This is a genomic window from Streptomyces sp. NPDC001153, assembly GCF_053598315.1.
Window position 1 is genome coordinate 1 of the sequence record NZ_JBSFJZ010000056.1, and the last position, 54,188, is coordinate 54,188.

Consider the following 54,188-nt stretch of genomic DNA (forward strand, 5'->3'; position numbering starts at 1 on the left):
CGGCGCGCCCCGTGACGGCAGGGTCACCGGCCCGCCCGAGGCGGACCACCGCGGTCGGCGGCCGGTCGAGCAGACCGAGGTCCTGCTCCTGCATCGCGATCACCACCGAGGTCTCCGGCAGCGCCCGGAACAGCGCGGCCAGCAGAGCCTCGGCGGTGGGCCGGTCCAGACCGGCGGTGGGTTCGTCCAGCAGGAGCACCGGCGGCCGCCGCAGCACGGCACGCGCGATCGCGAGGCGCCGCCGCTGCCCCTGGGACAGCAGACGCCCACCGGGACCCACCGGGGTGTCGAGCGACAGGGCGGAGAGACCGACCATGTCCCGTACGGCCCGCAGGTCGGCGGTGTCGGCCGAGGGGGCGGCCTGACGGAGGTTGCCCGCCACCGTGTCGTCGGCCAGCCAGTCGTCGGCCTCGACCAGGGTGATCGTCTCGGCGACGACCCGGGCCGGCAGTTCCTGCACGGGTGTGCCGCCGAGGAGGACCGTGCTGGCAGGCGCCGGTATCCGCCCGGCGAGCTGTCCGAGCAGCGTCGACTTCCCGCTGCCGTTGGGCCCGGTGACCAGCACCGGACCGGGGCCGGACAGGGGCATGGTGAGGGGTGCCCAAGAGCCGGGAACCGGCAGTCCTGCCGTTTCCAGGCCGTGGGCCGCCGTCTCCCCACTGTGCGGGGCGGTTTCCAGGCCGTGCATGGTCGTTTCCAGGCCGTGCGGGGCCGTCCGCACACCGCGCGCGGCCCGCCGATGCCGATCCGTCGGCGGCTCCCCGGCGGCCAGCGGCGCGAGGCGTCCGGCCGCGTCACCGGCCTGGGTCAACAGGTGCAGCAGCCGGGGCAGCCGCTCCAGCAGCTCCCACCCCGCGGCCATCAGCAGCACCTCCCCCACCGCGACGGCGACGGGCTGCGCCGGGGCGGCGCACAGCGCGATCACCAGCACTGACGCCTGTCCCACCGCGGCAAGCAGGCGCAGCGCCAGCCGGCCCAGCCGTTCGGTTCGGGCGGTGGCCCACTCGGCGGACTCGACCGCCGTCATCGCGGTCGTCGCCGCCTGTCGCGCCTGCGGTACGGCGTCCAGGCAACGCAGTTCGTCGAAGGCGGCCCGGCTGTCGAGCAGCACGGTACGGAGCGCGGCCCTGGCCGCGGCGGCGGTGGCCAGACCTTCGCGCGCGAGGCGGTGGGCTCGCCGCGCGCAGACCAGGCCCGCCGCCCAGACCACCAGCTCGGCCGTCCCGAGGAGCGGCATCGCCCACAGCAGCAGAATCTCGATCAGGCATGCGGTGGTGACCGCCGCCGCCAGGGGCGCGCAGACGTCCGTGGGCAGACCCGCGACGGTCTCCACGTCCGAGGTGAGCCGGGCGAGCAGTGTCCCGTCGCGTTGTCCGCGCAGCTCCCGGGGGGTGAGGCGGGCCGCGCCACGGGCCAGCCGGGTGCGCAGCGCCACGGTGGCGGTCAGCAACGTCCGGTGACTGTCGAGGCGTTCGAGGTAGCGCAGTCCGGTGCGGGCCAGGGCCAGCGTCCGCACGGCGCCCGAAGGGTACATCCAGGACCAGGTGGTGTTGGCCTGGAGGGTGACCACAGCGCAGGTCGTCAGGAACCAGCCGGACACGCCGAGGAGCGCGGCTCCGCTGAGCTCGGCGGCGGAGGCCAGCAGCATTCCGGTCAGCAGGGCGCGGCGCGGAGCCGCCGTGCGCAGCAAGCGCCAAGTGCCGGTTGGGTTCATCGGGCCCTCCCGTGGTCCAGCGTGATGACCTGGTCCGCCAGCGGCAGCAGCGCGGGACTGTGGGTGGCGAGCAGGACCGTACGGTCGCGGGCCAGAGTCCGCAGCGCCGACAGGACCCGCTGCTCCGCCTCCGGGTCGAGGTGTGCGGTGGGTTCGTCCAGGCACAGCATGGACGCGTCCCGCAACAGCGCCCGGACGAGGGCCAGTTGCTGGGACTGGCCGGAGGACAGGCCGGTGCCGCGTTCACCCAGCGGGGTGTCCAGTCCCTGCGGCAGCGAGGTCAGGAGGTCGTCGAAGCCGAGGGCGGCGGCGGCCCCCAGCAGGTCGTCGTCGCTCGCGGCGGGCCGGGCCAGGAGGAGGTTCTCGCGGAGGGTGCCGGGAAGCAGGTGCGTCGGCTGGCCCACCCAGGCGACCCGGCGGGGATCGGCGGGGACGGCCCGTCCGTCCAGCACGTGGAGCACGCGTCCCCCGTGCGGGGCGATGAGCCCCGCCGCCACGGCGAGCAGGGTGGACTTGCCCGCACCGCTCGGTCCGATGACGGCGAGGCACCCGGCCGGTGCGAGCTGCACATCGACCCGGTCCAGGGCGGGCGCCGCACGCCCCGGGTGACGGATCGTCACGGCTGCCAGACGCACCCCGGGAGGTGCTGCATCACGGGCCGGCCGGAACGGCGCGGCCGACGGCGGGTCCGTCTCCTCGGGTGCGTCCAGGACCGCGCCCAGCAGCTCGGCGGCGGCAGCGGCCCGGGCACGGGCGTGGTAACCGGCGGCCAGGTCCCGGGCCGGGGCGAAGTAGGCGGGCACCAGCACCAGGACGAACAGCGCCGCGGACAGGCTCATGCGGTTCGGGACGAGGGGCAGGTGCAGGTAGTCGAGCAGGACCAGGCCGCAGTAGGTCGCCACCACGGCGAGGGTGCCGGTGATGAGCAGTTCGACCCACGCGGTCGACAGAAAGGCGATCCGCAGCACCTTCTCGGTCCGCCGGGCGACCTCCCGGTCGTCCCGCTCCAGGGACTGGGCCGCCTCGTCGTGCGCGCCGAGCCCGACCAGGGTGGGCAGCCCGCGCAGATGGTCCAGGAGCCGGGCCTGATGGGTGCGGATCCCGGTCAGCTGCGCGCGGACGGCGCCCTGCGTGCCCAGGCCGATGACCTTCAGGTTGGCCGGCAGCAGTGGGGTTGCGGCCAGGACGAGCAGCGCGACGAACCAACTGCGCCAGGTGATGGCGGCCAGGACGAGACCGCTGCCGAGCAGCATGGTGGTGCGTGCGGGCAGATAGCCGGTGAGCCAGTCGGTCAGCTGGTCCACCTCGCCGTCGACCGCTCGGGCGGGTGCCGCCTCGTCCAGGTCGGTGCGGGCCGGTCCGCGGGCGGGCAGCGCCGTCTCGATGATCCGGCGCCGCAATGTCTCGCGCACGAGGCGGGCGCCACGGGCGGCCGCCGCGTCGCCGGCGGCCAGCAGGCCGGCGCGCAGCGCCAGTCCGGCAGCGGTCAGCAGGGCGGGCAACACTACGGCTGTCACGGGCAGTTCGCCGTGCAGCGCCGACAGGCCGTGTTGCGCACCCCAGGAGAGCCCGCCCGCCCACAGGACCGTGCCCGACTGGGCCGCGCCGCGCAGGATCCCGGCGCGGCGCAGCTCGGGCCGACCGACCGCCGCCCAGGCCTTCAGCCTGGCGGGCGCCGGATCGTCGCTCCGATCCGCGGCCAGTTCGTCCAGCAGTACGGAGGTGCCGTTCACGAGGTGCTCTCCGCCCCGGTGTCCGCGTCGAAGTATCCGGCGCGGCCGTCACGGCGGTCGCCGACGATCCAGGCGGCCAGCGCGGTGCAGCCCAGCACCGTGACGCCGATCGGCCCGATCAGGTCGGAGACGCCGCCGAACACGTCCTGGGAGAGGCCGGTGGCCAGGACGCCGAGCACGGTCAGCAGGGCGCGTCGCACGATCGTCCGCGCCGCGCCGGTGGGCGCCGGTACGGCCGGAAGCGCCCGGCCCCGGGCGGGCAACGGCGGTACCGGGCTTTCCACCGGGTCGCTGTACTTGCCGCGGAAACTCCGCCACGCGTAGATGTTGTAGGCGAGGACGAACGGCATGCACAGGCCGACGCCGAGGACCAGGAAGACCTGGGAGGAGTGCGGGCTCGCCACCTGATGGACGGTCAGGCCGGGTGGTACGACCACCGGCAGGGAGAGGGCGGCGAGTCCCAGGAGCCCACTGGCGGTCATGGTGGCCACGGCCGCGAACGGCCGCCAGTCGGGACGGCGGCCGAAGCCGTGCCAGGCCACCGCGCCGGCCACGGCGGCGACCCCCACAGCGAGCCAGAACAGCACGGCCCGCACCGGCTGGCCGAGATGGAACTGCTGCGGGTCGGCGCCCGGCAGCAGCAGGCCGAGCACGAGCGCCATGACCACGGTGGCCAGCAGCAGGGTCCGTCCGGTGCGGCGGACCTCCGGCCGCGACCACCCCTCGGTCTTGTCCTGCAGCCAGGCGGCCCCGGCCAGCAGATAGACGACGACCAGACCGAGGGCGCACAGCACGCCGTAGAGGTTGAACCAGTCGAACGCCCCGCCGTGGAAGGCTCCGCTCCGCTGCCGTGGGCCGGTGAGCACGGCCCCGAGGACGAGGCCCTGGCAGACGGTGGCCGCGAGCGAGGCCCCGCCGAACAACAGGGCCCAGCCCCGCCGGTAGCGGCCGGCCGCGCTGTGCATCTCCAGGCCCAGTCCGCGCAGGATGATCGAGGCCAGCATGACGATCAGCGGCAGATAGACGCCGGGCAGCACCACGGCGTAGGCGCCGGGCAGACCGGCCCACAGGACCACGCCGACCAGGATGAGCCAGCTCTCGTTGGCGTCCCAGGCGGTGGCGACGATCTCGCCGTACTCCCGTCGGCGCTCGGGCTTGGCAACCAGGCTGAGCATGCCCAAGCCGAGGTCGTAGCCGTCGAGGACGACGTACATGCCGAGGGAGAAGAGGACCAGGGCGTAAGCGCAGTACTCAAGCAACGAGGGCCTCCGGGACATCGGGCGAGGCGGGGCCGGTGGGCAGTGCCTCGGGGCCGGCCTTGACCGTGCGGACGATGTAGCGGGCCCAGATGGCCAGCAGGGTGACGTAGAGCAGGACGAAGCCGGCGAGGCTCGCGGCGACTTCGGCGGTGGACAGGTGGGAGACCGCGTCCGCGGTGCGCAGCTGGCCGTATACGACCCACGGTTGGCGGCCCGTCTCGGCGACGATCCAGCCGCCGGTGATGGCGACGATCCCGGCCGGCGTCATCCACACCATCCACCGCAGGAAGCGCGGCGAGTCGAACAGGCGTCGCCGCATGCGCAGGACCACGCCCGCGAAGGCCGTGCCGAACATGAGCAGCGCGGTGAAGTACATCGCGCGGAAGCCGTAGAACGTGGTCCACATGTTGGGACGTTCGTCGGGCGGGGTCTGCAGCAGTCCGGGCGTCGTCGTCCTGCCGCTGAGGTCCTGGGCGATGACCGAGCCGAGGCGGGGAATCTCGACGTGCAGCCGGTTCTCGCCCTTGCCCGTGTCGGGGACGACGAGCAGGTTGTAGCCGTTGTTGTCGCTCTTCCAGTTGCCCTCGAACGCCTCCAGCTTGGGGAGTTGGTGCTGTCCCATGAAGACGGCGGTGCCGTCTCCGACGTACAGCTGCACCGGCATCAGCACACCGAGGACGCCGAGGGCGATGGACAGACAGCGGCGGGCCATGGGCTGGGCGGACGACCGTTTCTTCACCAGGTACCAGGCGGAGATCCCGCCGACGAACCAGGCGGAGCTGATCAGTACGGCCAGCAGCATGTGCGGGAAGCGGTGGGCGAAGGCGGGATTGAACAGGATGCTGATCCAGTCCTTCGCGTGGAACTGGCCGGCGACCTTCTCGTAGCCGACCGGGTCCTGCATCCAGCTGTTGGCCGACAGGATCCAGGTGGTGGACAGCAGGGTGCCGAAGGCGACCATCCAGCTGGCCAGGGCCATGGTGCGCGGGCGGATCCGCCCGTCCCCGTAGAGCATCAGGCCGATGAAGCCCGCCTCCAGGAAGAAGGCCGTGATCACCTCCATGCCGATGGTGACGCCGATGACCGGACCGACCGCGTGGGCGTACATGCCCCAGTTCAGGCCGAACTCGAAGGTCATCACCGTGCCCGCGACCACGCCCAGGCCGAAGCCGACGGCGAAGATCTTCTTCCAGAACCGGAAGATCTGCAGGTACAGAGGATTTCCCGTGCGGACGTAGACCGTGTGGACGACGGCGAGCAGCACGGAGAGCCCCACGGTGAGCGCGGGGAAGGTCATGTGGAACATCGCGGTGATCGCGAACTGCCATCGGGACAGTTCGACGACGGTGGGCGAAGCCATGGGTACTCCAGGGGAGCGGCGGTCGCGACGGGGTCCTGGCCGTCGGCGGGCCCGCCTGGGTCAGGAACGCACCAGCGGGGTGTCGACCAGGTGCTCGGCCAGGAACCAGGCCTGGAGTTCGCCGGTGCGGATGATCTGCGAGACCAGCAGGTCGTTGGTGCCGTCGTCGCCCAGCTCGGCGGTGCGGGTGGCCGCGTCATGGGCCTCGGTCAGGATGATCTCGTGGGCCTCCAGCAGCCGCGAGAGCATGGCCGGGACCTCCTCCACGCCGTCCGGCGGGCGCGGGATCGACGTGATCTCGGCGACGTGCCGGGAGTCGCCCACGGCGACGCCGCCCAGGGTCTGGACGCGCTCGGCGAGGGTGTCGACGAGTTCCAGCTGCTCTCCGGCATGCTTGTCCAGGAGCAGGTGCAGCTGATAGAAGGTCGCGCCCCGCATGATCCAGTGGTGCTTCTTGTAGAGGCCGTAGAGGATCTGGGTGTCCGCCAGGACCCTGTTGAGGCGCTGGCAGGAGTACATGCGTGCCTCGTAGGACAGGGCGAGGGGGAACTGCTTGACGGTCCCGAACTCCTGGATGACCGCGCCCTTCTGATGCAGCCACGGCTGACTGCCGGCGGGCTTGGAGCTGGTGGTCATGATGTGCCTCCTGTGATGTCGGTGACGGATGAGTACGGTCGACGCTAGGTGCCGAACCGGTGGCCGCGTTGCCCGGGAGCGCACGCGTAGGTGCCCGTCAGTGCACCGGGTTCGGCGCGGGCGGTCGGGGGTCCGGCCCGGGCGGGCCGGAGGGTCACTCGCTGCCGGCCGTGAGTTGTTCGACGATGCGTTCCAGATCGGTGTGACGGTGCTCGGCGGTACCAGTGCGTCGGTGTGATGCAGAAACGCCGTGACGGCGGAGCACGAGATCTCGAGGGCCGCCGATCCGTGCCGGGTGCTGAGCAGGACCCGGACCGTGTCCGGATGGCAGCGGTGCCGTGGGATCACCGTCACGTCCCCGGACCCGGTGGGCCGGCGCAGCCCCCGGGCGAGGAGCGACCGGGCGAAGAACCAGTCGACCGAGGCGGCGGAGGGGGTGCCCAGGGACAGGCGCACGGCGTAGGGGTCCGCTGCGGTGTACCTGAGCTCGGCCGGCAGCGGTACCGGTGGATCGCCGGCCACGGTGACAAGGATCGTCGTCGTGCATACGATCGGGCCTTCGTCCGTGGCACCGGCGTGATGCTGTGTCATACCGCCTCCTGTCTGCGACTGTTCCGTTCCGCTCGTCCGCCGGGTTCCGGCGGTCCACGGTGCTGGTGACCGTACGGCGGGTCCGCCGGGGAGGATTGCCGGCGAGCGCACGGGGTGTTGCCGGTCGAAGAACCGTGCTCGATGGCCCGAGCGCCCACCTAATGGTTGAATGTGAAACAATTATTCGGCTGAGAGGCGGCCCACCATGAGAAATGTCGAGACGACGCCCGCCGAGGTGCGGTGCGGCGCGGCCGGGGCAGGCGAGCGACCGGACGGGGTGCCCCGGGTCGACGTACTGACCCCGCGCGACGTGCCCCTGGGTGGCCCCCGGTCCATGACCGTGCGGCGCACACTGCCCCAGCGTGCCCGCACGCTGATCGGGGCCTGGTGCTTCGCCGACCACTACGGCCCCGACGATGTCTCCGAGACCGGCGGCATGGATGTCGCCCCGCATCCCCACACCGGACTCCAGACGGTCAGCTGGCTCTTCACCGGGGAGATCGAGCACCGGGACAGCCTGGGCAGCCACGCCTTCGTACGGCCCGGCGAGCTGAACCTCATGACCGGCGGGCACGGCATCGCCCACTCCGAGGTCTCCACCCCGCGGACCACCGTCCTGCACGGCGTCCAGCTGTGGGTGGCGCTGCCCGAGGAGCACCGGCACACCGCACGCGACTTCCAGCGCCACGTCCCCGAACCGGTGCGGATCGACGGGGCGGAGGTCAGGGTCTTCCTTGGCTCGCTCGGCGGCGTCACCTCACCGGTACCGACCTTCACGCCCCTGCTCGGCGCCGAGATCGTGCTCCAGCCCCACGCGACGGTCACTTTCGCGGTGGATCCCGGCTTCGAGCATGGTCTCCTGGTCGACCGGGGTGACGTCCGCCTGGGCGACGTCCTGCTGCGCCCCGCCGAACTGGGCTACGTCCACCCGGGCCCCGGCACGCTGACGCTGACCAACGACTCGGACGGCCCCGCGCGGACGGTCCTGCTCGGCGGGATGCCGTTCGGGGAGGAGATCGTGATGTGGTGGAATTTCATCGGCCGCAGCCACGAGGACATTGCCAAAGCCCGCGAGGACTGGCAAGAATCCTCCGATCGCTTCGGCATCGTCGAAGGATATCCCGGAGACCGACTTCCCGCGCCTGCCCTGCCCCATGCGAGCATCAAGCCGCGCAGGAATCCACCGGTTCACTGATCCCCATCGAAAGGCACCCCGTGAGCCAGCCTTCCACCGCACCCGTCGTCGAGCGTACAGACGCCAGGAACCGCTACGAAATCCTGGTCGAGGGCAAGCGAGCCGGACTGACCGCCTACCGTGACCGCGGGGAACAGCGCGTCTTCTACCACACCGAGATCGACGACGCCTTCGCCGGCCAAGGCCTCGCTTCCCAGCTGGTCCAGGAGGCGCTCACCGACGTGCGGAAGTCCGGGAAGCGGATCGTGCCCGTCTGCCCGTACGTGGCCAAGTTCCTCAAGCGGCACGAAGAGTTCGCCGACATCACGGACCCGGTGACGCCCGACGTGCTGCGCTGGCTGGAGGCCGAACTCGGCTGACCGTCCCCCTCCGGCCGGCCGCCGGGTCCGGCGGCCGGCTGTACGCGCAGCGCACCGCTTCGCACATACCCAGCGGCGAGACCGGCACCGGCTACTTCCAGGAGACCCACCCCGACCGGCTTTTCGCCGAGTGCAGCCACTATTCGGAGCTGATCTCCTCTCCTCGCCAGATGCCGCGCGTGGTGCAGACGGCGATCCAGCACGCCGTCGGGCGGCGTGGTGTCTCCGTGGTGGCCCTGTCCGGTGACACCGCGGCGGAGGACTCCCCGGACGCGGCACCCGAACTCGCCATGCCGCTGGACCTGCCCGCCATTCGCCCGGGGAACCAGGAACTCGCCCGGCTCACGGAACTCGTGGACGCCGCCGAGCGGGTCATGGTGTTCTGCGGCCGGGGCGTCGAGGGCGCCCACGCGGAGGTCATGGCCTTCGTGGGGAAGGTGAAGGCCCCGGTCGGCCACGCCCTGCGCGGCAAGGAGCACATTCAGTACGACAACCCGTACGACATCGGCATGTCCGGGCTGCTCGGCTACGGATCGGCCTACGAGGCCATGCACGAGTGCGACTGCTGATCCTGCTCGGCACCGACTTCCCGTACACCGAGTTCCTGCCCCGCCATGTGCGGACCGTACAGGTCGACGTGCAGCCCGAGCGGCTCGGCCGGCGTACCGGACTCGACCTGGCCGTCTGGGGCGACGCTGGCGAGACACTGCGGTGCCTGACGCCCGCCGTGCGGGAGAAGACCTCCCGCCGCTTCCTCGACCGCATGCTGGAGCGGCACGCGCACGCCCTCGAGGGCGCCGTGAACGCCTACACCCGCAACGTCGAGCGGCACACCCCGATCCACCCCGAATACGTGGCCTCGGTGCTCGACGAAGTGGCCGCCGACGACGCAGTGTTCACGGTCGACACCGGCATGTGCTGTGTGTGGGCGGCGCGTTACCTCACGCCCAACGGCCGCCGCCGCATCCTCGGGTCCTTCGTGCACGGCTCGATGGCCAACGCGCTGCCTCAGGCGATCGGCGCGCAGTTCCTGGACCGCGGCCGGCAGGTCGTCTCCCTCTCCGGCGAGGCGGCTTCTCCATGCTGATGGGCGACTTCCTCACCCTCGTCCAGTACGGCCTGCCGGTGAAGGTGGCCGTCTTCGACAACTCCTTCCTCGGCATGGTCGACCTGGAGATGATGGTCGACGGGCTGCTCCCGTACGGCACCACCTACCCGCACACCGACTACGCCGCCATCGCCAGGGCCGCCGGGGCGTTCGGCATCCGGGTGGAGAAGCCCGCCGAGGTGCGCGACGCGCTGCGCGAGGCCTTCGCCCATGACGGCCCCGCGCTGGTCGACGTCGTCACCGACCCCGCCGCGCTGGCCGTCCCCCCGAAGATCACCACCGAGCAGCTCAGCGGCTTCGCCCTGTCCGCGAGCCGTACGGTCCTCAGCGGAGGCGTCGGACGCATGGTCCACCTGGCCCGGGCCAACCTGCGCACCATTCCCCGCCCCTGAGCGCGCGTGGACCGCGGTACAGGGCTTTCTTGGCCGTGCTGTCGTCGCGGGCGGGACGGCCGGTTCCCATGACCCGGCCCGTCGGCGTCCTGTGGGCGTCGCGCACGCCGCTCAGCGCGGTCGACGTGATCCGTCGCGGTGTCGGGGCCACGCGGCGTCCGCTGAGCAGTCGTCGGCCCGTGCCCTGGAACCGGACACGCGGGCGCCGTCCCTGCGGCCGGGGCCGGTCGCGGTCGGCACCGCCCCGGACGTACCTGCCCACCGGGGGACCGACGCGCTGGAGCGCGAGCACCCGGCGGCCGTGCACGACGGGGCCGTCGCACCGACCGCACGGAGCGCCGCGCTGCTGTCCCGAGGGACCTCCGTCAGCCCGGACCAGGCCCAACTGCTCGACAATCCAGAGACGTTGGCCGGTGCTCCACCCTGCTCGGGCGGTACCACAGGCCGGCCGCCGAGCGGTGGTCTCAGGCGCCGGAGCCCGGCGCACCGGCGTCAGTCCGTTGCGGTACCGCGGGTCCCGACGTGGTGTCGAAGGCATGGGTCACCGCGGGGACGGTCCCGGGCGTGAGCAGCTCGCGAGCCCGTTCCTCGTGGCGGCGGTCGGTGGCCGTCAGCCGGACGTGGTGCTGGGCGAGGTGCTCGGCCCAGGAGGAGACCAGATAGGTCTCGACGAAGCGTTCCGGGTCGCTGCCGTCCTGGTAGAGGCCCCAGGTGAGGGCCCCGGTACGGCGCCTGGACCGGGCCACGCGGTGCATGCGGTCCGTGAACTCGGCACGGTTGTCCGCGGGGACCCGGTAGACGACGGAGACCAGGACCGGGCCGTCAGCCTCTCCCGGCTCGAACACCAGGGGCGGAGCGGGCCAGTGGTCGGACGGCGAGGGGTTGATCCCCTCGGGGTCGTGCAGCGGCCACCGGTGCACGGTGGCGGCGCTGAGCAGCATCACGGCGCCGGCGATCAGCAGACATCCGCTGAGCCCCAGCCAGCCGGCCAACGCCCCCCACAGAGGCGCCGCCAGCGCCTGGCCGCCCTGGAAGACCAGGAGGTAGACGGCGAGCCCCCGGGCCCGGACCCAACCCGGCAGCCGTGTCTGCACGGCCGCGTTGAGCGTGGACAGCACGGCGATCCAGGCGAGGCCCCCGGGCAGCAGTGCGGCCGCGACCAGCCACGGCGTACGGACCGTCGCCAGCACCGCGAGCACCCCGGCGAACACCACGGCGCCCGCCGCGAGCGTGCCGTTGGCCCCCAGCACGCGGCGCACGCGGGGCAGCGTGAAGGCCCCCGCCACCGCTCCCACGCCCACCGCCCCCAGCAGCAGCCCGTATCCGCCCGAGCCGAGGCCCAGGGAGCGGCTCGCCGTCAGGGGCAGCAGGGCCCACAGAGCCGCGCCGCCGGGGATGAACAGGAGCGTACGCAGCAGGACCCGGCGCACGCCGGGCGCGTTCCACACATAGCGGCGCCCGGCATGCAGGGCGGCCATCAGCCCTTCGTTCCCCGTGCCGGGGGCGGCCGTCGGCGGGCGCCGCCACACCAGGAGGACGGCCGCGATGCCCAGGTACGAGGCAGCGTTGAAGGCGAAGACCCAGCCCGCGCCCGCCGCCGCGACCAACGCCCCGCCCAGCGCCGGACCCACGGCGCGGGCCAGGTTGACGTTCACCGCGCCCAGCGCCGCGGCCTGACTGAGCCGCCGGCGCTCCACCAGCTCCGGCTGGATCGCCTGCCAGGCCGGGCCCATCAGCGCCGTACCGCACCCCAGCAGGAAGGTGAGAAGGAGCAGCAGCGTCGGTGACAGCTCGTCCGTGAACGCCAGCACGGCCAGCGCACCGGACACCGTGAGCATCGCGAACTGCGCGGCCAGCAGCACCGAGCGCCGGTCGAAGCGGTCGGCGATCACCCCGGAGGGCAGGGCCAGCAGCACGACGGGAAGGCTGGAGGCGGTCTGCACGAGCGTCACCAGTGCCGCGCCGTGGCCCACCAGCGTCCACTGGGCGCCCACCGTCTGCATCCAGCTGCCGATGTTGGAGACCAACTGGGCGATCCACAGCGCCCGGAAGACACGGGCCGCGAGGGGTGCCCACGGGGAGTCGGTCTCCACGGGTGCCGGTGACGACGGTGCGTTGCTCATAGTTGTCCAGACCGGGTGCGGGGCGGGCACGGAAGGGAGTGACCGTAGCGCCGGCCGGCGAAAGGCTCTTGACCGGGAGCGCACGGGATGTGGCCCCGGAGCGCAGTGACTTCGCTCCGGGGCCTGCAGGGCGCGGGTTGCTCAGGACGGCGGCCGGATCCAGGCGGCGTCGGTGCTCGACAGCCGGTGCGTCACCGCGCAGGTGAGCGCCAGGAGCAGCAGGGCGAGGCCGAGCGTGAGCACGAGATGGCCGTGCAGCAGGAGTTCGGTGCCCACGAACGCGCCGAGCAGCATGGCCAGCACGGACAGGATCCGGCGGCCCGGCCGAGGTGCCGCGCCGCCCGCCTGGGTGGAGTCCGCGGCCAGCCCCGTGAGGGTCAGCGTCAGTACGGTCGTGGTGAGGTCGGGCACGCCGAGACGCCGGGCGACCGCGTTCTGCAGACCCATGCCGAGCCCGAGACACACGATCAGCGTGTACTGGACACCGGTGGTGACCCGGTCGCCGGTGACCGCCGTGACGGCGACGGTGACGGCGACCAGGACCGTCTGCGCGGCGGTGGACGTCCGCAGCAGGTGCCCACGGTGCGCGGCGAACCGGGTACCCAGCCTGCCGCCGGCCAGCGCGCCGAGGAGGAACACCGCCAGCGCGACGACGGAGGCGAGCGCGGACAGGTTCGGGGCGCCCGCCATCGCGAATCCGAGGAACACCACGTTGCCGGTCATGTTGGCGACGAAGACGTGCCCGAGGGCCAGATAGCTCACCGCGTCGACCAGTCCGGTGACCACGGTCAGCGTCAGCATCAGGGGAGGCAGCGGCCCGTGACGGTCGTCCCTGGGCGGCACCAGGGTGCGTGCCGCGTCAGTCAGCAGCCTGCGCATGAGGTGTCCTTTCCGACGCGGTGGGCACGCGGTGCAGCACCAGGCGGGTCAGCAGCCCGCTGGCAGGGCCGAGCACGATCGCGGCGAGGACGATCCACTGCGGCCACGGGGTGATGCCCAGCACGTGGTCGAGGGACCACCGGCCGGGCCCGGTGAGGGACAGCGCCGCGGAGACGACGACGAGGACCATCGGGTACTCGTAGCCGTCGTTCTGCACCCACAGTCCCTTGGGCCATTTGACGGTGCCCGCGACCGTCATCACGCCCATGGCCGCCATCGCGGCCAGCGGCGTCAGCAGCCCGGCGGCCAGGAACAGGCCGGCACCGATCTGACTGGCACCCGCCACGACCGCCGTGAGGCGGCCGCCGCGGAACCCGTCGTGACGGAACTCCTCGGTACCGCCCGCCAAGCCGTGGCCACCCAGCCGATAGCTCACCTTCTGCACTCCGTGACCGGCGACGAGGAGTCCCGCCACCAGCCGCAGGACCAGCAGTCCAGCATCCATCTCTTCCTACCTGTTCCTGACCTCGTTCTTCTCGCCTACGCGGTGGGGTCAGCCGGCGGCGTGGGCGCCGATCACGGCCTGCGCGTAGACCAGACCGAGGCCGTACGCGCCGCCGTGCTCCTTGACGACCTCCGTGACCGGCACGTACGTCTCGGTGCGGGCCCAGTCACGCTGGAGCTCCAACAGGACCTGCACCCAGGTGACCGGGACGGCGCCGGCCTGGATCATGCGCTGAACGGCGTGTTCGTGCGCCTGCGGGCTGACACCGCCGGACGCGTCGGTGACCACGTAGACCTCGTAACCCTGGGCGAGGGCGGACAGCGCGGGCAGGACGACGCAGACCTCGGTCCACAGACCGGCTATGACGAGCTTTCTGCGACCGGTCTCCTTGACGGCCTCGACGAACGCGGCGTCCTCCCAGGCGTTCATCGTGGTGCGGTCGATGATCTCGTGGTCGGGGAAGACATCGGCCAGCTGCGGCACGATCGGGCCGGAGAAGGACTCGGCGGCCACGGTGCTCAGCACCACCGGCACGTCGAACACCTTGGCGGCCTTGGCCAGGCCCAGGGTGGAGTTGATGATCGCGGTGCGGTCGCCGCTGCCCGTGCCGAAGAACATCTGCGGCTGGTGGTCCACGAACAGGACCGCACAGTTGTCGGGTGTCAGCAGGCCGGCGCTGGGGGACGCGGTGACCTCGGCGATGTCGGTCATGTGAGGGTGCCTTTCCATCAGTAACGGCGCGGACAGGCGTCCGCGTCGGGTCAGAAACCGCCCGGTGGACGGTTCGTCGAGTGGTGTCCCGGAGGGGGCGGCTCGTGGCCCGGCCCCTTCCGGGAGTGCGAGGAGAGCGACGAGAACTAGGAGCGTTAGAGGGCGAAGCAGGGATCGAAGGGCGTGCCGGCGGCGTCCGGGAACTGGCCGCGCCGCACGCGCCACTCGCGGTGCTGCTCCGACTCGGCGACGGCCTCGCCGAGGGACTCCGCCTGGCGCACGCCCGCGAGGTGCGGCCCGGACGCCTGGTAGCCGCCGAAGTGCGCGACCGGGCTCCAGCCGGGGCTCACGGACGGCAGTTCCTCGTCGAGCCCTTCGTACTCGCCGGCGGCGTAGACGATCCGGCCGCCGGTGACCGTGAGCAGCGACTCGATGTGCGCGATCGTCGGCTCGGAGACGGTGAAGAAGTCCTCGGACAGCACCGCGAGGTCCGCGTAACACCCCGGCCGCAGAACGCCCTTGACCTCCTGCTCGCCGGTCAGCTCGGCGCCGCCCCGGGTGAACATCCGCAGGGCCGTCTCCCGGTCGACCCGGTTGCTCCGGGGGCGCAGCACGAGGTCGCCGACGCTGCGGCCGCTCACCAGCCAGTGCAGGGCCACCCAGGGGTTGTAGGTGGACACCCGGGTGGCGTCCGTGCCGGCGGCAACGGTCAGCCCGCGCTCCAGCATCTCCCGGATCGGCGGGGCTTCGGCGGCTCTGCCCGGGCCGTAGCGGCGCAGGAACGCCTCGCCCTGGAACGACAGCCGGTTCTGGACGGACATGGCACCGCCGAGCGCGGCAACGCGGTCGAGGCTGTCCGGGGACACGGTCTCGGCGTGGTCGAACAACCAGCGGTTCCCGGCCGGGAAAAGCCCCTCGGCGGCGAGCTTCTCGAGGACCGCGAGGTCCCGCCGGATGGTCTCGTCGTAGGTGGCATGCAGCCTGAATCCCCAGCCGTTCTCCATGAGGAGACGGACAGCCTTCTCGAATTCCTCCTCATAGTCTCCGAGTTCCGGACGCGGCTGGTTGAAGTTCTCGAAATCCGCCGCCGCCCAGGTGAGATTCTCACCCGCGCCGTTGAGCCGCAGCCATGCGTCCCCGTCCTCGGGACGCACCATGTCGATCCAGCGGGTGAGGTCGGCTATCTCCTGGCCCGCGGTCTGGGGGAAGAGGTGATAGGCGATGCGCAGCGACAACTGGCCGGCCTTCGCCAGCTCGATGACGGTGCTGTAGTTGTCGGGGAAGTTCTGGAACCCACCGGCGGCGTCGATCGCCGAGGTCAGCCCGAACCGGTTCAGCTCGCGCAGGAAATGCCGGGTCGAGACCTTCTGGTCCGCCTCCTCCAGAACCGGCGCCTTGGCCAGAGTCGAGTAGAGGATGAGGGCGCCGGGCGCCGCGAGCAGCATGCCCGTCGGCTCTCCGTCCCGGCCGCGGACGATCTGTCCGCCCCTGGGATCGGGGGTGCCCTTGTCGAATCCCGCCGCCTTCACGGCCGCCCGGTTGAGGACCGCGGACTGGTACAGGTGCAGGACGAACACCGGGGTGTCGGGGGCGGCGGCGTTCAGTTCCGCGACGGTCGGCAGCCGTCGTTCGGCGAACTGCTCGGCCGACCACCCTCCCACCACCCGCACCCACTGGCCCTTGGGGGTGCGCGCGGCCTGTTCCCGCAGCATGGCCAGGCCCCGGCGCAGCGAGCGAACACCGTCCCAGCGCAGTTCCAGTACGTAGTTGAGCCCGCCGCGGATGACGTGCAGATGGGCGTCGTTGAGCCCGGGGATCACCCGCCGGCCGAGCGCGTCCACCACCTTCGTGGCGGCTCCGACGTGCGCAGCTACGTCCTTGTCGGCACCGACGACCGTGATGACACCGTTCTTGACGGCGAGCGCCTCGGCCTGCGGGTGGTCCGGGTCTCCCGTATGGATTCTCGCGTTGCGGACGACGAGCTCTGCGGCATCGTCGGTGGCCTGGGGAACCAGTCCGCCGACCGGCATTGGAGACACGTGTGCAGGACCCCTTCCGGGATGGGCGACTTCGATGGCCGCCGCGAACGAACGCGACGGACGGGACATGCCTTGACGGTTGGGTGTTCGCTGTCGAATCTGTCGAACGCGCGGGCGAACCATGACCGTCGCGCCGTCACGCTAGGCGCGGTGGGCGCCGTCGTGTGTCCTGCCAGCGCACTGGAACATTGCCCACAGCGCACGGGGTGCGCGGCACGGGATCGCTGTTCCGGAGACCGTCCGTCCGGCCGGCGCTGTCGTGCGCTGTGGGGACATCGGACGTGCGCCTGCGGACAACCATCGCGCAGGCAGGGCATCTACCGTGCGGTGCAGCGGCGCCGGAGTGCCCAGCACGACGATCCGGATCGATTCCCGGAAACGACCGCCGTACCCTACGAATTCCAGGAGACGCGCATGTCTGACGCCTTCGCGCCGGTCGACCCGGTGCTGGAACCCGCGGCAGCCGAGTTCGCCCAGGCGACCGCCAACCCGCCCTACCTCTTCGACCTGGCCCCGGCGGAGGGCCGCAAGGCGGTCGACGAGGTGCAGTCCGGCGAGATCGACAAGCCGGCGATCGACGAGGAGTGGATCACCGTCTCCGGCGGTCCGACGGGCACCGTCCGCGCCCGGATCGTCCGCCCCGCGGGCGCCGAGGGAACCCTGCCGGTGATCCTCTACATCCACGGCGCGGGCTGGGTCTTCGGCAACGCCCACACCCACGACCGCCTGGTACGCGAACTCGCCGTCGGCGCCAACGCCGCGGTCGTCTTCCCCGAGTACGACCTGTCGCCCGAGGCCCGCTACCCGGTCGCCATCGAGCAGAACTTCGCCGTCGCGCAGTGGGTCGTGGAACAGGGCGCGACCAAGGGGCTGGACGGCACGCGGCTGGCGGTGGCCGGCGACTCGGTCGGCGGCAACATGACGGCCGCGCTGACCCTGATGGCCAAGGAGCGCGGCGGCATCCCGCTGGTCCAGCAGGTGCTGTTCTACCCGGTCACGGACGCGAACTTCGACACCCCGTCGTACCACCGGTTCGCCACCGGCTACTTCCTGCGCCGGGACGGCATGCAGTGGTTCTGGGACCAGTACACGACCGACGAGGCCGAGCGCGCCGAGATCACCGCCTCACCGCTGCGCGCCACGACCGAGCAGTTGAAGGATCTGCCGCCGGCGCTGGTCATCACCGGTGAGGCGGATGTGCTGCGCGACGAGGGCGAGGCCTACGCCAACAAGCTGCGCGAGGCGGGCGTGCCGGTCACCGCGGTCCGTTTCCAGGGCATCATCCACGACTTCGTGATGCTCAACGCGCTGCGCGGCACCCACGCGGCCGAGGCCGCCATCACCATCGCGGTGCGCACACTGCACGCGGCTCTGCACACGGCCTGAGTCCGGGGGACGACCCGGACACAGGCCGGGAGTCCCATAAAACTCCCGGTTGCCCCTGGCAGAGGACTGTCAGGGGCAACCGGGCCAGGTCACGCGGGTTCCATGAGTGCGGTGGGGCGCTCCCACCATGCCGTGTCAGGCGGAGAAGCAGCCCGGGTCCCCGGCGGCCCCACCGACCTTCGCCGCCTCGAGCCAACTACCGCCGGTCGGCGCAAGGTTGCGACGGTCATGCCGAAGGCGACGGCCAGCAGCGCGACCAGCTAGCCGGGGGCGCCGGTCGCGGCGCGACCAAGCGCGCGACACCTCCTGTCGCTTCCCCGGTCGAGTGCGATGGATCTTGATGCCGGTCATCCCGATGACAGATAACGGTGGAAGTTCGCCCCCCGTGGGCTGCTGGACGCCTCAGTGGCGACGGACGTCCCGGGCCCTTCTCCTGCCGTTCCGCCTCGGTGAGACCGTCCCAGACGTCGTCGGCCTGGCGAGAGGTCTCGGCGAAGAGACCACAGGGGGAACTGACCGGGCAGGACCTGCAGATCGCACGTGCTGCCTCTTCGCGCCGTCGGCGTGCATCGCCCCGCTCACCGGTGGGTGAGAAGAAGACGGAGCTGTCCATGCCACGGCACGCGGCGTCGGCCTGCCACCTGTATATTTCCAAAAGGGGCTTCGTCTGGGATTTCACGAAGACCTCCACTCGAATGTTCCGCAATGGTCGTTTCCAGGCGCCATTGCTACGGCAGCGACGGCTACGCGAGACAGTTGTCTTTCGCTGCACGCGTGGAAGTCCACCAGCGCACTGTTCGTCCCCTCCACCGAACGTGCGGCGCGCCCAGTCGGCGAAGCCGGTCCAGGGGATTTCTGGATGAGCGTCGTGCAGCGCGGGAATGTCGACGCGTGAACGCACCGAGGTCGGGGCTGGTCAGCTGCTGCAACGGCCGGTCGGGGGAAAGCGTCAGATCGAGAACACCGTTGAGGATGGGCTCCGCATCGCCCGGAGCGTTGTCGAAGAAATACGTCGGCTCCAGGATCGTATAGGACACATCCCTGGGGAACGGCTCGACTTCGATCCGCGTCTTGCTGTCGAAATGCGGTGGGCCGCTTTCCTGACCGGCGCCGGTGACCGCGCTACACACGAGATGGGGGCACGCCCTTTTCGCCGACGACGGCCAGGACCGTTCAACCCTGACGCAGTTTCCGCCTCCACAACGGCCTCGAAGGGGGTGGTCATCGCGAAGACGCCCGCCCCCGCTCATCGCCGCGGCGAGCGACTCGGGATCGTTCAGGGATCCGGCCATGACTTCTACGCCTTGGCGGGCCAAATTCCGTGCGGTTCCTAGCTGGGGGTCACGTACCAGCGCCCGGAGCCGGGCATCGGGGCCCAGCGACCGAACCACATGAGCCTGTCGCCTTCATCACTCGAGCCTTCTTGGCGCCCAGAGGTGCACAAGGCCCTGCTCGGCGGACGCGGTGAAGGAGGCAGCGCACGGATACTTGTGAGCGACATGTGGCAGTACGTCAGGAGTCGGCTTGTCCCGCACCCATCCCCGCAAGTTCTCACGTTCCGAGACCACACGGGCCGAGGCCTTCAGCGACGGTGTGTTCGCCATCGCCGTCACGCTTCTCGTTCTCAATCTCGCCGACCCTCCGCACAAACCGGGCGGCCTTGGCCAGGCCCTGTTGGCTCAGTGGCCTGCCTATCTCGGCTACCTGGCGTCCTTCGGCTACGTCGCGGTGATCTGGCTCAACCACCACCAGGCCTTCGTCCGTATCAGGACCATGGATCGCGGGCTGCATGCCGCCAACCTGTTTCTGCTGCTCACCACCGGGTTGTTGTCCTTTCCGACCGCGGTGGTGGCGGACGCGCTGCAGGCAGATCCCATGGGCGTGGACGCGCGGGTGGCCGTCGCTCTGTACGCCGGCATTGCCGCGGCGATGTGCCTGAGCTGGGTGGCCTTCTACCAACAGATCTGCCGCAGGCCCGAACTGCTGGACCCGGATGTGGAGGACACGTACGTGCGGCACGGGCGGCTTCGTTCCTGGGCCGGTGTCCTCGCCTACACCGTGGCCGGGCTTCTGGGAGTGCTCATCGCACCGCTGCTGGCGATCGCCGTGTTCGTCCTCCTCCCCATCTTCTACTTCGTCACCAGCGAAGGCCTGCCCGGTGAGGCGGCTCCGCCTGGTGCCGGACATCGGGCCGACGAGACAGGTCGTGACGGTGCGGTCTGACGCGCCGTGACACTCGGGGGCACGTGTCGGCCAGGAGGGGGGGACCCCACGGGCATCCGATGCCCCGGATCAGCCGAGGTGGTCCGCTTGCGGCCAGCGACGCGGACGAGCGCCTGCCGACCGAGGACGAAGACGCCCTGGTGGCCCCGAATCGACCACCGGGCTCCGCAGACGTCGCGGAAACCGGCAGAAAGAGGGGCCGTGTCGGCCTATTCCCGGTATTGGGCCAGGCGCGTTCGAGGCTGTGGCCGGGGCGCTCGCCTGGCGACTCCGTAGAAGCCGTTGTGGGGGCGGTCCGCGCTCGTCGCGACATTGAGCATGACGTAGGCCAGGGCGAAGGTGAAGAGGAACTCGACGAGCAGTACCGTGCCCACCGCGCTCCCGCTCGGTGACAGGGCGGTCGCCGACGTGTCGCCGGTGATGTACAGGACGGAGTAGGTCGGCGGACCGACCGAACGGCACCGCCGCTCCAGCATCGGCCTGTCGAACTGGCTTCGGTCGATCGCGGTCGGAGGCTGTCCGACGCACGCCTGCGCCGCCGCCTGCGGCTGGCCGCAGGCCGGACCCGCCTGCTCAGACTGGTGCAGGCGCCCCCGGTGCCGGAGCGTGATTTTACTTCATGCTGGGCTTTTCATCCACGCGATGAGCCGGGCCCACCAGCCATCCTTCGATCGGCCCGGTGAACTGTCCAGGCGTCGAGGAACATGGGTGAGTCGCACCGTCCCGCCCGGTCGGGCCGGATCCGGCCCCGTTCGAGTCACCGGCTCCCCTGTGCGCACAGGCTTGGGCTCCGCCGACTCACACATGCACCGCTGGGTTGTTGGCACGTCGGCGAGCACTTGCTCCACGTGTCTCCCGCAGCCCTCATAGGTCACCTTCCGGCATGACTGGCAGACAGTACGTCGGCACATGATTCCCCTTCGCTGGCACCATTACTAACGACCAGTAATATCAACAGTTTCGTCACAGTCGAATTCACAATGCCGTCACAACCAATGTCTGTACGTACACCGTTTCCACGAACAACTGACTCGCGCCACCGGGCGGGCCGACCAGGAGGGCGTGTCACACTCAAAGCGGCCTCGACATCGGCCGCGAATATCCAGTCATACGAGACATAGGGTATAAGTCTCGCGTGGCATACATCACTCGGCGATGTCAAGCAGTCACAGTCGGAATACGCCCTGAGGTTGCTCGGGACCCCGAAACAGTGATTCCATCTCGCCCGGCCGAAGGAATGGAGGGCACTGCTTCGTATTATGACAGGCCGTCACCGCGTCTTTTCGAAATCGTCGGCCAGGGCGTGGCGAGGGCAAGAGACCGAGAACGGCAACCGCCCTCACGGAACGGGTGGTGTGCGCCGGTCAGAAGGGAGCAACGTGAGTTGCTCGCACGTCGCAGGATGCCCCCTTTTCCCCTTGCTCAGGGCGAGCTTGCAAGGCTGGCGTGACTACTACTGCGACAGCGAGGATCAGTGGCTCGGCTGTGCGCGCTACCAGGTGTCACTCACCGGCGAGCGTGTGCCGATCAGTCTGCTGCCCAACGGTGCCCGTGCGCGGCACCTTGAAGACGCGGCCAGCGGTCAGGACCGGTCCGGTCGCCGGCCCAGTGCAGGGACCCCAGCAGGCTCCTCCACCGCAACACAATCCCTGGCCGCCGGAGAACGCATCCTGGTCGCAGCCGGCACCGGCTCGGCCGCCAGAGCCGTCAGAACCTGTGACCGCGGCACCGGAGACCATGGCTCAGTTCGGGGCGGCATCTCCGACGATACCGGTCCCGCATTACCGACCGTCACCATCCCCACCGTTTCCCCAGCCTCCGGGCCGCCCATCTCGACACGCGGGGCAAGAGCCCAGCTCGAAGCGCGGCTGGTGGGCTCGATTCACCGAATGGATGGGAGGCCCCGCATGAGTGGCTACTGGCCCTGGTGGGCCGGCGCTGCCGGGCTCGCTCTGATCACCATCAACTACGCCCTCGCCACAGACCGGTCTTTCGGGGTGTCGTCCGCGTGGGATCGCGTGTTGCACTGGCGCAGGGAGCGCCGCCTGGAGCGGATGGACGAGGAGTTCACCGACGAGCGCGCACTCGCTGACGCTCTCGCCGCGGCTACGGCGGAGCACTTCGGCAGCAGCCCCGTCGCACCCGCCGTGCCGTCGGTTCCGTACGGGTCGTCACAACTGGTCGAAACGGACGTCGAACCGGCGGTGAGTGAGGACATCTCGGGCACGAGCCCCGGCCCGGCCCCGCTGGTTACCCAGGCTGCCCTGCTGGTATCGATTTTCCTCGGTGGATTGATCGCCGCGGTCACCTCCGGCCGGTTCCACCTCCGCTTCGACATGGGCCCGGGATTCCGGAACGTGGTCACCGCAAACCCGGCCGCCATGATCGTCCTGCTGTTCGTCGGAGGCGTGCTGGTCGGCTTCGGCACTCGGCTGGCCGGTGGGTGCAGCTCCGGCCACGGACTCAACGGCTGCGGCCGTCTGCGCCCGGTCAGCCTCGTCGCGACCGCCGTGTTCTTCGGCACCGCCGTCGCGGTGTCGTTCCTGCTGTGGAAGGTGATCTGATGCGTACTCGGGGCGCGATTCTGATGGCCAACATCGTCACCGGCCTCACTCTCGGCTATACCGTCTCCAACATCGGCTTCGGCGACTACACGGAGCTGAACCGCATGTTCACCTTCCAGGACCTGCGCATGCTGCTCTCCTTCGCCGGCGCCGTCCTGATCATCGTCTGCGCATTCGCTCTGCTACGCGTCCGCCGCACCCCGGGGCGCATCCACGCCGGCGTGATCCCCGGCGCCGTGCTGTTCGGCACGGGCTGGGCGATCTCCGGAGGGTGCCCGGCAATCCCGATCGTCCAGGTCGCCAGCGGATACCTGCCCGCCCTGGTCACCATCGTCGGCGTCACCATAGGTATCCGGCTGTGCCGCTGGGCCAACGCCCGCTACTTCCACCTCGACCGCGGCTCCTGCGGGCTGTGACCAAGGACGCCTGCCGCACGCCCCGCCGGGGCAGCAACTCGCGTTTGGGCCAGCCACCCCGTCGGTCTGCCCTGGCCCATCTCGCCTGTGAGTCCACCGCGCCCCGTCACAGTCATCTGCGTTCGGGGACGTTCAGACACTTTCCGCGTCAGGGACAGATGCTTGTCGTGTTCGCCCTGGCCCGCCTGCAGAACCGGCTCCTGTCCACGAACGGCTGGGCCTCCGGCGGACCAGTGCGCCCGGTGTGCACGTGCCTGTCGCACGCCTTCAATCTCGCGGTCGGGGACGGCCCGCCCCTCGCGTGGTTCGACACGGGGTGCTCGGAAGGCAGCTCCGAGTCGTCGATGGCGATCACGGCTCGGGCCCCGATGCCGGTGCTCGCCGCGAACGCGGCTGCCATGTCCTTGGCCTGGTCAAGGCCAGGGCCGTGAGCCGATGTTCGGTGTGCCGCTGAGCAGTGTCATGGTGACGCCGGGCAGCACGGGGCCTGTGGCCACACCACGGTGCCGTCATGGGCGCCCGCTGGTCAGCTCCGCTGGAAGAACTCCACCTCGGCGAGCGCGACATGCCGCCCCCTGGAGAGCCCCGTGACCGCCCTCAGCACCAGCCGCACCTTCACCACGTTGTCGATCCCAGTGGCGACGGTCTGGTCTCCCGCCTTGTCGCTGAGGTCGACGTCCTTGTGGTGCACCGAGCCGTCCGCCGAGGTGACCTCCATGTCCATGCGCAGCGCCCGCGCCTCACGGGCGTACTCCTCGGGCTCCTTCGACGCGCCATTGGTAATGATGAGGTCGACCAGCCGGAACGGCTTGCCGAAGGCGAACGTGATCGAGGCTCCGGCCCCCGGCGCCCCCCAGTAGCGGTTGCTGAGCCCGTCGGTGGTGTCCTTCGCCGGATGGCCGGGCACCTCGGCGTCGGCGTGAACGGCCACCGGGGTGATCGCCTTGGCGCCGCTGAGCTTGTCCCGGGTGTCCTCGATCAGGGCGCGCCCGGCGGGCAGCAGGAAGAACCCGCCCACGCACAGCGCGAGGATCACCGCCAGTGTCACCAGTACCCGGATCCAGCGCCCGGACCCCGCCCGGACCCGGCGCCGGAACGGCCAGATCGTCCGCCACCAGGGCAGCTGCTCATGGGCCGCCGCCGGGGTCAGCGGGCCGGCACAGCGGCGGCAGAACCGGCGCTCCGGCGGATTGGGCGTGCCGCACACCGGGCACGGTTCCCCGGCCGCTTCCTCCGGCGCGGCCACGGACCGTACGACCGGCCGCGGCGCGATCGGCTTCGCCGGCTGCACGGGCGCGGGCTGTGCGGGGGTCGGCTGGGCGGCACTCGGCTGTGCGGGGGCCGGCTGTGGGGTGGGCGGTTGCGTGGGAGCCCGTGGCGTGACCGGCGGCCGCGTGGGAGCCGGTGACGGTGCGGGCGGTTGCGTGGGGGACGGGGGCGGGGCGGGGGGCTGCGCCGAGTCGGACGGACGTACCGAGGGCAAGGTCTCGCCGACGGGGCGGTCCGAGGACGCCGTGGGTGCGGAGGAACGGTCCGCACCGCCGTGGTTGCCGGGGCTCTCGCTGCCGGTGCCGCTGCCTGTGCCGATCGGGCCGGCGCTCTCCGGGTCGGCGCCGCTGCCCGCGGGATTCCCGCGCGACCTCTCGGCGGCCCGGCCCGTGCGAGGCTCATCGGTCGTTCCGGCGCGTGCGGCACCGTCGGGTGTCGGCGCAGGCGCAGGCGCCGGTGTCGGTGTCGGACCGGATTGTGGTTGCGCTCGCGGTCCGTCGCCCTCCGCCGGAGGCGTGGACGGTGGCGGAGGCGTAGGCGTAGGCGTTGGTGTTGGTGTTGGTTCAGGAGTGGGCGACGACGCGGATGTGTCTCGCGCGCCCTCTTCGGACCAGTCCAGATACGAACCGCAGTTGCTGCAGAAGTCCTCAGCGGCGTCGTTGGACGCCCCGCACGCGGGACAGGCGCGCATGACGTCAGCTCCCCTCGTCCGCGGGCGGGCCGGGCAGGATCTCCACCCGGCACGAGACATGCACCGGGCACAGGGACCGGACGACCTCCCGGACCCGGCCCGCGTCCACGTGTGGATCGCGGCCCGGCCACACCCGGACCACGATCTCGCCGGACGGCTCCGGCGGCAGCTCGGTGCCCGCGGTACGGGACCACACCGCCTGGCCGTCACCGACGACATCGGCGTTCACCCCGAGGGCGAGCCGCAGCCGCTCGACCAGGCCACGCCGGGTGCCGCGCCAGCGGTGCAACTCCACGGCGCGTGTCACCGCCTCCCGGCGCAGTTCCGCAGGCCACCCGGCATCGTCGTCGGCGCCCACCCACGACGCCAGCCAGGCGACGAAATCCAGCGGCGCCACGCGCGGGTCGAGATACGCGGGCAGATTGTCGAGGGTCGAGAACACCGGGGCGAGGACGGTGTCCAGGCCCCCGGTGAACCGCTGGGCGAAGTCGTCGTCGGCGTAGAGCGCGGGCAGCAGCCCGCCGATCGGATGCCGGCTCGGCAGTCCGGGTACGGCCGCACGGCTCATGCCCGGCCTCCGGGTTCCAGCGGCTGTACGACGACCTGGTGCTGGTAGGAGAACACCAGCGCGCCCGCGGTCACGTCGATGCGGTCCACCGGCGTTCCGCGCCGCCCGGTGATCGGGTCGGCGGCGAACAGCCGTATCTCCTCCACCAGCGCGTTGCCGGTGGCGCGTTGCAGCAGGCCGAAGATCTCGCCGTACTGCACCGGCCGCCCGAACGGCCAGCCGGTGCCGTCCGGACCGCCGTGCAGCGGGTTGAGGTAACGGAACAGCGCGGCCAGGGCCGCGCCGCGCACCCGGTCGGTGTCCTCGGGCGCCGCCGCGAGCCGGGCGACGACCGTGACGCCCTGGTACACCGGCGGCTCCACCACCAGCCGGGTGCCGATCAGCCGTCGCTCGTCCAGGCTCTCGGTGATCGCGGCGAGTACCTGGTCGGAGGGGATCAGCTGCTCGAAGCGGAGCCGATCCCCGTCGTCCGCGACGGCGTCCGGCACCACCAGCACCCGTACCGCGCCGGCCCCTTCGGCCGCCGGCAGACAGCGCACCCGGCGCACCGAGGGGGCCGCCTGCCGGCTGATGATCTCGTAGTCCTCGGCGGTCACCGCGCGCTCCTGCATCCGCAGCGCGTCCGGCGCCCGCAGCTTGGCGTTGGCGACGGTCTCGCCCTCCACCCCGCCGCGTGCCGCCTCCCGGTTGGTGACCCGGGCGACGTACGGCACGGAACTGCGCAGCACCGAGATCGCGCCCCGCGCCACGTTGCCGGCCGGGCCGCCGCCGGTGCGATAGCGGGACACCCGGATGCGGGCGCCCTTCTCGGGCACCGCGCCGCACAGCCGGAGCGTGCCGTCCGGCTCACGCAGGGCCGGCGGGAAGGTGAACTCGCCGGTGGTCGCGTCCACCCGTACGTGCCGGTCGTCGGGAGCGGAGCGGCCGAAGTGTTCCACGACGCTCCAGCGCTGCCAGCCGTCGGCCGAGGAGACCTCCACCACCGGCGGCTCGCCGTCCAGCAGCACCGGCGGCCGGCCGAGCCGGAACGTCTGTCCCGGCACCCCCTCCGACGTGCCGAGCGGTACGTCCGTGACGGTCTCGGCGTGCTCGACGGCGATGGTGCCGCCGACCGTGAACACGGACGCCTCACGCACGGTCGGGGACTCCGAGTAGAACGGCTGTCCCGGCTCCGGCTCGGTGACCCGGCAGCGCAGCCAGCCCGCACGCGTCCCGCCGATCACGGACGCCGTGTGCCCGGCGGGGACGTGCACGATCACCTCGCCGGGCCGGTTGAGGCCGCCCGTCGTGTCCGAGCCGGTCTCGCACACCAGCCAACGACCGCCGTCCCAGGCCTCCCACACCAGAGGCGGCTGGCGCGGGTCCACGCCGACGCCCTCCACCCGGCTGTCCAGGCGTACGGCGACGATGCACCGGGGTACGGCCGTGGGCAGCCCGAACAGCACGGCGTCGCCGGGTTCGGGCGCCGTCTGGAAGCACCGTACGTCGCGGCCTTCGCTCAGCTCACGGGTCCGGTCGGTCTGCTCGCCGGTCCGGGGCGCGGTCACCAGCCGGTTCAACTCGCTCGGCACGATGCGCAGTTCGTCCGTGGTCGCGAACACCACGGGCTCCTCCGCCTCGCCGTCGCCCGTGGTCACCTCGGTGCCGGGGGGCAGCGTCACCGTGTCGGGCTGCGGCGCGGACAGCCAGAAGTCGACCTCGGCACCGGCCGCCGCCGGCGGGAACAGGCGGATGCCCAGCAGGTCCAGGAAGGCGGTGTAGTTCTTGTCGGGCACCCGGTTCAGCCGGTACAGCAGCTGGTCCACGATATAGGCGAAGGTCTCGATCAGGGTGACACCGGGATCCGAGACGTTGTGGTCGGTCCACTCCGGTGCGCGCTGTTGCACATACCGTTTCGCCTCGTCGACGAGTTGCTGGAACCGCCGGTCGTCCAGGTTGGGGGAGGGCAGGGCCATCAGTCCGCGACCGCTTCCTCGGCCCCCTCCTCGGAGGGGATCGTGTAAAAGGGAAACACCAGGTTGCGCCGGTCGTTGGTGGACCGCACCGTGTAGCGCACGTCGATGTAGAGGGTTCCGTCGTCCACCGCGTCGAAGGCCACCACCACGTCGTCCACGCTGATCCGCGGCTCCCACCGCTCCAGCGCCTCGCGCACCTGCTGGGCGATCCGCCCCGCGGTGGCGCCGTCGCCGGGTGCGAAGACGAAGTCGTGGATGCCGCAGCCGAACTCCGGGCGCATCGGGCGTTCTCCGGGCGCGGTGCCGAGCACCAGCCGGATCGCCTCCTCGATCTCCCGTTCCCGCTCCACCATGGCGATCCCGCCGGTCGGCCCGACCCGCAGCGGGAACGCCCAGCCTCGCCCGATGAACCGCTCGCTCATCACAGGCCTCCGATCCGGACGTTCAGGGCGCCGAGCTGGATCGTGGCGCCGCACGTGGTCTGGTCGCCCGCCCGTGCGGCCGGCAGCCCGCCGATGAGCACCTCGCCCGAGATCAGCCCGGCCGGGTTGGGCATGACCACGTTCCCCGGGCCCAGGGCGGCGTGCGGCGGCACCACACAGGTGTGCAGGCTTCCCACGACGGCGGCGGGACGGCCGCCGATCAGCACGCGCGCCACCGCCATGGCGGCGCCGGGCGGCGGGGTGGCGATCACACCCCCATGACTGGTGGGGTCGCCGGTACGGGCTGCGCCGGGCATGCAACGGACTCCTCGAAGCGGTTCTTGGCCCCTCAAGGGGCCTGTCGTGACAGGAATATGACGTACAGTCAGAGACGGGGGGCGAGAGTGTCAATTGATACGCACGAGATCCGCCTTCAGCACTCCGAGCAGGCCGCCGTCGAGCGTGAGGTCCGTCTGCCCCGCGACGCTCACCGACCGGCCGCCGACCCTGACCGTGTCGGTGCCGTCGATCTCCACGGTGCCGCCCTTCACGCTGACCTTCCCGGTCTTCGCGTCGAGCGTGATGCCCTGGCCGTCCATCACCACGGAGGACAGCGCCCGTCGGCCGCCGGCCGCGTACACCGTCAGCTCGAGCCGGTTGCTCCGGTCGTCCAGCAGCACCTCAAGCCGCTCGTCCGCGGTACGAAGCCGTACCCCGGACGGTCCCGTCGGAGGATCCAGCAGCTCCAGCCGGTGCCCCGAACGTGACACCACCGAACGGCGGTTGACCTTGCCGCTGGTCCCGTCCACGAGGGGCACGTCGTGCTTCGAGGGCCGGTCCACGCCGTTGTACAGACCGCCGATGACATACGGACTGTCCAGCAGGCCCTGCTCGAAGCCCACCAGCACCTCGTCGTTGACCTCGGGGCTCACCACACCGCCCCCGCCCTTGCCGCCCCACTGCACCGTACGCACCCAGTCGGTCACATAGGTGTCGTCCAGCCAGGGGAACTTGAGCCGTACCCCGCCGCTCTGCGCGCCGCCCGGCTCCCGCACGTCCGTCACCACCCCGATCGCGAGGCCCGGCATGCGCGGACCCCGCCCCGGCGCGTTCGCACCCGTCACGAGACCGGCCAGGGACCGGTCCGGGCTGGCGCTCACCCACACCGTGGTGCGGTAGCCACCGTGCGGTTCCAGGGTGTGCTGCACCGCCGTGGACGTGTACTTGCCGGAGAACGCGGGCCCCACGTTGCCGAGCGCGACCGGCCGGCCCGCCCGCAGCCGCGGATTGCCCTCCGCCAGCGCCTCCACCTCACCGAAACCCGCACTCACCTGACCGGCGACCGCACCGGCGGCCGCCGTCGTCTCGGCCTGCGTCCGGTACGGCGTGTCCGTCACCGTCAGCTTCGCCGACTTCCCGAACCGGGCGCCGAACTGCGGGGCCAGACCGGGCAGTACGGTGTCGCTGGTCACCGACTGCTGCCGGGCCACCAGCGGCGTCTTGGTGGCGACGTCCCAGCCGCGCACCTCGACCTGGGACGCCCCGTCCGCCCCCGACAGCGCGGCCCGCAGCGCCAGCAGATTCCGCCCGTACTCCAGCACCATCGGACTCTGCGTCGCCGGAGTCGACGGCGCGGGCGCACCGGAGGCCTTCTCGGGCTTGGTGAACTGCAGCACGCCCTTGTCGTCGACCCGCACCTGCGCACCGCTCTCGCCGGCCAGATACTGCAGGAAGTCCCAGTCGGACACATTGGCCTGCGACAGCTGCTTGTACGTGACCGGCGCCGCCTCCACCTTCCCGACCGGCAGCCCCGCCCCGGCGGCCACCTTGCGGACGATGGCCGCGGCCGTCATGTTCCGGTACGCCACCACCTTCCGCCCGCGCTGCAGCCGGTGCGCGACGGAATAGGCGCGGACGACCGTGAACGACCCGGTGCCGTCCCGGTCGATCTCCACCGCCGTGACCTCGCCGTTGAACAGCCGCTCCCGCGCCTGCCCGGCCACCGTCACCACCGACACCCGCAGCGGGGTGCCCAGCGTGATGCCGGTCGACTTCAGGAACTCGTGATCGGGATCGCGGTAGGTGAGCACGGCCGTGTCCGGAAGGCCCACGTTCTCGTCCACCACACAGCTCACCAGCTGCGCGGCCCAGATCTGCGGCAGCTCACCGGGCGCCTCCACGACGGGGTCCGCCGCGAAGGACCGGCCGCCCCGCGCCTCGGGTGTGGTCACCGCTCCTCCTCACCGTCCGCGCCCCCGAGCGCCGGCACCACCAGCTCGGTGCCGGGCACGAGGGCCATCGGGTCGTCGATTCCGTTCGCCTCCGCGATGACCCGCCACGCCGTCGCGTCGCCGTACTCCCGCCAGGCCAGCAGCGCCAGGCCGTCCCCGGCCACGACCGTGTGCGTGCTGCGGGCCGTACGGGCGCCGGACGTCGGGTTCTGTCCCGGTGGGTCGACGCTCGCCTCCTCCACCGACAGCGAACAGGTCGCCCGCAGCGGCTTGCCGTCCACGTCGAACAGCGTGTACGTCACCGACAGGCTGGAGAGCACGCCGTCGAACGACGTCGTCCGGGCCGTGCCCCACTCGAACCGCACCCAGGGACTGGCCGGTTTCTTCCGCGCGAGGCTCGCCGGGCTGGGCACGCACGCCTTCATCAGCGTCTCCACCGCCTGCTCCACCGAGTTGTCATGGGTCGAGGTCGCGTCGAGGAAGACCTCCAGGCTCAGCTGCCGCGGCCCGCTGCCCACGAACTCCGGCAGCGCCGACTGCCCCGCCATCCGCGACGGGGTGCGCCGCCACTCGGTGGTCTTGCTCAGCTGCAGGGTGCTGGGATTGAACTGGAGGTTCAGCCGCGCGATCGTCCCTCCGGGCTTCGCGCCGACCGCCGCCGGGGGTTCCTTCAGGGTCAACTGGGCCCTGGCCCGGCTCGTCCGCATGGCAGGCATCAGGAAGGCCTCAGTCCCTCGTGGGCGATCTCCAGCGTCTCCACCGCCGCTTGCGAGGAAGCCGGATCGAACGACGGCCCCTGCCAGCGCACCGGCACGATGCCGAGCACCTGCCAGCTGATGATGCGGGTCAGATCCGGCTTCAGCGCCACGATCTCGCCGTCCTTGGGCTCCACACGCCGCAGCGTCTCGTCGAGCCAACGCGCGATCTTCGCCGTGTCTGCGGTGACCGGCCGGCTGAGAGTGATGTTCGACCAGGTGACCCGGCCGGGCAACTGCCAGGTGAAGCCGTTGTTCCCGCCCTCCGCGTAAGTCTCCATCTCCACCTCGGCCCCCATACCGGAGCAGGTGTGGAAGGCCCCCAGATCGTTGCCGCCGATCGCGAGCCGGAAGAACACGCTCGTCGCGAAGATGTTGTCCGTCATCCGTTGGTCATCCGTTCCCAGTCCTCAGCGGCGTCCGTCGTAGGGGCGGCCCGCACGTTCGCGGCCACGCCGCAGATCGGCGCGGAGCAGCCGGGCCAGCGGGTCCAGCAGCCGCCGCGCCAGCTCGTCCAGGTCGACCACGGGCTCCTGCCGCGCCCCCGCCGGTCCCGGCCTCCCGGCGTCGGCCGTCCCGGGCACCGACGGCGCGGAGGACGCCCCTTGCCGGCCTCGCGGGGGCACGGCCGTCACGGGCACCCCGGCGGACAGTGCGCCGCCCCCCGCTCGGGCCGCCTCGCGCTGCACGGCCGGCCCCATGGAGCCGGAGGCCCGTGGCGGCGCCGTCGCGGGCGCGATCGGTGCGGTACGGGCGGCGCGGACCACCGGCACGAGCGGGGGGACGGCAGCCGGGGCGTACGGCTGCTCCTGGAGCGGTGATGCCTGCGGATCGGACAACGGCAGGCTGAGCGGCCGTACGGCCATGTCGCCGCCGGCGGTGGCGCGTTGGACGGGCGGAGCAGGCCGTACGACGGGTACACCCCGTGGGACGGGCGGGCTCGGCTGCACTCCGGGCACGGTCGGCCGGGTCCGCGATGGACCGGACGTACCGGAGGGCGGGTCGGCCGACCCCGACGCCACCGGACCGGCAGCGGCGCGCTGTGCGCGCGGCACTTCGGGACCCGGCACGGGCGAGGGCGCGGATGCGCTCAGCACAGGGTCCGGGGCCCGGCGCCAGGACGCGGCGACGACGGGTCGCTCGGCTGCCCGGGTTCCCGTGGGCGGCACGACGTCTTCCGGCGCACGGGTGTTGACGGTGAGCGGCCGTGCGGCGAGCAGGGCGAGGCTGCGGGGTGCGGACCGCCGCCCCTGAGCCGGGAGCGCTCGGCGCTGGATGACACCGGGTGTGTGCACACCGTCGGTGCCGGAACCCGGCCGGGCAACGGTGACCGAGCGGGCGACGACCAGCGGCGCCGGTCCGCTCACGCCCGCGTTGCCCGCCGCGGTGGCCCCACGGGCCGGCGTTCTACCGTCGGCCGAGGTCACGGCGCCTTCCGCCGTGCCCGCCGACGTCGGCGCCGACGCCTCGCGGGACGTGGACGCCTGGCCCGGTGAGGGGGACGGGCGTGTCTGCGGGGTCCTGCGCTGCACGGCATCGGTCGCGGAGGCGATCCCGGTGGAGCCGGGTTCAACGGCGGTGGAGGGCGCCGATTGCGGGCCGACCGGAGTGACCAGAGGCGCGGCGGGAACGTCCGAGGCGCTCGACGCAGGGAGCGAAACCCCTTGGACCACTGGTGAGTCGGGGCTCCCGCCGCCGCTCTCGGTGTTCGTCGCGCCCAGCAGCGGCGCGGAGGGCGTCCGGGCACCGGAAGCGGTCGCGGGCGTGTCCGTGACGGTGCGGTCCGGGCGCACCGGGGTGCGCTGGATGCGCGGGAGGGCCTCGGCGCCACCGGCGGTCGGGGGGCCCGCCGCCGCGCCGCCGGGGCCGGCCGGGGGTGTCGCGTCCGCGGTCGGCGGCATCGCGGACAGCGGCGCCCCGAGTCCACCACGGGCACGGGCACGGGTGACGGACGGCTCGGGAACGGTCGCTGCAGTACGGGGCGTTCCGGTCGCCTGAGCCTGAGCCTGAGCCTGGGTCTGGGTCTGGGGCTCGAGCCGCGGCCGGATCTGGTGCGCTGGGCGGATCTGGGGCGTTGCGGCGTTTGCGCCGTGCGGGCCCGGCGTGGCACCGGTACCAGGTGCGCTCGCCTGGCGCTGCACGATCGGGAGCGCCGGTCCGGCCGGCGGGTGTGTGCCGGTGCTCGGACCGGTCACCTGGGTCCCGTCGGTGGTCAGTGGCCTGGCGGTGGCGGGCAGTTCCGACAGGGGAGCGCCGAGGGGTGCCCGGCTGTCGGGGCGTGCCGGGCCGGCGGTGCGCTGCACGGGAGGCACGGGGTTCGGCGTTGCTTCAGCGATGGTTGCCGGCACCACGTCAGGGCCCGCAGCGGGGCGAGCGGCCGCGGGGTCGGGCCGAAGGACCGCGATGCGGCGCACCGGCGTGGCCGGCCGCCGGGCGACGGTCAGCGAAGGGCCGAGCGGCCGAGGGCGCACGGAGCGGGTGTCGCTGGTGCCCGACGCGCGGGCCGGGGTGGCGGAGACGTCGGGCGCCGGCGTGGCGGGGGCTGTGTGTTCCGTCGTGCCGTTCGTGTCCTGACCGTGCGGCGCGGTGCGGCCGGTGTGCGCAGCCGTACCGGGGCCGGGCGCGGGCCGGGGTGCGGGGCTGTCTCCCGGGGAGCGGGGCACCACGGCGATCCGTCGGACGACCGGCAGGTCGGGGCCGATGGCCGGGCGGCCTGGATCGGCGGCGGACCGCTGAACGGGAGTGTCCGGTGCGGCGACGGTCACCAGGGGGCCGGCGGCGACGAGGCCACGGCTGGGCGACGTCCCGGCCGAGCGCTGGACGGAATGCGGAACGGCCTGGCCGGACTGCCCGGCCCGGCCCGAGGCCGCCGAAGCGGTCGCGCCGGCTCCGTCACTGCTCCCGGCGCCGCGAGGAGTCGCGCTCGGATCCGCGGCCGTCGTTCCGGCGGAGCCCGGCGAGTCGCTGCCCGCCCGCTGCCGGGACCCGGAATCCGGCCGCCTGCCGGTGCCGTGGGACCGGACTCCCGGTCGTGTCCTGCGGGACACCTGCGGCACGGGCGCAGCGGACCGCTGGTGCGCGCCGGCTGTGTCCGGACGCGGCTCGCCGGGTTCCTCGGCGCGCGGACCGGTCTCTGCGGCCTCCTCGGCCTGCTGGTGCGGTACGCGCAGCAGCAGGGGGCCGCCGGCGGTGTGGGTGGCGCGCGGCGCGACCGGACCGGTGACGCCGCGCACCAGGCCGACCGGCGCGGAAGGCAGCAGTGCGTGGCCGAGACCCGCGTCGAACGACGGGTCCTGCCAGGACGCGAGACCCGAGCGGAAGGCGAGGCCGTCGCTCACACCGAGCGGGGCGCGGGCCACCGTCAGCGTCGGCGGCGGCGTACGGCGCCACCCGCCGTCCCAGTCGTGGGGCACGGTCGGGCCGGCCGCCCCGGGCGCGCCCATGGCACGCGGCGCGGCCGGCTGCGTGGAGCCGGGACCTGCCGGGGTGCCGCCGGCACCTGGCGCCGTGGCCCGGCGACGCAGTCTGTCCCGCCATGCCATGAGCTCAACCACCTTCGTTCACACGGGTGTTGATACGGGCGATCTCGGTCACCCACTGCCGCCGCTCGGCGTGGGTGAGGTCGAGGATCTCCTCGCGCTGCCAGTGGAAGTGGTAGGCGATGTACGCGAGTTCCTCCCGCAGCCGGGGGAGTGCGTACGTCACGATTCCCCCAGGCGCCCACCCGAGAGGTCGACCTCGAAGCCGCCCTCGCAGTGCGGGCAGACCACCGCCGCGCGGGTGTGGCCCTCGCTGTTGACACGGCGGTAGAAGTCCTGGAGGAACGCGACGTCGGTGGCGTACATCCGCTCCACGATCCCCGCGTGCACATCGGTGATGGTGCCGAGCCGGGTGATCACCTGGCTCAGCAGCACCACGCTCAGATATGCCGGGTTCTCCTTGACCCGCAGATCGATCTGCGGCCGCAGCTCGTCCCGGGCGGTGGCCAGACGCATCGCGCCGTGCCGGTGGAGCGTGCCCGCCTCGTCCACGTACCCGCGCGGCAGCTCGAACTCGAACTCCGTGCGCAGCCCGTGGTCCTGAGAGGTCGCGGGTCGGGCGGCCGGAGCCTGCGGCGGGGCCTGGGGCTGGTCGGCCGCCTGAGCGGGTGCCGTCGCCTCCAGGAACTCCTCCAGGTTGCCGGCCGTGACGGTACGGCGCCTCATTCGACGACGATCTCCTCGAACACGATCGTGACGGTCTCGGTGGCCGCGGAGGACTCGCCGGCCTTGAGGGAGGGGCCCTCCCACTTGGAGGCCCAGCCGTTCATCAGCTGGATACGGCGGACCGTGTCGCCCTTGGTGTCCTTGATCTCGATGGTCAGGTTCTGCCGGGCGGTGTCGACGGCGCCGTTGTTCAGCGTCTCCTTGATCCACTTGGTGAACTCGCTGCTCTTGTCGAGTCCCCGGGTGATCGTGATCTCGCCGGCCTGTCGCGCCCCGGGCTGCTTGCGGATGATCTGCTTGCCCGTCGACGTGACCTGCTTGACCTCGACGACCTCCTCCTCGACGGAGAAGCCGCTGATCTCCTGGATCGACTCGACCATGTACCCGCCGAGCTGCACGCCGAAGACGTGAGTGGAGAGAGCATCGCCTTCTGCCATGACTGTCTGTCACCTTTCCTTCGCAGACCCGCGGGTCACTCGTCGATGAGGCTGGTGCTGTCGGAGAACTGGGCCAGCCGGAACACCACGAACTCGGCGGGCTTGACCGGACAGACGCCGATCTCACAGACGACGCGTCCCTGGTCGATGGAGGTCTGCGGGTTGTTGTCGCGGTCGCACTTGACGTAGAACGCCTCTTCGGCGGTGCGGCCGAAGAGCGCGCCCCGGCGCCATTCCTCGGTGAGGAACGCGGTGACGTTGCGCCGGATGCTCGACCACAGCCGGTCGTCGTTCGGCTCGAAGACCACCCACTGGGTGCCCAACAGGATGGACTCTTCGAGGTAGTTGAACAGACGGCGCACGTTCAGATAGCGCCAGGCCGGGTCGGAGGACAGGGTGCGGGCGCCCCAGATCCGGATGCCACGGCCGGGGAAGGCACGTACGCAGTTCACGCCGATCGGGTTCAGCAGGTCCTGCTCGCCCTTGCTGAGCCGGACCTCCAGGTCCACCGCGCCCCGGATCACCTCGTTGGCGGGCGCCTTGTGCACCCCGCGCTCGGCGTCGCTGCGCGCCCACACCCCCGCGACGTGACCGCTGGGCGGGACGGTGGTGTTACGGCCGGCCGCCGGGTCGAAGACCCGCACCCACGGGTAGTAGAGGGTGGCGTACCGGGAGTCGTAGCCCGCCTCCTCGTTGCGCCAGTGCCGCACCTGCTGCGCGGTGAGCCCGGGGGGAGAGTCCAGGACGGCGACCCGGTCGCCCATCTGCTCGCAGTGCGAGATGACCGCGAGCTGCACGGTGCGCACGCCCTCGGCGTCGATGTCACCGCGCTGGTAGGCGCCCATCAGGTCCGGGACCGCGACCATGGTGATCTCGTCGATGCTCTCCAGGCCGGCGAAGCCGGTCCGGGCGGAGGCGTCACCGACGTACTCGGCCGGGTCGATCCGGGACACCGCGCCGGCGACGGGCGCCGCGGGCGCGGCCGGGGCGTCGGGCACGGTCACCGTCTGGCCGGCCGGCCGCGTCTGCGTGGCGTCACGCTGCTCGGTGACCTCGACCAGCTTCGACGCGCGCAGCTGGGTGACCACATAGCCCTTGACGTTCTTGCGGGTGGAGACGTCGTACGTCTCGACCACCTGCTCGCCCTGGCGGACCAGCAGCTTGAAGCGGTCCTCGGGCGGGTTCTCGCCGTCGGCGTCGGCGATCTCCACCGACACTCCGGAGGTGCCGGGCCTGGCCGTGATCTGGAATCCGCCGAGCGTCAGCGGCTGGACCGCCCGGACGTCCCGGGGCCCCTGGTCGCCGCCGGACGTGGCGGCGCCGTCGGCTGAGCCGCCGATGCGCACCACGTAGGCCGCGCCGCCGCCGTTGGAGAAGTAGCCGTACACGGCGTGCGCGAGGTAGGTGCCCTCGGTGAACCCGCCGAACAGCTGGGTGTACTGGTCCCAGTTGGTGACCAGGGTCGGTTCGTGGAAGGGCCCGCTCTGGGTGAACCCGACGAACGCGGCGACGGCGGTGCCGACCCCTTCGATAGGGCGGGCACCGGACTGCACCTCCTCCACGTACACGCCCGGGGTGAGGTACGTCGGCATGCTCGCTCCTTCACGTTCCATCGGATCACCTGCGTCGATGCCGAGTCTCCGGGGCGGATCAGGCCCGGCGGCAGGGGCGCCGGTACCTTGCCGGGGGCAACCGCACTGCCTTTCCGGACGCCCGCGCGGACCGCTGGGGAAGGGAACGGCGTCCCGGACCGCCCGCGTTTCGGCACGGGGCCGGCCGGCGAGGCCCCTCAGACGCCGAGGACGTCCGCCAGATACGGCCCGAACTCGCTCTCCAGGACCAGCCGGCCGAGCTTGCGGTACTCCTGCACCACCGCCGTCACCAACTGCCGCATGGTCAGCGGGCCCCCGCACTCCGCGGCCAGATAGGCGGCGGTGATCGCGCAGGCCCGGATGGAGCCGCCGGCCAGTTCGAACCGGTCCGCGCAGAAGCCGAGGTCCAGGTCGTCCGCGCGGGGCAGCCGGGTGCCCAGACACCTGTCCCACAGGGCCAGCCGCTGGGCCGCGTCGGGCACCGGGAACTCCGCCACCACGTCCAGTCGGCGGGTGAACGCCTCGTCCAGGTTGGCCCGGAGATTGGTGGTCAGCACCGCGATCCCGTCGAAGGACTCCATGCGCTGCAGCAGATACGCCGACTCGATGTTGGCGTGCCGGTCGTGCGCGTCCTTGACCTCCGAGCGCTTGCCGAAGATCGCGTCGGCCTCGTCGAAGAGCAGGACCGCGTTGACCGCGGACGCCTCGGTGAAGATCCGCTCCAGGTTCTTCTCGGTCTCGCCGACGTACTTGTCGACGACCGTGGACAGATCGACCACGTACAGATCCATGCCGAGGTCCGCGGCGACCACCTCGGCCGACATCGTCTTGCCGGTGCCCGACTCGCCCGCGAACAGCGCGATCACGCCGCGTCCCCGGCCGCCGCCGGGCCGCATCCGCCACTGTCCGAGCACCTGCTCGCGATGGCGGGCGCGGACGGCGAGTTCACGCAGCCGGCGGTGGGTCGCCTCGGGCAGCACCAGGTCGTCCCAGCCGACCGCCGGCTCCACCCGGCGGGCCAGCCGGGCCAGTCCCGCGCCGTTCTGCGCGCGTACGGCGGACCTGAGGTCGTCGGGGCGGACCGGGCGGCCCGCCAGCGCGGCGGAGCGCAGCGCCGCGTCCGCCGCGCGCCGCAGCTGTCCGCCGTCCAGACGGTGCGCGGCGACGGCCCGGGCGAGGGCGTCGGCGTCGCCCGCTACGTCACCCTCGGCGTCGGCCAAGGCCAGAGCGTGCCGCCAGCGCGCGGCCTGCCGCTCGGGGGAGGGCGGAGCCACCGGCAGGACGACCGGGGTGTCCGGCCCCCATGCCGGGTCCCAGCCCTCCCTGCCGTGGGTGAACAGCGGGACGCCGCGCAGCGCCGTGCACAACGCGCTGACGGCACGGGCCCGTTCGGCCGGTGCCCCGGGCAGTGCCTCCAGCGGGCCCAGCACGACTCCGGCGCCGGTGAGGCGGGCCTCCAGCGCCGCGACCCGGGCGAGCGCGGGCACCTCGCCGGGGCGTCGGGCGAGTGCCGCCGGGTCGAGGACCAGCACGCCCAGCCCCGCTGCGCGCAGAGCCGCGCCGGCGAGTCCCGGCGCGTCACCACCCCGGTCGAGCAGATGCACCGACCCCGTTCCGGTGCGGGCGGCACGCGCCGCCCGGCGCACCTCGTCCACGTCGGCCGTCGGGTCGTCCGCAGGCTCGCCGAGCACTCCGGCGAGCCGGGCATCCGGGTCCGTACCGCCCAGCAGATGGCCGGTCACCCGGTCCGGTACCGCGAGCACCCGCGACAGCGGTGGCCGCTCCGGCTCGGTGACCTCCAGCAGTCCGCCCGCGACCAGCGGCGCTCCCGGTGAGAAGTGGAAGCGGGCGGCCGACGCCGAGGCGAGCCCGCACAGTTCCAGTGCCAGGGCGACCGTGGGCCTACGGCGGGTCAGATCGTCGTTGAGATAGCCGTAGAGCCGCTCGAAGCGGTTGTCCAGGTCCGGTGCCAGCGCGATCAGCAGCAGGTCGGTGTCGAGCGGCGACAGCCCGAACCGTGCGGCGAACGTGCCGAGCACGGAATCGGGCGGCGGGGACAGCGGCTCGTGTCCGGGCACGTCGAGCCCGCCCGGATCGTTCAGGATCCGCTCCACGGCCTCGGGGGAGAGGTACTGGCCGCGGTAGGGGTCGTCGGGGTCGGGATCGACGGCACGACGGGCGGCCACCGCGTGGCGCACCCGCTCCTCGACCAGCCGCAGCCGCTCCCACAGGGGATCCGTGCCGGCCGCGGTGACGACATCGGCGGGGTACGTCACGGCTGGCGGCCCCCTCTGCGGCGGCGGGCGGGCGCCGGGTGCCGCTCGCGCGGACCGGCGAAACCGTCCGGACCCGGGTCGCTCACGCCCTCGTAGCGCAGCCGTCGCCCCGGCACCGGATCCTCGTCCTGCCTGCGATCCGTGTCCTGCCGGTGTACCCCGTCCTGCCGGTGATCCGTGGCCCGCACCACGAGGCCCTCGGTCACCGGCGGCGCGGCCGTCCTGCTCGCCCCGGCGAGCGGCGCGCGCACCCGCACACCGAGCGATGCCTTCAGCTCGCCGCCGAGTGCCGACCACACATCAGAGGCGGACGGGCCGTCGGGCCCCGCTCCGGCGGTGTCCAGCGAGACGGTCAGGCCCAGTTCGGCCAGCGAGCCCGTGAGCAGCCGCTCCGGCAGCGCGTCGACGGCCACCAGCGTGGCCAGCACCTGGGACAGCAGCCGATGCTCGTCCTGCGGGCGGCTCGCCCACGCCGTGACCAGGTACGTCAGCTCGAACCAGCGGGGCGGGGTGCGGCGTGCCACCACATGTCCGTCCGCGTCGTACACCTCCCCGGCGCCGCTGCCACGCCGGCTCGGGTCCTCCCGGATGTCGTACAGGAACGCACAGACGGTGGGGGCGTTGCGGCGCGCGGCCCAGTCCCGGGTCGGCGCGTCGAGGACGATCTCGACCCCGGACGCCTCCAGCCCAGACTCCGCGAGCAGACCGCGCAGTGCCTCGTCGACCTCGTGGATCACCGGCGGGTCACCTCGTCCGGCGGCTGCACACTGCCGTTCACCACCAGGAAGTCGGTCTTCACCGGGGAGAATCCGGGCCCGCTCGCGGTGATCGTCCGCGGACCCGTCTGGTCCTTGGTGAGGATGAGCAGCTGGCCGATGAACGTGCCGTCCGGCTGGGGCACGGTCGGTGCCGCGGCGGCGGTGATCCCCGGGTTCCAGCTGAAGCGCACCGGGACGCCCGGCGGGAAGTCCTTGCCGCGCACCGAGGTGACGAAGCCGGGCTTGCCGATCGGAGGGACGGCGACGATCTTCGGCTGCAGGATCCGCAGCGTGGTGTGCGTCCTGTTGTCCCGAGGGTCGGCGTCCGTGCCGGTGGTGGTGAGGGTGCCGGTGACCCGGCCGGTCAGCGCGTGGTCGGGGGAGAGCACCACCCGTACGACGGTGGAGTCGCCCGCTGCCAGGTCCGGCAGCGCACACACCCAGCGGGTGTCACAGCCGGCCGGCGGCCCGCCGTCCGGGATCCCGGAGGGCAGGCCGATCCGCAGCCGCAGCCCGGTCGCCAGGGCGTTACGGCCGTTGCGCACGGTGTACGTCACCACGACCCGGCCGCCGACATAGCCCGGGTCGGGCTGGGCGGTGACCCGGACGCCGGGGCCGGCCTTCGGGGCGGGCGGCGTCGGTGGGGTGGGAGGCGTCGGAGGTGTCGGCGGCGTCGGAGGCGGGGTGGGAGGGTTGGCCCTGTGCACCGGTACCACGGTCCGGGCGGTGTTGTCGTCGGGCCGCGGGTCGATCACGCTCCCGGTGACCGACCAGTCCAACGGCTGGTCGCCGACGGTGAGCCCGGTCAGCGTCACGGTCACCGGCACGGTCGTGCCAGGCGGCACCACACCGATGTCGCACTGCAGGGAGGCGGCGTCACAGGTGCCGCCCGGCCGGCGGATCCTGCTCACGCTCACCCCGGCCGGCGGCGCGATGGTCAGCCGGGTGCCGGGCGAGGCGGCCGGGCCGTTGTCGACGACGTCGACGCGGACGTCCGCGGAGTGACCGACGGTGACCGCGGGCACGGTGCCCGGGGCGTGCACGGCCAGGTCCACGGACTGCTGGACGCTCGGCTCCTTCTGCCGCCCCGGCAGTTCCAGGGTGAGCGCGCTCAGATGGCCGGTGGCCACATTCAACCGATGCAGCCTCTCCGGGCAGTTGACCGGCGTGTCGGTGCGTGCGCTGAAGACGATTCCGGTGCCGTCCGCGGTCCAGGCCGCGTCACGCGGCTGGTGCGGTCCGGTGACCGAGCTGTCGGGCAGCTCCCGGCGGCAGGCGTCGGCGTCGCCGCGGGCCGACTCGGGCAGCAGCACCTGACAGGTGTCGCCGGACACGGAGGTGAGCACCATGCCGTTGTGCTCGTCGACCTGGCCGCCGCCGTTCTTGCGGTTGAAGGCGATCTGCCGGCCGTCCGGCGAGAACGCGGGACTGTCGTCGATGACCGCGCAGGTGCCGGGGCAGATCGTCGCGCTCAGATCGCGCTGCTGGTCCAGATGGTCCACCGGCACGGTCCAGATGTGCTTGTTGCCGCCGTTCCCGTCGATGGTCATGTTGCGGGTGAAGGCGAGCGTGGTGCCGTCGGAGGACCAGGTGGGCTGGGCGTCGCCGCCCGTCTGCCGGCCGGCCGGCGGCACGATCTCGTGCACGATCGCACCGGTGGACGCGTCGGCGATCAGGATGTGCCCGGGACCGGAGGCGGAGCCGACCCCGCCCGGCGACGTCCGGGTGAACGCGATGAACCTGCCGTCCGGCGACAACGTGGGGTCGGTGTCCCAGTCCTTCGGTCCGCGCCCGGCGAGCGGCATGGGCGCGGCGTTGGAGCCGTCGGCGTCCACCGTCCAGATCCGCTCGATCCGGTTGTCCGTGTCACCCTCGAACCGAGTCACCACGATGCGCCGGCCGTCGGGCGTGTAGTTCTGCCGCTCGGTCCACGGGTCGTACCCGGCCGCCGGGTTGAACAGGGGGTCCTTGGCCGGATCGGTGTTGCTGTCGGCCGCCGGGTCCTCGTTCAGGATGGTCAGCCCGAGGTCACGCGGGTCGGCGCCGTCCGCCCGGACGTCCTGGAGGGTCACCACATGCGGACCGTGCACGCCGTTCGCCGTGTTGCTGCCCTTCGCCGAGGTGCGGTCCACCACGACATACCCGCCGTTCTGCGGGCCGACCCAGGTCGGCGTGCCGACGGCGCGGTCCTCCATGAGCACCAGGTTCGGGCCCGACGCGCGGTTCTGTACCTGGTACACGTGGTCCCAGTCGCCCTCGCAGCCACAGGTGCGGTCCGGGCTGAGAAACAGCACGCCCTCCCCGTCGGGCGTCCACGCTGCCCCATGGGTCCGCCAGCCGGTCGGTGCGCCGGTGAGCAGCGGCTGGTCGCCGGCCGTGCCGCCGGTCACCCGCAGCCGGGGGCCCGTCGAGTTGTCGGAGGCGGTGGGGGTGGAGGTGTACGCGATGAGGTCCCGGTGCGCCGGGTCGTTCACCGGGTTCCACACCGGTTCCGTCGCCTTGTTGCCCAGCGTGCCGGTCACCCGGGTCGGGGTGCCGCCGGCCAGCGGGCGCACGTAGATCTGCTCCCCGAGGACCGCGTCGCTGTCACAGGCGTACGCCAGGCGCTGCCCGTCCGGCGACACCGTCGGGCTCTCCTCGTTCGCCGGTGTGTCGGTCAGCCGGGTCAGCCCGGTGCCGTCGGTGCGCACCAGCCACAGGTCGCGCTGCTTCCTGCCGTTCGGGCCGCCGGGCTCCGCCGAGTCGAACACCACGGACTTGCCGTCCGGGGTCAGCCGGGGGTGTGCCGCGTCCCGGCCGCTGGTCAGCTTGCGCACCGAGCCGTCGGGGGCGCGTAGATAGATCTGTGGGTTCTTCTCGTCGCGGCGGCCGGCGAACACCATCGTGTCGCCCAGGGCCGACGGCTCGACGTCGTAGTGCGCCGGGCCCGCCCCGAACAGCGGCTCGCTGTCCTTGGTGTCGATCACCTTGCCGAGGCTGCGGTGCCCGGTGCCGGCGTAGGCGATCCGGGTGGCGGAGGCGTCGACGGCCTTGGGCTGGGCCTGGGCGCTGCCCGGTCCCGAGGCCGCCGTCAGCGCGAGCAACGGGACCAGCAGGAGCAACGAGGCTCCGAATCTCCCCAGCCGACGCCGCCCGCCGGGGTCAGCGGTGCCGTTCACGGTCCACCTCGCAGTCTCGGAACACATGGGTCGCCCCGCCACTCTGCGTCCGTGCGGGCGTCGCGCGGCAGGGCGGCGGGGCCCTGCCAGAGGGAAGCGCGGGCTGCGCTTTCGGGCAACACCACGCTCCTGAATCAGTAGGTGACGTCCACTCAGATAAGTCCGTTGCGCAGTGCGTAGCCGACGGCATGAGCCCGGTTGCGTAACTGCAGACGTGTGGTGATCTCATGCAGCACGTTCTTGACGGTCCGTTCGGAGTACGACGTCTTGCGCGCTATCTCCGCGGTGTCGAACCCGTCCGCCACCAGGCGCAGCATGTCCGCCTCGCGCGCGGTCAGCGTGGACAGGGTCAGACCGTGCGGATCGAGCGCCGCGCGCTGCACGTTGCCGACATGGCTCAGCAACTTGCCGAGCAGGTCACCGGGGAGCACGCCTTCGCCGTTGGCCAGCGCGAGCACCAGATGAAGGAGCCGGTCCTGGTCCGCCTCGGCGCGCCGCAGCACCGCCGCGACACCGCACTCGACGACCCGCTGCAGCGCCGCGGACTCGAAGGAACCGACCACGAGTCCGGTGCGCGTCGCACGGTTGCGCTGCAACCGCTGCAGCAGGGCCATCACCTCGTCGTCCACGGAGTCGACGACCACGAGGGACGCGTGTGCCCGTTCCGCGTCGGTGTCGTCCAGCAGCTCCACCTCGGGACGCTGGCGGAGCTGATGGACGACACCGACGCGCAGGACCAGGTCCTGGGCGTAGACGGCGACGGAGACCCGGTACGGCCGGCCGGCCGTACCGGCTTGATGTTCTGCTGCGGAGAGGGACATGCGGAGTCCTGTTCCAGTCGGAGTGGCGAAGGGGCGCGGAAGGTCGCGGGAGCTGAAAAGGGGACGGCGGCGGGGCCCGCCGGAGGTCCGCGGGCCGGTGCATGAGTCATCAACAGGCCTGCTGGTCCGGCAAGTTGTCCTTGACCGCGCGGGGCACGCGCACTGCCCGGATGTTGCCCTCGCACCTCTCGTGGCCGTCCGGAGGCGGTTCTACGGTCGTCGCGTGACGCCTTCTGCAGCCTCTTCCGGCCCTGGACTGCCCGGGCTCGACATGCCCGACGTGACAGTGACCCCGGGCGGTACCGCCTCGACTCGGCTGACCGTACGCAACGACAGTGACATCGTCGAGGCGTACACATTGGAGGTCGTCGGTGACTGTGCGGCCTGGGCCACCGTGGAACCCGAGCGGGTCTCGCTGTATCCCGGCACCTCCGAGACGGTGACCATCCGGCTGGACCCGCCCCGCTCGCCCGAGGTCCGCGCGGGCGATGTGCCGCTGGCCGTACGCGTGCTGCCGGCGGAGCACCCCGAGGCCGTCACTGTGCCCGAAACGACGGTGCACGTGGAGGAGTTCCACGAGCTGCGCACCGAGATCCTGCCGCGCCGCCGGCGTGGCTGGCTCCGCGGCCGCTATCGGCTGGCGGTGCGCAACGAGGGCAACGCCCCGGCCCGGATCGCCCTGACACCGGAACAGCCGGGGGAGGAGCTGCGGTTCGCGTTCACCGCCGCCGCACTGCCGCTGGAGCCGGGCGAGTCGGTGGAGACCCGGCTGCGGGTGCGCACCGGCAAGCCGGTCTGGTTCGGCAAGCCCGTGGTCTGGCCGTTCACCGTACGTGCGACGGACACCGCGGCCGCTGAGCGCGCCGAACGGCCCGGTGCTCTCGTTCGGCCGCCGCTGGAAGCCGAGTTCGTTCAGATCCCGGTCTTCCCCAAGTGGCTGCTCGCGGTGCTCGCGGCCCTGATCGCGCTGCTGCTCGCATGGTTCGCGCTCGTCCGTCCGGCGGTGCGCAGCGCCGCGAAGCAGGCCGCCAACGAGGTGGTCCAGCCGCGGCCCACGCCCGGCGGCCAGAACGGGCAGTCTCCCGGGTCCGGTTCCGGGGACAAGGCGGGTACGGGTACCCAGGGCGGCAAGGGCTCGACGTCGGGCAACGGCGGCGGTGGCGGCGGTGGCGGCACGGGCGGAGACGGTGGTGATGGCGGCACCGGTCAGCAGAGTTCGGCCACGATCGACGTACAGACGTCCGGCGGGCAGGACAAGACCGGTACCTATGTGGTGCCCAAGGGCAAGGTGTTCGGGATCACGGACATCGTGGTCGCCAACTTCCAGGGCGACGAAGGCGTCATGACCATCACCTTCGGCGACCGGAAGATCACCACGATCGCTCTGGAGACCTTCCGCAATCAGGACTACCACTGGGTCACCCCCATCAAGATCCCTGAGGACGCCAAGGTCGCTGTGAAGGTGACATGTGCGAAGCCCGGTACTCCGGCAACCGGCCAGCAGGCACAGCAGTGTCATGAGGTCCTGAACGTCAGTGGCGTACTCAGCGACGTCACCCGGTGACATCGTTCCCCCGGACATCGTTCGCCCCGTAGGGCACGATCGGAAGAGGAGAATCCCACTCCGTCCGAAAACCGGCAGAGCGCGGGATGGTTTCCGACGCATTTCGCAGAATGCCGGAAGCCCGGAAACGTGGGCCTCCGGCGGGCTTCCGCTGGGCTTGGGCGAGTGCAACTGCTCTCAGCGATTGGCCGGTTCAGGCACCTGACGCCATGCCTTGCAGGTGCGAAGGCATCCTGAGTGGGGGTCAAGGCGGCGCGCCACGTCGGCGTGCGTCGAGTCCGGCCCGCACGCGGTGCGGATCAACGCCGTGGAGTACGGAGCCACCCGCACGGAGGGCACGGCCGGCATGGGCGAGGACCTCGATGCCCTCGCGGCGCAGGCCCCCGCCGGACGGTCCGCCGAGGCCCGGGAGATCGTCGAGATGATCGCCTGTCCGGCGGGCGACACGGTGGCTTCGTGCAGGGAGTGGTTCTGCGCGTCGACGGCGGCCGCACTGCCGTCCGACCGGCCCGACAGGGGGGGGCGAAGGCGCCGCACGTGCCCGGGCCCCTGGCCGCGGCGCCCTGTCGCGGAGGGGCACCGGCCCCCGCGTCCCTTGCCGGCGGAGTGCCGATACGCGGCCCGCGAAGGTGCCCGGTCCGCCGGTCACCCGGTCGCCGTCCGGTCGAGCGCTGCGATGAGCCGCCGCAGACGGCGGCGGGAATCGGCGGGCCGCACCGCCCGGGATGCACCGCAAGAGAGGGTGCCCGACCACGGGTGGCCAGGTCACGCGGGCCTGCAGCGGCTGCTGCCGGCCCGGCGGAGCGAGCGTGATGGCCCGCCCGGACGCGACCGTCGCCGGCTTCACGTCCGTGATGAGCGCCTGTCCCTCGGGCGCCTGCGGACCCAGGTCCTGCCGCTGCCGCGCAGAAGCGCGGGTCGCGTCCCGCGAAGTGGTGTAGGAATCTGGACCGTTGCGCCCCAGCGACCGGCTCCGTGGTGGACGCCGTCAGGAGTTCGCCGGCCACTTCCGCGCCGCTCGCAGCGGCGGAAGCGGCGCTCCGCCGGAACGGCGACCCCAGCGCAGGCGTGACCTGCGAACTCGCCCACTCCGCATCGCTCCACCACTTTGTGGGCCGCGACCGAAACGCGGTCGGCTCGTCGTACCGGGCGGGGCTGCCCGGGCGGGGTAACCCGACCCACCGCAGGGCCCCGAGCGCGTCGAGTGCAATGCCGTCGGGGACCGGCGAGTTCGGTTGCCCGCTCGGCGGCCGGCAGCACACCCGGCTTCTTCGGTACCCGTCCGACGGCAATCCCCTTGCCCGCAAGGCTGCCCTCGCGTTCATTCCGCGGCTCGGCGGGGCCGGGCAGGCTGTGGTGTTGAGGTGTGTCCGGCTTCGAGGGGAGCGCCCGTGCGCGCGCACGACAAGGAGAACGAGCAGAGCGACACGCGGTCCGCGCCGCGTCGGCCGGCCGGCCCGGCGCCCGCCGGGCTGGAGGCGCTGCAGCGAGCGGTGGGCAACGAGGCGGTGACGCGGGCCGTCGCACGGGAGCGGGACGGGCAGGTGCAGCGTCGCTCCCTGGTGCACGATGTGCTGCGCTCTCCCGGCAGGCCCATGGACGCCGGGCTGCGTGACGAGATGGAGGCCCGGTTCGGGGGCGCCGACTTCAGCGGTGTGCGCGTCCACTCGGACGAGGTCGCCCGCCGCTCGGCGGTGGAGATCCAGGCCAAGGCGTACACCTCGGGAGCGCATGTGGTCGACGGCGGCCGGATGACGAAGGAGGACTGGGCGCACGAGCTGACCCACTACCTGGACCAGCAGGCCGGCCCGGTTCCCGGTACGGACAACGGCTCGGGCCTGCGCGTCTCGGATCCCGCCGACGCGGGAGAGCGCCGCGCGGTCGCCAACGCGCGCAGGGTGATGAGCGGCGGCGCGCCGGTGCAGCGGACGGCCGAGGAGCACACGAGCGGCCACCCCACCGGCAGCCACCGGACCCACGCGGCCTCGCCCGTCCAGCGGACCGAGGACGACGACCTGCGCAACGCCAAGACGCCGGACGAGATCCTCGCCGCCCTGAAGAAGTCGGGCCATTCGGACGACGACGCCTGGCAGTTGATGCAGTACATGACCTCCCAGCAGTTCCGGCCCGGTGAGGGGCAGAGCGAGTTCGACATCCTCGACAGCATCAAGCAGGCCTCGCAGCAGCGGATTGCCCCGGTCCGCAGGAGGCAGGCCGGAGAGCTGCTGGCCAAGCGGTGGACGATCCGTCACTACACGGGCCGTGATCCGGAGAACCCGCCGAGTTTCACGGAGATCGCGTCGACGTACGAGAACGCGGCCGCCGGCCGGGCGAGCGAGCACACGAATGTCGCCGACTGGCGCTCGCTCGGCAACATCAAGTTCACGTTCTACCTGGTGGCCGTGGACGGCAAGGTGCCCCAGCGCAACTGGCTCAACAACACGCACTGGTACGCGGAGTGGGACCTCGACGAGATCTCGGACTGCTGGATCTCCCCGGACCTGCTGGAGAAGATGAACAAGTCCATGGACGCCGACGCGGCCCGAGAGACGATGAAGACGGCCAAGGCGTTCCGCGGCACCGGCGCGCAACTCAAGGAGCTGCTCGCGGTCAGCGCCTTCGGTAGCGGCAACGATCCGGCCACCGCCCTCGACACCGCGATCGGCGGCGCCTTCGAGCTGAAGGTCCCCGGCGGGCTGACGGTCAAGGAGTGGAAGAAGAAGTAAGTGGTCGCGGTCGCCGTCAGCACCGCGATCGCGAGGGCCACGGTCAGCACTCCGAGGATCAGCGCCGCCGGAAACCAGTCCGGGCTGGTGCCGAGCACGCCGATGCACACCATCAGCAGAGGGACGAGCGCGGCCATGCGGGCGAGCCGCCGCACCACGTGCGGGGGCCAGGCCCCGTTCTTCCGGGACCCGGGCGCCATCAGCGGCCCTCGAACCGGCGCAGCCCGACCTGCCGGGACAGCCAGACCAGCAGCTCGAAGAGCACCAGTACCACCGGCAGGGCCCACGCGGCGATGTCGATCCCGCTGTAGTCCGTCTCGGCCAGTTCCGGCGCCGTCCAGCCGTGCGGGTCGACGAGCACCTCCTCGGTCTGCCCGACTTCCATCGGCCCGTCGCAGGAGTCGTTGCCCAGCTCGGCGTGCTTGAGCGGCTTGCCGTCCACCCGTCCCAGAAGGCAGGTGTACTCCGGCCCGTGCTTGCCCTGGTACGTCTTCACCGAGGTGACCCGCACCTCCACCCGCTGCCCTTGGTGCGCCATCACCTCCGCCTGCAGCACCGGCCCTGGCCCGGACAGCGCGGCGATCCCCACGATCACCCCGCCGACGATCAACCACCCGTTCGGCGCTGCGATGACCATCAGCGAGAGAGTCGCGATCAGCGCGAAGGTCCCGAGCACCAGTCCGAGCCCGCTCCAGTCCGGATTGGCGGCCAGCAACGACAGCCCGATGATCAACGGCGGACCGAAAAACGCCATCGTGGTGAGGCGACGTACCTGCCGGGACGAGGTGGCGGTGGCTATTCGAGGCACGGCGTCAGTGTGACGAAGGGGGTCGTCAGGCTGAAGAGCGGGGTCCGCCCCGCTGCCGGATCAGGCCGGTGTCCGGCCGGGGGCGCCGGCCCGGTCAGAAGTCGTCCGACGCGCTCCCGCGCGGGACTGGATGCCGTGACGCGGGTCGCCGCGCAGGATCTGGCGAATCGCGTCGATTTCCGGGCCTTCCACGGCCGCGTTCGCGGCGGCATCGGCCAGGGCCCGCCGCACGCGGAAGTCGGGGTCGCGGGCGAGGTGCAGGGCGGTCTTGTGATGGCGGGCGGGGAACCGCATGCACAGGACGGCACCGGCCTGGCGGACGCCGAAGTGGTGGTGGGTGGCGAGCAGCCCGGGGTCGACGATGCCGGCGATGTCGTTCGGGAGCCTGCACAGCGCAGCGGCCGCCTCGTGGACATCGTGCTCGTCGCGGCTGCCTGGCAACTCGGTCGCCTGGTCGCGGCCCCACGCGTGCTCATCAGAACTGGAGGCCGCTGCAGCGGCGAACATGAGCGCGGGGCCGCGCAGCGACGCCGACCCGATGTTGACCTGGAACGCGCTCAGAGGGTGCGGGCTGTCCGTGAGTACTTCGCCCAGGTAGCTGTCGGACTCGTCGCCGACCACCAGGCTCGTGACGGCCTGGAAGGTGTAGCGCCGGTCCGGTTGCGGTCGGCCCACGACCAGGTTCCCCGCCGCAGTCAGAGCCTGTTGCCGCGCAAGGACGACCTCCCGCCCGTCGCCGGCGATCGCCAGGGGCCACCTGGTGGGAATCGGGCACGAGGGCGGAGCCGATCTGGGCGATGCCACGTGTGGGTGGGGGTCGGGTGCGGCTCGTTCTCCGGTCTACTTCTCGACGAACACGAGGTCTTCGATCGGTCGGGTCATCCGGAACGTGTTGCCGTTGGTGACCTCGACCACGTGCTGGAGGCCGACGATGCTGTCGCGTTGTCCGGGGACGTAGAACTCGTCGGCGCCGCCGGCCAGATAGGCGGGGAGACAGGCGAGAGACGGGCCGAAGAGCCGGATGTAGTCGGCGAGGCGGCGGAACAGCTTGGGCACGATCACCAATTCGTCGGTGAGCGAGGCAAGACTGTCGATCTTCGCGCCGCTGGTCGTCACGTCGTACGACCAGACACCGCCCGGCACCTGGGCCGCCCTGGCCTCCTGCGTGGTCGTGGTCATGTTCGCCCGCAGCTCCCGGGGGAGGCCGCTGTAGAAGGTGGGGTACACCAGGCCTCGGGACAGCAGGTGGTGATTGGCGGTCCGGTGCAGCATGTCCACGGTGACGTCGACCCGTTCGCCGCTCTTCGCGGGCTTCGGAGGGTTGCCGGTCTCCGGCGGGTCGCCGCGGCCGATCAACGCGACGCAGCGGCCGTAGACGTCGGCGCCGGAGGTGAGGATGTAGCCGGGCACGGTCTCTGGGGTCGAAGCCTCGACCTTCTCTTCGGTGTCCTGCTCGACGTCGTCGAAGCCCAGCCAGCTCAGCAGCTCGTCTCGGGCGGCGTGCGCGCCCAGGCGCAGCGGCTGGTGGACGAAATCGGGCCCGACCCCCTTGTAGTGGGTTTCGGTGGCGTCGATCCCGTCCAGCCGGAGCGAGGCGCCGCCGTTCTCGTCCCGCTTGACCCGGTGCTGGCCGGGGACCTCGCACCAGAACCCCGGGTCGCGCGGGGTGAAGTGGACCGTGTCGCCGTCGGGCCGGTCGCCGATGATCCGGTACGAGCCGGTGATGAGCAGCATGGACATATCTACCTCCTGTGTCTGTTTAGTAACTAATTGGTACCAAACGTTCGAACCGTCGGCGAGAGCCGGACCGGTGAGTCCGCACTCCAGGGAGACCCAGGCCCGACGCTCAGGATCAAGGAGTTGCGGGCGGCGGCCCGGCTGACCGGGGCGCGTGGAGACCCGTTGGCGAGTTGCAGATCGTTGGCCTGTCGGTATGTCGGAGCGTGTCATGCCCGGTCGCACGGACGGCCTGATCGCCCGCCCTGGGTGCTGCGGACGCTCTGTGGGTCGATTTGACGGCCGATAGTGCTGTGCCGACGGCTTCTGGGGCATTCACCTGCTCTCCTGCCCGTGCCCGGGCGGGGTACGTCCCGCTTGGCAGCCATGTGGTGGCGACGGTCAGGGCGAGCGGCGGTCAGTCCTGCAACACACAGGAACGCCCCGACCACCTGTACAGCAACGACATCCGCGTGGCGAACCGCTACGCACGCCTCTTCGACACCGACACCGACGATTGGCTTCGCCACTGGCACCGCTGCCCCGGCTGCCGCGCACGCGCCACCCTGCCCCTGCCGCACCTCGCCGCATGGACCGCCCACATAGCCTGCCGATCGCTGCGCCCGACCCACCGCGCCCCGCCGCGGGCGCAAGCCCTGCGGTGTCCTGCGTGTGTCCTGGGCGGGCAGTCAGAACGCGCCCCGCTCCTGCCTGCTCACGGTCGCCGTCGACTTCTGCCCCTCCGGCGAGCACCGTGTCCTGGCGCAAGTCCCCTGCCACGAAGCCGCCGAGCGGTTTCGCATCTGGTTGGCCGAGACAGCCCCTGCCGTGGCCGCCGCGGCCGGTCCTGACCGCTTGGACGGACTCCCCGCCCAGATCCGGCCAGTCATCGCGGACACCAGCGGCGAGGACCCCGGTGTGAGCAGCCGGTCCGCGCCGGTGACGGCGCGGACGGCTCAGTGCCGGCGACCGTGGCCGAAGGCCCGGCGGACGAGCCGGACCACGAACCAGACCAGCAGGGCGATGAAGAGGACGACGAGGACGACGAGGACAAGGAGGAAGATGCCGAGCTTCTTGAAGAAGCCGCTCTTCTTCTTGGCCCTCGTGGTGTGGAGTCGAGCCGATGCGGCGTGATGCCGGGATGTGCGGTGGCGGAGGCTGACGTCGGAGGCGGTGTCCGGAGACGCGGGCCCGGTGCGTGCGGTGATGACGGCCGTTGCCGTCCGCTGCTGCGCGTCGGTCGCGGCGGCCGCCGATGTCACCGACAGGCCCAGTCCGAGGAGCAGCGTCAGGAGCAGCGCCGCCAAGCGGCCCTTCGAGTTGTGGCGGTTCGTGGTGGTCATGTGCAACTCCCCGTTTCGGATGTGGATGCGGTTGCTGCCTTGCGTAAAGGCGCAACTATTATCGCGGACAGCTGTTTCTTCCCATCTCCGGATCTGGACGGGGTTTCCCATGCGTTACCTGGTACGCGATCGCATGCTGGCGTTCCACGAGGAGGCCTGGGTCGAGACGGAGGATCGGCAGAAGCTGTTCAGGGTCGACCGCAAACTGATGCGGCTGCGTACGACGTTTCACTTCGTGGACACCCGGGGCGACCAGGTCGCGAGCATCGTGAAGAAGGCCCTGACTCTTCATCACACGATCCTGATCAAGCAGAACGGCGAGACCGTCGGCCGCATCAGCAAGCGGAGGTTTCGCCTCTTCGGTGACCGTTTCAAGGTGACCCTGCGGGACGGGCGCCGGCTGCGCATAGCCGGCGACCTCTGGGACCGCGAGTTCGGAATCGCGGACAACGGCACCACTCTGGCGCACATCTCGCGCCGCTGGTTCAGCATCCGCGACGCCTACGCGGTCGACGTGATGTACGAACCCGACTGGCTGCTGCTGATCGTCCTCGCGGTGTGTGTGGACCACATCATCGAGGACCGCAGGAGCGAACAGCTCGGCAATCTCTGACGCACGCACCTTTTCGACGCACGTAGCCCGTTGACATATGTGCGTCTCGGACGCAGTACAGCTGTGATGCTGGGACATTCGACGCGCCGTTGGGACGGCGCCTGATCGGGGGAGAACCACCTCATCATGATGGGACATTCGCATGCCGTGAGCGGCGCGCTGCTGTTCGCCGGCACCTCTGTATACCTTCCACCCGCACTGTTGCACACGCATCTGCAGCCCCAGGAGATCCTGATGGGCACGGTGCTGTGCGCGGGTGCCGCACTGCTGCCCGACCTCGACCACCATGACGGAACGATCGCGAACTTCCTCGGTCCGGCCTCCCGGCTGCTGTGCCGGTTCGTTGCCTGGGTCTCCGGTGGTCACCGCCATGCCACGCACTCCCTGTTCTTCATTGCCCTCATGACAGTGGGCACCTGGGCCGGAATCGCCTACCTGGGCAGGCCGTTCACACTAGGGATGTGTTTCTTCCTGCTGGCGATGGCGGTACGCGCGCTCAATCTCTGCCCACCCGGCCACGGTTTCCATGCCTGGGGCACCATCGTGGCGATGGCAGCACTGGGCACCGCCGCGATCGCCAAGTTCATCCCCTCCGCGCCGGGTTGGCTGCCTTACGCGGTCGGTCTGGGCTGCCTGGCCCACCTGCTCGGTGACTCCATCACCAAGCAGGGCGCTCCTTGGCTGTGGCCGCTGAAGACCCGTTACGAAATCGTGTTGATCAAGAGCAGTGGCAACAAGCTGGAGACCGAGATACTGACGCCGCTGATGGGCGCCGGGACCATCGCCCTGCTCTGGCTGACGGTCTTGTCGCCGCATCCCTTGCATTGAGGCGGTGCCAGGCTCCACCGAGGCCCGTGCGATCAGCGATCGTTGCGCCGGCGGGCGATGGTGAAGCGGCCCACGGGTCCAAGAGCGTCGTACGGGCCGCTCGCCGTGGAGCAGGGCGACGCCGCCATACCGGGTCAACGTCCGCCTCACCACACAGGACACGGTCTTAGTGGGCGGTTCGTGAGTCTTTGAGTGGATCTGCTGTCGCCTGATGGTGTGGCGGCGGGGCGGAATCTGCCGGCCCGCGGTGGTTGATCTG

44 protein-coding genes and 2 pseudogenes are annotated in these 54,188 nt (G+C 71.7%); 11 read left to right on the top strand and 35 right to left on the bottom strand.

Translation table 11 applies throughout. The features are described 5' to 3' along the window. The 6 genes and pseudogenes from ACWDEN_RS41365 to ACWDEN_RS41390 form a co-directional block, all read right to left on the bottom strand. Positions 1-1,714 (bottom strand): ATP-binding cassette domain-containing protein (locus ACWDEN_RS41365; RefSeq protein WP_450863105.1); only part of this gene is annotated, 1,714 nt, incomplete at its 3' end. Further along, positions 1,711-3,447 carry an ABC transporter ATP-binding protein/permease gene (locus tag ACWDEN_RS41370; RefSeq protein WP_351605239.1) on the bottom strand — a complete coding sequence of 579 codons (1,737 nt, stop codon included), beginning with the start codon at positions 3,445-3,447 and terminating at the stop codon, positions 1,711-1,713. The genes ACWDEN_RS41370 and ACWDEN_RS41365, both read right to left, overlap by 4 nt. Further along, entirely contained in the window at positions 3,444-4,706 is a 1,263-nt protein-coding gene (locus tag ACWDEN_RS41375) for a cytochrome d ubiquinol oxidase subunit II (RefSeq protein WP_450863108.1), read from the bottom strand. The genes ACWDEN_RS41370 and ACWDEN_RS41375 overlap by 4 nt, the downstream gene beginning before the upstream one ends. Continuing rightward, a complete protein-coding gene (locus ACWDEN_RS41380) occupies positions 4,699-6,066 on the bottom strand; it encodes a cytochrome ubiquinol oxidase subunit I (protein WP_351605233.1) in 1,368 nt (455 codons plus the stop codon). Before ACWDEN_RS41380 ends, ACWDEN_RS41375 begins: the two co-directional genes overlap by 8 nt. 60 nt (positions 6,067-6,126) lie before the next feature. Continuing rightward, positions 6,127-6,702 (bottom strand): Dps family protein, encoded by a 576-nt coding sequence (locus tag ACWDEN_RS41385; RefSeq protein WP_351605231.1) that lies wholly within the window; start codon positions 6,700-6,702, stop codon positions 6,127-6,129. A 273-nt stretch (positions 6,703-6,975) separates the two neighbouring features. Then, a pseudogene (locus ACWDEN_RS41390) lies at positions 6,976-7,293 on the bottom strand (SsgA family sporulation/cell division regulator); the annotation flags it as partial. Positions 7,294-7,498: 205 nt separating this feature from the next. Here ACWDEN_RS41390 and ACWDEN_RS41395 point away from each other — a divergent pair. From ACWDEN_RS41395 to ACWDEN_RS41405, 3 genes and pseudogenes are all read left to right on the top strand, one after another. Further along, on the top strand, positions 7,499-8,488 hold the full coding sequence (locus tag ACWDEN_RS41395) for a pirin family protein (RefSeq protein WP_351605225.1): 990 nt from the start codon (positions 7,499-7,501) through the stop codon (positions 8,486-8,488). A gap of 20 nt (positions 8,489-8,508) precedes the next feature. Further along, complete coding sequence (locus ACWDEN_RS41400; protein ID WP_351605222.1) at positions 8,509-8,847, top strand: GNAT family N-acetyltransferase; 339 nt, start codon at positions 8,509-8,511, stop codon at positions 8,845-8,847. Next, positions 8,742-10,347: pseudogene (locus ACWDEN_RS41405) on the top strand (thiamine pyrophosphate-dependent enzyme). The gene ACWDEN_RS41400 and the pseudogene ACWDEN_RS41405 overlap by 106 nt, the downstream one beginning before the upstream one ends. Positions 10,348-10,811: 464 nt before the next feature. On the opposite strand, the gene ACWDEN_RS41410 reads toward ACWDEN_RS41405, so the two are convergent. From ACWDEN_RS41410 to ACWDEN_RS41430, 5 genes are all read right to left on the bottom strand, one after another. Beyond that, positions 10,812-12,470, bottom strand: a complete 1,659-nt coding sequence (locus ACWDEN_RS41410; RefSeq protein ID WP_450863111.1) for an MFS transporter — start codon at positions 12,468-12,470, stop codon at positions 10,812-10,814. A 141-nt stretch (positions 12,471-12,611) separates the two neighbouring features. Beyond that, positions 12,612-13,349, bottom strand: a complete 738-nt coding sequence (locus ACWDEN_RS41415) for a YoaK family protein (protein ID WP_351605217.1) — start codon at positions 13,347-13,349, stop codon at positions 12,612-12,614. After that, complete coding sequence (locus ACWDEN_RS41420; RefSeq protein WP_351605214.1) at positions 13,330-13,854, bottom strand: DoxX family protein; 525 nt, start codon at positions 13,852-13,854, stop codon at positions 13,330-13,332. Before ACWDEN_RS41420 ends, ACWDEN_RS41415 begins: the two co-directional genes overlap by 20 nt. A 48-nt stretch (positions 13,855-13,902) precedes the next feature. Continuing rightward, the gene (locus ACWDEN_RS41425) at positions 13,903-14,565 is read right to left on the bottom strand and encodes a hydrolase (protein WP_351605211.1); all 663 of its coding nucleotides are present in this window, start codon (positions 14,563-14,565) and stop codon (positions 13,903-13,905) included. A gap of 155 nt (positions 14,566-14,720) precedes the next feature. Further along, entirely contained in the window at positions 14,721-16,595 is a 1,875-nt protein-coding gene (locus ACWDEN_RS41430) for an amidohydrolase (protein ID WP_351605413.1), read from the bottom strand. 423 nt (positions 16,596-17,018) lie between these two features. On the opposite strand from ACWDEN_RS41430, the gene ACWDEN_RS41435 reads away from it, so the two are divergent. Further along, on the top strand, positions 17,019-17,990 hold the full coding sequence (locus ACWDEN_RS41435; RefSeq protein WP_351605209.1) for an alpha/beta hydrolase: 972 nt from the start codon (positions 17,019-17,021) through the stop codon (positions 17,988-17,990). A 226-nt stretch (positions 17,991-18,216) separates the two neighbouring features. Here ACWDEN_RS41435 and ACWDEN_RS41440 read toward each other — a convergent pair whose 3' ends face one another. Beyond that, positions 18,217-18,762, bottom strand: coding sequence for a WhiB family transcriptional regulator (locus ACWDEN_RS41440; protein WP_450863114.1), 546 nt, complete (start codon positions 18,760-18,762; stop codon positions 18,217-18,219). Continuing rightward, positions 18,734-19,381 (bottom strand): NmrA family NAD(P)-binding protein, encoded by a 648-nt coding sequence (locus ACWDEN_RS41445; protein WP_450863116.1) that lies wholly within the window; start codon positions 19,379-19,381, stop codon positions 18,734-18,736. The genes ACWDEN_RS41440 and ACWDEN_RS41445 overlap by 29 nt, the downstream gene beginning before the upstream one ends. 133 nt (positions 19,382-19,514) lie before the next feature. On the opposite strand from ACWDEN_RS41445, the gene ACWDEN_RS41450 reads away from it, so the two are divergent. Further along, positions 19,515-20,213, top strand: a complete 699-nt coding sequence (locus ACWDEN_RS41450) for a TMEM175 family protein (RefSeq protein WP_351623396.1) — start codon at positions 19,515-19,517, stop codon at positions 20,211-20,213. A 209-nt stretch (positions 20,214-20,422) separates the two neighbouring features. On the opposite strand, the gene ACWDEN_RS41455 is transcribed toward ACWDEN_RS41450, so the two are convergent. Then, on the bottom strand, positions 20,423-20,689 hold the full coding sequence (locus ACWDEN_RS41455) for a hypothetical protein (RefSeq protein ID WP_351623395.1): 267 nt from the start codon (positions 20,687-20,689) through the stop codon (positions 20,423-20,425). 1,431 nt (positions 20,690-22,120) lie between these two features. On the opposite strand from ACWDEN_RS41455, the gene ACWDEN_RS41460 reads away from it, so the two are divergent. Together ACWDEN_RS41460 and ACWDEN_RS41465 are read left to right on the top strand one after the other, a co-directional pair. Then, positions 22,121-22,777, top strand: a complete 657-nt coding sequence (locus ACWDEN_RS41460; RefSeq protein ID WP_351622617.1) for a YeeE/YedE family protein — start codon at positions 22,121-22,123, stop codon at positions 22,775-22,777. Further along, positions 22,777-23,193 carry a YeeE/YedE thiosulfate transporter family protein gene (locus tag ACWDEN_RS41465; protein WP_351622614.1) on the top strand — a complete coding sequence of 139 codons (417 nt, stop codon included), beginning with the start codon at positions 22,777-22,779 and terminating at the stop codon, positions 23,191-23,193. Before ACWDEN_RS41460 ends, ACWDEN_RS41465 begins: the two co-directional genes overlap by 1 nt. A gap of 526 nt (positions 23,194-23,719) precedes the next feature. Here ACWDEN_RS41465 and ACWDEN_RS41470 read toward each other — a convergent pair. The 17 genes from ACWDEN_RS41470 to ACWDEN_RS41550 all read right to left on the bottom strand — a co-directional run bounded on the left by ACWDEN_RS41470 (position 23,720) and on the right by ACWDEN_RS41550 (position 44,331). Continuing rightward, the gene (locus ACWDEN_RS41470; protein WP_351622611.1) at positions 23,720-24,484 is read right to left on the bottom strand and encodes an NADase-type glycan-binding domain-containing protein; all 765 of its coding nucleotides are present in this window, start codon (positions 24,482-24,484) and stop codon (positions 23,720-23,722) included. Positions 24,485-25,157: 673 nt separating this feature from the next. Next, positions 25,158-25,721, bottom strand: a complete 564-nt coding sequence (locus tag ACWDEN_RS41475; RefSeq protein WP_351622608.1) for a phage tail protein — start codon at positions 25,719-25,721, stop codon at positions 25,158-25,160. Further along, entirely contained in the window at positions 25,718-27,676 is a 1,959-nt protein-coding gene (locus ACWDEN_RS41480) for a putative baseplate assembly protein (protein ID WP_351622605.1), read from the bottom strand. The genes ACWDEN_RS41475 and ACWDEN_RS41480 overlap by 4 nt, the downstream gene beginning before the upstream one ends. Further along, a complete protein-coding gene (locus ACWDEN_RS41485; RefSeq protein ID WP_055707777.1) occupies positions 27,676-28,098 on the bottom strand; it encodes a GPW/gp25 family protein in 423 nt (140 codons plus the stop codon). The genes ACWDEN_RS41480 and ACWDEN_RS41485 overlap by 1 nt, the downstream gene beginning before the upstream one ends. Then, positions 28,098-28,415, bottom strand: a complete 318-nt coding sequence (locus tag ACWDEN_RS41490; protein ID WP_351622601.1) for a PAAR domain-containing protein — start codon at positions 28,413-28,415, stop codon at positions 28,098-28,100. The genes ACWDEN_RS41485 and ACWDEN_RS41490 overlap by 1 nt, the downstream gene beginning before the upstream one ends. A gap of 90 nt (positions 28,416-28,505) precedes the next feature. Continuing rightward, entirely contained in the window at positions 28,506-30,329 is a 1,824-nt protein-coding gene (locus ACWDEN_RS41495) for a VgrG-related protein (RefSeq protein ID WP_450863120.1), read from the bottom strand. After that, positions 30,326-31,048, bottom strand: coding sequence for a CIS tube protein (locus ACWDEN_RS41500; protein WP_351622623.1), 723 nt, complete (start codon positions 31,046-31,048; stop codon positions 30,326-30,328). The genes ACWDEN_RS41495 and ACWDEN_RS41500 overlap by 4 nt, the downstream gene beginning before the upstream one ends. Beyond that, the gene (locus tag ACWDEN_RS41505) at positions 31,045-31,470 is read right to left on the bottom strand and encodes a phage tail protein (protein WP_351622595.1); all 426 of its coding nucleotides are present in this window, start codon (positions 31,468-31,470) and stop codon (positions 31,045-31,047) included. The genes ACWDEN_RS41500 and ACWDEN_RS41505 overlap by 4 nt, the downstream gene beginning before the upstream one ends. Before the next feature lie 24 nt (positions 31,471-31,494). Beyond that, the gene (locus tag ACWDEN_RS41510) at positions 31,495-34,626 is read right to left on the bottom strand and encodes a hypothetical protein (RefSeq protein WP_450863122.1); all 3,132 of its coding nucleotides are present in this window, start codon (positions 34,624-34,626) and stop codon (positions 31,495-31,497) included. A gap of 4 nt (positions 34,627-34,630) precedes the next feature. Continuing rightward, positions 34,631-34,789 carry a DUF6760 family protein gene (locus ACWDEN_RS41515; RefSeq protein WP_167528457.1) on the bottom strand — a complete coding sequence of 53 codons (159 nt, stop codon included), beginning with the start codon at positions 34,787-34,789 and terminating at the stop codon, positions 34,631-34,633. After that, the gene (locus tag ACWDEN_RS41520) at positions 34,786-35,289 is read right to left on the bottom strand and encodes a hypothetical protein (RefSeq protein ID WP_055709820.1); all 504 of its coding nucleotides are present in this window, start codon (positions 35,287-35,289) and stop codon (positions 34,786-34,788) included. Before ACWDEN_RS41520 ends, ACWDEN_RS41515 begins: the two co-directional genes overlap by 4 nt. After that, positions 35,286-35,726: a phage tail protein gene (locus tag ACWDEN_RS41525; RefSeq protein ID WP_351608970.1), complete on the bottom strand. Its 441-nt coding sequence runs from the start codon at positions 35,724-35,726 to the stop codon at positions 35,286-35,288. Before ACWDEN_RS41525 ends, ACWDEN_RS41520 begins: the two co-directional genes overlap by 4 nt. Before the next feature lie 35 nt (positions 35,727-35,761). Further along, entirely contained in the window at positions 35,762-37,318 is a 1,557-nt protein-coding gene (locus tag ACWDEN_RS41530) for a phage tail sheath family protein (protein ID WP_351608973.1), read from the bottom strand. A gap of 197 nt (positions 37,319-37,515) precedes the next feature. Continuing rightward, the gene (locus tag ACWDEN_RS41535; RefSeq protein ID WP_351608976.1) at positions 37,516-39,594 is read right to left on the bottom strand and encodes an ATP-binding protein; all 2,079 of its coding nucleotides are present in this window, start codon (positions 39,592-39,594) and stop codon (positions 37,516-37,518) included. Then, positions 39,591-40,331: a DUF4255 domain-containing protein gene (locus tag ACWDEN_RS41540; protein ID WP_351608978.1), complete on the bottom strand. Its 741-nt coding sequence runs from the start codon at positions 40,329-40,331 to the stop codon at positions 39,591-39,593. Before ACWDEN_RS41540 ends, ACWDEN_RS41535 begins: the two co-directional genes overlap by 4 nt. Beyond that, positions 40,328-43,510 carry a TolB family protein gene (locus ACWDEN_RS41545; RefSeq protein ID WP_351608980.1) on the bottom strand — a complete coding sequence of 1,061 codons (3,183 nt, stop codon included), beginning with the start codon at positions 43,508-43,510 and terminating at the stop codon, positions 40,328-40,330. Before ACWDEN_RS41545 ends, ACWDEN_RS41540 begins: the two co-directional genes overlap by 4 nt. Before the next feature lie 152 nt (positions 43,511-43,662). Further along, the gene (locus ACWDEN_RS41550; protein ID WP_351608981.1) at positions 43,663-44,331 is read right to left on the bottom strand and encodes a helix-turn-helix transcriptional regulator; all 669 of its coding nucleotides are present in this window, start codon (positions 44,329-44,331) and stop codon (positions 43,663-43,665) included. A gap of 271 nt (positions 44,332-44,602) precedes the next feature. Here ACWDEN_RS41550 and ACWDEN_RS41555 point away from each other — a divergent pair, with 271 nt between their 5' ends. Both ACWDEN_RS41555 and ACWDEN_RS41560 read left to right on the top strand, forming a co-directional pair. Further along, on the top strand, positions 44,603-45,895 hold the full coding sequence (locus ACWDEN_RS41555) for a COG1470 family protein (protein WP_351609127.1): 1,293 nt from the start codon (positions 44,603-44,605) through the stop codon (positions 45,893-45,895). Between the two features lie 1,391 nt (positions 45,896-47,286). Further along, positions 47,287-48,621 carry an eCIS core domain-containing protein gene (locus tag ACWDEN_RS41560; protein ID WP_351608986.1) on the top strand — a complete coding sequence of 445 codons (1,335 nt, stop codon included), beginning with the start codon at positions 47,287-47,289 and terminating at the stop codon, positions 48,619-48,621. A gap of 199 nt (positions 48,622-48,820) precedes the next feature. On the opposite strand, the gene ACWDEN_RS41565 is transcribed toward ACWDEN_RS41560, so the two are convergent. The 4 genes from ACWDEN_RS41565 to ACWDEN_RS41580 form a co-directional block, all read right to left on the bottom strand. After that, a complete protein-coding gene (locus ACWDEN_RS41565; protein WP_450863127.1) occupies positions 48,821-49,429 on the bottom strand; it encodes a hypothetical protein in 609 nt (202 codons plus the stop codon). A 60-nt stretch (positions 49,430-49,489) separates the two neighbouring features. Continuing rightward, positions 49,490-50,104, bottom strand: a complete 615-nt coding sequence (locus ACWDEN_RS41570) for a hypothetical protein (protein WP_450863129.1) — start codon at positions 50,102-50,104, stop codon at positions 49,490-49,492. Between the two features lie 165 nt (positions 50,105-50,269). Continuing rightward, entirely contained in the window at positions 50,270-51,169 is a 900-nt protein-coding gene (locus ACWDEN_RS41575) for a nuclease (RefSeq protein WP_450863131.1), read from the bottom strand. A gap of 932 nt (positions 51,170-52,101) precedes the next feature. Beyond that, a complete protein-coding gene (locus ACWDEN_RS41580; RefSeq protein ID WP_450863133.1) occupies positions 52,102-52,488 on the bottom strand; it encodes a hypothetical protein in 387 nt (128 codons plus the stop codon). Positions 52,489-52,597: 109 nt separating this feature from the next. On the opposite strand from ACWDEN_RS41580, the gene ACWDEN_RS41585 reads away from it, so the two are divergent. Both ACWDEN_RS41585 and ACWDEN_RS41590 read left to right on the top strand, forming a co-directional pair. Then, positions 52,598-53,101 (top strand): LURP-one-related/scramblase family protein, encoded by a 504-nt coding sequence (locus tag ACWDEN_RS41585; RefSeq protein WP_351608997.1) that lies wholly within the window; start codon positions 52,598-52,600, stop codon positions 53,099-53,101. Between the two features lie 129 nt (positions 53,102-53,230). Then, on the top strand, positions 53,231-53,929 hold the full coding sequence (locus tag ACWDEN_RS41590) for a metal-dependent hydrolase (protein ID WP_450863136.1): 699 nt from the start codon (positions 53,231-53,233) through the stop codon (positions 53,927-53,929). Positions 53,930-54,188 lie beyond the last annotated feature (259 nt).

What these genes read in the sequence shown, in the direction of transcription:
- ACWDEN_RS41380 (WP_351605233.1), bottom strand. Translation starts at nt 6,066, where the DNA reads ATGGCTTCGCCCACCGTCGTCGAACTGTCCCGATGGCAGTTCGCGATC.
- ACWDEN_RS41385 (WP_351605231.1), bottom strand. Translation starts at nt 6,702, where the DNA reads ATGACCACCAGCTCCAAGCCCGCCGGCAGTCAGCCGTGGCTGCATCAG.
- ACWDEN_RS41395 (WP_351605225.1), top strand. Translation starts at nt 7,499, where the DNA reads ATGAGAAATGTCGAGACGACGCCCGCCGAGGTGCGGTGCGGCGCGGCC.
- ACWDEN_RS41410 (WP_450863111.1), bottom strand. Translation starts at nt 12,470, where the DNA reads ATGAGCAACGCACCGTCGTCACCGGCACCCGTGGAGACCGACTCCCCG.
- ACWDEN_RS41415 (WP_351605217.1), bottom strand. Translation starts at nt 13,349, where the DNA reads ATGCGCAGGCTGCTGACTGACGCGGCACGCACCCTGGTGCCGCCCAGG.
- ACWDEN_RS41420 (WP_351605214.1), bottom strand. Translation starts at nt 13,854, where the DNA reads ATGGATGCTGGACTGCTGGTCCTGCGGCTGGTGGCGGGACTCCTCGTC.
- ACWDEN_RS41425 (WP_351605211.1), bottom strand. Translation starts at nt 14,565, where the DNA reads ATGACCGACATCGCCGAGGTCACCGCGTCCCCCAGCGCCGGCCTGCTG.
- ACWDEN_RS41430 (WP_351605413.1), bottom strand. Translation starts at nt 16,595, where the DNA reads ATGCCGGTCGGCGGACTGGTTCCCCAGGCCACCGACGATGCCGCAGAG.
- ACWDEN_RS41435 (WP_351605209.1), top strand. Translation starts at nt 17,019, where the DNA reads ATGTCTGACGCCTTCGCGCCGGTCGACCCGGTGCTGGAACCCGCGGCA.
- ACWDEN_RS41455 (WP_351623395.1), bottom strand. Translation starts at nt 20,689, where the DNA reads ATGCTGGAGCGGCGGTGCCGTTCGGTCGGTCCGCCGACCTACTCCGTC.
- ACWDEN_RS41460 (WP_351622617.1), top strand. Translation starts at nt 22,121, where the DNA reads ATGAGTGGCTACTGGCCCTGGTGGGCCGGCGCTGCCGGGCTCGCTCTG.
- ACWDEN_RS41465 (WP_351622614.1), top strand. Translation starts at nt 22,777, where the DNA reads ATGCGTACTCGGGGCGCGATTCTGATGGCCAACATCGTCACCGGCCTC.
- ACWDEN_RS41475 (WP_351622608.1), bottom strand. Translation starts at nt 25,721, where the DNA reads ATGAGCCGTGCGGCCGTACCCGGACTGCCGAGCCGGCATCCGATCGGC.
- ACWDEN_RS41480 (WP_351622605.1), bottom strand. Translation starts at nt 27,676, where the DNA reads ATGGCCCTGCCCTCCCCCAACCTGGACGACCGGCGGTTCCAGCAACTC.
- ACWDEN_RS41485 (WP_055707777.1), bottom strand. Translation starts at nt 28,098, where the DNA reads ATGAGCGAGCGGTTCATCGGGCGAGGCTGGGCGTTCCCGCTGCGGGTC.
- ACWDEN_RS41490 (WP_351622601.1), bottom strand. Translation starts at nt 28,415, where the DNA reads ATGCCCGGCGCAGCCCGTACCGGCGACCCCACCAGTCATGGGGGTGTG.
- ACWDEN_RS41505 (WP_351622595.1), bottom strand. Translation starts at nt 31,470, where the DNA reads ATGACGGACAACATCTTCGCGACGAGCGTGTTCTTCCGGCTCGCGATC.
- ACWDEN_RS41510 (WP_450863122.1), bottom strand. Translation starts at nt 34,626, where the DNA reads ATGGCATGGCGGGACAGACTGCGTCGCCGGGCCACGGCGCCAGGTGCC.
- ACWDEN_RS41520 (WP_055709820.1), bottom strand. Translation starts at nt 35,289, where the DNA reads ATGAGGCGCCGTACCGTCACGGCCGGCAACCTGGAGGAGTTCCTGGAG.
- ACWDEN_RS41525 (WP_351608970.1), bottom strand. Translation starts at nt 35,726, where the DNA reads ATGGCAGAAGGCGATGCTCTCTCCACTCACGTCTTCGGCGTGCAGCTC.
- ACWDEN_RS41530 (WP_351608973.1), bottom strand. Translation starts at nt 37,318, where the DNA reads ATGCCGACGTACCTCACCCCGGGCGTGTACGTGGAGGAGGTGCAGTCC.
- ACWDEN_RS41550 (WP_351608981.1), bottom strand. Translation starts at nt 44,331, where the DNA reads ATGTCCCTCTCCGCAGCAGAACATCAAGCCGGTACGGCCGGCCGGCCG.
- ACWDEN_RS41555 (WP_351609127.1), top strand. Translation starts at nt 44,603, where the DNA reads ATGCCCGACGTGACAGTGACCCCGGGCGGTACCGCCTCGACTCGGCTG.
- ACWDEN_RS41575 (WP_450863131.1), bottom strand. Translation starts at nt 51,169, where the DNA reads ATGTCCATGCTGCTCATCACCGGCTCGTACCGGATCATCGGCGACCGG.
- ACWDEN_RS41580 (WP_450863133.1), bottom strand. Translation starts at nt 52,488, where the DNA reads ATGACCACCACGAACCGCCACAACTCGAAGGGCCGCTTGGCGGCGCTG.
- ACWDEN_RS41585 (WP_351608997.1), top strand. Translation starts at nt 52,598, where the DNA reads ATGCGTTACCTGGTACGCGATCGCATGCTGGCGTTCCACGAGGAGGCC.
- ACWDEN_RS41590 (WP_450863136.1), top strand. Translation starts at nt 53,231, where the DNA reads ATGGGACATTCGCATGCCGTGAGCGGCGCGCTGCTGTTCGCCGGCACC.